Source organism: Microcoleus sp. MOSTC5 (genome assembly GCF_036701825.1).
GTDB classification, from domain to species: domain Bacteria; phylum Cyanobacteriota; class Cyanobacteriia; order Cyanobacteriales; family Microcoleaceae; genus Microcoleus; species Microcoleus asticus.
In genome coordinates this window covers 1-56,687 of the sequence record NZ_JAUBRK010000006.1, presented here as the reverse complement: position 1 = coordinate 56,687, position 56,687 = coordinate 1, and the positions used below count along the sequence as shown (strand labels likewise).

57 protein-coding genes (1 of these 57 running past the window's edge) are annotated in these 56,687 nt (G+C 46.7%); 31 read left to right on the top strand and 26 right to left on the bottom strand.

Going from position 1 to position 56,687, the window contains the following annotated elements:
* Together QUA54_RS04165 and QUA54_RS04160 are read left to right on the top strand one after the other, a co-directional pair.
* Nucleotides 1-1,527, top strand: partial view of a hypothetical protein gene (locus tag QUA54_RS04165; RefSeq protein WP_333413477.1) — the 3' portion only. The gene continues 339 nt to the left of window position 1, outside the view; 1,527 of the gene's 1,866 nt are visible here — the last part of the coding sequence; its start codon lies off the left edge, out of view; the stop codon is at nt 1,525-1,527.
* A gap of 391 nt (nt 1,528-1,918) precedes the next feature.
* Nucleotides 1,919-3,604, top strand: coding sequence for a DNA repair helicase XPB (locus QUA54_RS04160; protein ID WP_333413475.1), 1,686 nt, complete (start codon nt 1,919-1,921; stop codon nt 3,602-3,604).
* Here the strand turns inward: QUA54_RS04160 and QUA54_RS04155 are convergent, their stop codons facing one another.
* The 3 genes from QUA54_RS04155 to QUA54_RS04145 form a co-directional block, all read right to left on the bottom strand.
* On the bottom strand, nt 3,605-4,249 hold the full coding sequence (locus QUA54_RS04155) for a peptidase M15 (RefSeq protein WP_333413474.1): 645 nt from the start codon (nt 4,247-4,249) through the stop codon (nt 3,605-3,607).
* A gap of 190 nt (nt 4,250-4,439) precedes the next feature.
* Nucleotides 4,440-4,646: a hypothetical protein gene (locus tag QUA54_RS04150; protein ID WP_006631417.1), complete on the bottom strand. Its 207-nt coding sequence runs from the start codon at nt 4,644-4,646 to the stop codon at nt 4,440-4,442.
* A gap of 92 nt (nt 4,647-4,738) precedes the next feature.
* Nucleotides 4,739-5,071, bottom strand: a complete 333-nt coding sequence (locus QUA54_RS04145) for a GIY-YIG nuclease family protein (protein WP_333413472.1) — start codon at nt 5,069-5,071, stop codon at nt 4,739-4,741.
* Between the two features lie 913 nt (nt 5,072-5,984).
* Here QUA54_RS04145 and QUA54_RS04140 point away from each other — a divergent pair.
* The 5 genes from QUA54_RS04140 (at nt 5,985) to QUA54_RS04120 (ending at nt 9,630) form a co-directional block, all read left to right on the top strand.
* Complete coding sequence (locus QUA54_RS04140) at nt 5,985-6,179, top strand: element excision factor XisH family protein (protein WP_333413471.1); 195 nt, start codon at nt 5,985-5,987, stop codon at nt 6,177-6,179.
* A 77-nt stretch (nt 6,180-6,256) separates the two neighbouring features.
* Complete coding sequence (locus QUA54_RS04135; protein WP_333413469.1) at nt 6,257-6,700, top strand: hypothetical protein; 444 nt, start codon at nt 6,257-6,259, stop codon at nt 6,698-6,700.
* Nucleotides 6,687-7,016 (top strand): type II toxin-antitoxin system PemK/MazF family toxin, encoded by a 330-nt coding sequence (locus QUA54_RS04130; RefSeq protein ID WP_333413467.1) that lies wholly within the window; start codon nt 6,687-6,689, stop codon nt 7,014-7,016. Before QUA54_RS04135 ends, QUA54_RS04130 begins: the two co-directional genes overlap by 14 nt.
* A gap of 187 nt (nt 7,017-7,203) precedes the next feature.
* The gene (locus tag QUA54_RS04125; RefSeq protein ID WP_333413466.1) at nt 7,204-8,349 is read left to right on the top strand and encodes an iron-containing alcohol dehydrogenase family protein; all 1,146 of its coding nucleotides are present in this window, start codon (nt 7,204-7,206) and stop codon (nt 8,347-8,349) included.
* Nucleotides 8,350-8,448: 99 nt separating this feature from the next.
* Nucleotides 8,449-9,630, top strand: a complete 1,182-nt coding sequence (locus QUA54_RS04120) for an aspartate aminotransferase (protein WP_333413464.1) — start codon at nt 8,449-8,451, stop codon at nt 9,628-9,630.
* Between the two features lie 97 nt (nt 9,631-9,727).
* On the opposite strand, the gene QUA54_RS04115 is transcribed toward QUA54_RS04120, so the two are convergent.
* Nucleotides 9,728-10,870, bottom strand: coding sequence for a hypothetical protein (locus tag QUA54_RS04115; protein ID WP_333413462.1), 1,143 nt, complete (start codon nt 10,868-10,870; stop codon nt 9,728-9,730).
* A 243-nt stretch (nt 10,871-11,113) separates the two neighbouring features.
* Nucleotides 11,114-11,998, bottom strand: coding sequence for a diaminopimelate epimerase (dapF, locus tag QUA54_RS04110; RefSeq protein WP_333413461.1), 885 nt, complete (start codon nt 11,996-11,998; stop codon nt 11,114-11,116).
* A 312-nt stretch (nt 11,999-12,310) separates the two neighbouring features.
* On the opposite strand from dapF, the gene QUA54_RS04105 reads away from it, so the two are divergent.
* Complete coding sequence (locus QUA54_RS04105; RefSeq protein ID WP_333190636.1) at nt 12,311-12,523, top strand: Hfq-related RNA-binding protein; 213 nt, start codon at nt 12,311-12,313, stop codon at nt 12,521-12,523.
* Nucleotides 12,524-12,728: 205 nt separating this feature from the next.
* On the opposite strand, the gene QUA54_RS04100 is transcribed toward QUA54_RS04105, so the two are convergent.
* On the bottom strand, nt 12,729-15,044 hold the full coding sequence (locus tag QUA54_RS04100) for a cation:proton antiporter domain-containing protein (RefSeq protein WP_333203463.1): 2,316 nt from the start codon (nt 15,042-15,044) through the stop codon (nt 12,729-12,731).
* 816 nt (nt 15,045-15,860) lie between these two features.
* Between QUA54_RS04100 and QUA54_RS04095 the strand changes: the two genes are divergently transcribed.
* Nucleotides 15,861-16,922 carry an NADH:flavin oxidoreductase/NADH oxidase gene (locus QUA54_RS04095; protein WP_333413458.1) on the top strand — a complete coding sequence of 354 codons (1,062 nt, stop codon included), beginning with the start codon at nt 15,861-15,863 and terminating at the stop codon, nt 16,920-16,922.
* Here the strand turns inward: QUA54_RS04095 and QUA54_RS04090 are convergent, their stop codons facing one another.
* Nucleotides 16,923-17,078: a hypothetical protein gene (locus QUA54_RS04090; RefSeq protein ID WP_333413456.1), complete on the bottom strand. Its 156-nt coding sequence runs from the start codon at nt 17,076-17,078 to the stop codon at nt 16,923-16,925.
* Nucleotides 17,079-17,093: 15 nt separating this feature from the next.
* Between QUA54_RS04090 and QUA54_RS04085 the strand changes: the two genes are divergently transcribed.
* Complete coding sequence (locus QUA54_RS04085) at nt 17,094-17,831, top strand: SDR family oxidoreductase (RefSeq protein WP_333413454.1); 738 nt, start codon at nt 17,094-17,096, stop codon at nt 17,829-17,831.
* A gap of 170 nt (nt 17,832-18,001) precedes the next feature.
* Here the strand turns inward: QUA54_RS04085 and QUA54_RS04080 are convergent, their stop codons facing one another.
* Nucleotides 18,002-18,232: a hypothetical protein gene (locus QUA54_RS04080; RefSeq protein WP_333413452.1), complete on the bottom strand. Its 231-nt coding sequence runs from the start codon at nt 18,230-18,232 to the stop codon at nt 18,002-18,004.
* Between the two features lie 100 nt (nt 18,233-18,332).
* On the opposite strand from QUA54_RS04080, the gene QUA54_RS04075 reads away from it, so the two are divergent.
* The 5 genes from QUA54_RS04075 to QUA54_RS04055 all read left to right on the top strand — a co-directional run bounded on the left by QUA54_RS04075 (nt 18,333) and on the right by QUA54_RS04055 (nt 23,629).
* Nucleotides 18,333-19,238: a D-hexose-6-phosphate mutarotase gene (locus QUA54_RS04075; protein ID WP_333413450.1), complete on the top strand. Its 906-nt coding sequence runs from the start codon at nt 18,333-18,335 to the stop codon at nt 19,236-19,238.
* Nucleotides 19,239-19,570: 332 nt separating this feature from the next.
* Entirely contained in the window at nt 19,571-21,097 is a 1,527-nt protein-coding gene (locus QUA54_RS04070) for a phosphomannomutase/phosphoglucomutase (protein ID WP_333413448.1), read from the top strand.
* A gap of 52 nt (nt 21,098-21,149) precedes the next feature.
* Nucleotides 21,150-21,377, top strand: a complete 228-nt coding sequence (locus QUA54_RS04065; RefSeq protein WP_172186733.1) for a hypothetical protein — start codon at nt 21,150-21,152, stop codon at nt 21,375-21,377.
* 565 nt (nt 21,378-21,942) lie between these two features.
* On the top strand, nt 21,943-22,884 hold the full coding sequence (locus QUA54_RS04060; protein WP_333413581.1) for a M23 family metallopeptidase: 942 nt from the start codon (nt 21,943-21,945) through the stop codon (nt 22,882-22,884).
* Nucleotides 22,885-23,092: 208 nt separating this feature from the next.
* A complete protein-coding gene (locus QUA54_RS04055; protein ID WP_006631395.1) occupies nt 23,093-23,629 on the top strand; it encodes a late competence development ComFB family protein in 537 nt (178 codons plus the stop codon).
* Between the two features lie 252 nt (nt 23,630-23,881).
* Here the strand turns inward: QUA54_RS04055 and psb29 are convergent, their stop codons facing one another.
* Nucleotides 23,882-24,595, bottom strand: coding sequence for a photosystem II biogenesis protein Psp29 (psb29, locus tag QUA54_RS04050; RefSeq protein ID WP_333413580.1), 714 nt, complete (start codon nt 24,593-24,595; stop codon nt 23,882-23,884).
* Between the two features lie 340 nt (nt 24,596-24,935).
* Between psb29 and QUA54_RS04045 the strand changes: the two genes are divergently transcribed.
* Entirely contained in the window at nt 24,936-25,556 is a 621-nt protein-coding gene (locus QUA54_RS04045; RefSeq protein ID WP_333413446.1) for a chromophore lyase CpcT/CpeT, read from the top strand.
* Between the two features lie 245 nt (nt 25,557-25,801).
* On the opposite strand, the gene QUA54_RS04040 is transcribed toward QUA54_RS04045, so the two are convergent.
* Complete coding sequence (locus QUA54_RS04040) at nt 25,802-26,164, bottom strand: STAS domain-containing protein (RefSeq protein ID WP_006631392.1); 363 nt, start codon at nt 26,162-26,164, stop codon at nt 25,802-25,804.
* 57 nt (nt 26,165-26,221) lie between these two features.
* Nucleotides 26,222-27,265, bottom strand: a complete 1,044-nt coding sequence (gene hemF, locus QUA54_RS04035; protein WP_172186735.1) for an oxygen-dependent coproporphyrinogen oxidase — start codon at nt 27,263-27,265, stop codon at nt 26,222-26,224.
* 281 nt (nt 27,266-27,546) lie between these two features.
* On the opposite strand from hemF, the gene QUA54_RS04030 reads away from it, so the two are divergent.
* From QUA54_RS04030 to QUA54_RS04015, 4 genes are all read left to right on the top strand, one after another.
* Nucleotides 27,547-28,617 (top strand): Mrp/NBP35 family ATP-binding protein, encoded by a 1,071-nt coding sequence (locus tag QUA54_RS04030; RefSeq protein WP_333413443.1) that lies wholly within the window; start codon nt 27,547-27,549, stop codon nt 28,615-28,617.
* A 131-nt stretch (nt 28,618-28,748) separates the two neighbouring features.
* Complete coding sequence (locus QUA54_RS04025) at nt 28,749-28,940, top strand: NAD(P)H dehydrogenase subunit NdhS (RefSeq protein WP_172186737.1); 192 nt, start codon at nt 28,749-28,751, stop codon at nt 28,938-28,940.
* A gap of 176 nt (nt 28,941-29,116) precedes the next feature.
* Nucleotides 29,117-29,785: an HAS-barrel domain-containing protein gene (locus tag QUA54_RS04020; protein ID WP_333413441.1), complete on the top strand. Its 669-nt coding sequence runs from the start codon at nt 29,117-29,119 to the stop codon at nt 29,783-29,785.
* 16 nt (nt 29,786-29,801) lie between these two features.
* Nucleotides 29,802-29,939 carry a hypothetical protein gene (locus tag QUA54_RS04015; RefSeq protein WP_333413440.1) on the top strand — a complete coding sequence of 46 codons (138 nt, stop codon included), beginning with the start codon at nt 29,802-29,804 and terminating at the stop codon, nt 29,937-29,939.
* 24 nt (nt 29,940-29,963) lie between these two features.
* Here the strand turns inward: QUA54_RS04015 and QUA54_RS04010 are convergent, their stop codons facing one another.
* Nucleotides 29,964-30,227: a peptide ABC transporter substrate-binding protein gene (locus tag QUA54_RS04010; RefSeq protein ID WP_333413438.1), complete on the bottom strand. Its 264-nt coding sequence runs from the start codon at nt 30,225-30,227 to the stop codon at nt 29,964-29,966.
* A gap of 115 nt (nt 30,228-30,342) precedes the next feature.
* On the opposite strand from QUA54_RS04010, the gene QUA54_RS04005 reads away from it, so the two are divergent.
* Nucleotides 30,343-30,579: a helix-turn-helix domain-containing protein gene (locus tag QUA54_RS04005; protein ID WP_015175931.1), complete on the top strand. Its 237-nt coding sequence runs from the start codon at nt 30,343-30,345 to the stop codon at nt 30,577-30,579.
* Between the two features lie 99 nt (nt 30,580-30,678).
* Nucleotides 30,679-30,987, top strand: coding sequence for a Rieske (2Fe-2S) protein (locus QUA54_RS04000; RefSeq protein ID WP_333190649.1), 309 nt, complete (start codon nt 30,679-30,681; stop codon nt 30,985-30,987).
* Between the two features lie 143 nt (nt 30,988-31,130).
* On the opposite strand, the gene QUA54_RS03995 is transcribed toward QUA54_RS04000, so the two are convergent.
* Nucleotides 31,131-34,049, bottom strand: coding sequence for a TIGR02921 family PEP-CTERM protein (locus tag QUA54_RS03995; protein ID WP_333413436.1), 2,919 nt, complete (start codon nt 34,047-34,049; stop codon nt 31,131-31,133).
* A complete protein-coding gene (xrtO, locus tag QUA54_RS03990) occupies nt 34,027-35,613 on the bottom strand; it encodes an exosortase O (protein ID WP_333413434.1) in 1,587 nt (528 codons plus the stop codon). The genes QUA54_RS03995 and xrtO overlap by 23 nt, the downstream gene beginning before the upstream one ends.
* Nucleotides 35,614-35,740: 127 nt before the next feature.
* Between xrtO and smpB the strand changes: the two genes are divergently transcribed.
* From smpB to QUA54_RS03975, 3 genes are all read left to right on the top strand, one after another.
* Nucleotides 35,741-36,208 (top strand): SsrA-binding protein SmpB, encoded by a 468-nt coding sequence (gene smpB, locus QUA54_RS03985; protein ID WP_006631384.1) that lies wholly within the window; start codon nt 35,741-35,743, stop codon nt 36,206-36,208.
* Nucleotides 36,209-36,952: 744 nt separating this feature from the next.
* The gene (locus tag QUA54_RS03980; RefSeq protein WP_333190652.1) at nt 36,953-37,639 is read left to right on the top strand and encodes a tetratricopeptide repeat protein; all 687 of its coding nucleotides are present in this window, start codon (nt 36,953-36,955) and stop codon (nt 37,637-37,639) included.
* Nucleotides 37,636-37,866, top strand: a complete 231-nt coding sequence (locus QUA54_RS03975; protein ID WP_333413432.1) for an Osc7112_2153 family protein — start codon at nt 37,636-37,638, stop codon at nt 37,864-37,866. The genes QUA54_RS03980 and QUA54_RS03975 overlap by 4 nt, the downstream gene beginning before the upstream one ends.
* A gap of 280 nt (nt 37,867-38,146) precedes the next feature.
* On the opposite strand, the gene QUA54_RS03970 is transcribed toward QUA54_RS03975, so the two are convergent.
* From QUA54_RS03970 to QUA54_RS03930, 9 genes are all read right to left on the bottom strand, one after another.
* Nucleotides 38,147-39,607 carry an IctB family putative bicarbonate transporter gene (locus QUA54_RS03970; RefSeq protein WP_333413430.1) on the bottom strand — a complete coding sequence of 487 codons (1,461 nt, stop codon included), beginning with the start codon at nt 39,605-39,607 and terminating at the stop codon, nt 38,147-38,149.
* A gap of 2 nt (nt 39,608-39,609) precedes the next feature.
* Entirely contained in the window at nt 39,610-39,840 is a 231-nt protein-coding gene (locus QUA54_RS03965; protein ID WP_333413428.1) for a hypothetical protein, read from the bottom strand.
* Complete coding sequence (locus QUA54_RS03960) at nt 39,815-40,699, bottom strand: sensor histidine kinase (protein ID WP_172186747.1); 885 nt, start codon at nt 40,697-40,699, stop codon at nt 39,815-39,817. Before QUA54_RS03960 ends, QUA54_RS03965 begins: the two co-directional genes overlap by 26 nt.
* Before the next feature lie 178 nt (nt 40,700-40,877).
* Nucleotides 40,878-42,320: a 1-acyl-sn-glycerol-3-phosphate acyltransferase gene (locus QUA54_RS03955; protein ID WP_333413426.1), complete on the bottom strand. Its 1,443-nt coding sequence runs from the start codon at nt 42,318-42,320 to the stop codon at nt 40,878-40,880.
* Nucleotides 42,321-42,925: 605 nt separating this feature from the next.
* Complete coding sequence (locus QUA54_RS03950; protein WP_333413424.1) at nt 42,926-44,932, bottom strand: ribonuclease R family protein; 2,007 nt, start codon at nt 44,930-44,932, stop codon at nt 42,926-42,928.
* A 315-nt stretch (nt 44,933-45,247) separates the two neighbouring features.
* Nucleotides 45,248-45,463 (bottom strand): 30S ribosomal protein S18, encoded by a 216-nt coding sequence (gene rpsR / locus QUA54_RS03945; RefSeq protein ID WP_006631377.1) that lies wholly within the window; start codon nt 45,461-45,463, stop codon nt 45,248-45,250.
* A gap of 293 nt (nt 45,464-45,756) precedes the next feature.
* Nucleotides 45,757-45,945, bottom strand: a complete 189-nt coding sequence (gene rpmG, locus QUA54_RS03940) for a 50S ribosomal protein L33 (protein ID WP_172186750.1) — start codon at nt 45,943-45,945, stop codon at nt 45,757-45,759.
* A 38-nt stretch (nt 45,946-45,983) separates the two neighbouring features.
* Nucleotides 45,984-46,517 (bottom strand): RDD family protein, encoded by a 534-nt coding sequence (locus QUA54_RS03935; RefSeq protein ID WP_333413422.1) that lies wholly within the window; start codon nt 46,515-46,517, stop codon nt 45,984-45,986.
* A gap of 106 nt (nt 46,518-46,623) precedes the next feature.
* The gene (locus QUA54_RS03930) at nt 46,624-46,866 is read right to left on the bottom strand and encodes a DUF7219 family protein (RefSeq protein ID WP_172186752.1); all 243 of its coding nucleotides are present in this window, start codon (nt 46,864-46,866) and stop codon (nt 46,624-46,626) included.
* Between the two features lie 364 nt (nt 46,867-47,230).
* Between QUA54_RS03930 and QUA54_RS03925 the strand changes: the two genes are divergently transcribed.
* From QUA54_RS03925 to QUA54_RS03910, 4 genes are all read left to right on the top strand, one after another.
* On the top strand, nt 47,231-47,497 hold the full coding sequence (locus QUA54_RS03925; protein WP_333413420.1) for a hypothetical protein: 267 nt from the start codon (nt 47,231-47,233) through the stop codon (nt 47,495-47,497).
* A 320-nt stretch (nt 47,498-47,817) separates the two neighbouring features.
* Nucleotides 47,818-48,321 carry an anthrone oxygenase family protein gene (locus QUA54_RS03920; RefSeq protein ID WP_333413418.1) on the top strand — a complete coding sequence of 168 codons (504 nt, stop codon included), beginning with the start codon at nt 47,818-47,820 and terminating at the stop codon, nt 48,319-48,321.
* A gap of 114 nt (nt 48,322-48,435) precedes the next feature.
* The gene (locus QUA54_RS03915) at nt 48,436-49,080 is read left to right on the top strand and encodes a hypothetical protein (protein ID WP_333188563.1); all 645 of its coding nucleotides are present in this window, start codon (nt 48,436-48,438) and stop codon (nt 49,078-49,080) included.
* Nucleotides 49,081-49,302: 222 nt separating this feature from the next.
* Nucleotides 49,303-50,157, top strand: a complete 855-nt coding sequence (locus QUA54_RS03910) for an SGNH/GDSL hydrolase family protein (RefSeq protein WP_333413416.1) — start codon at nt 49,303-49,305, stop codon at nt 50,155-50,157.
* A gap of 115 nt (nt 50,158-50,272) precedes the next feature.
* On the opposite strand, the gene QUA54_RS03905 is transcribed toward QUA54_RS03910, so the two are convergent.
* From QUA54_RS03905 to QUA54_RS03895, 3 genes are all read right to left on the bottom strand, one after another.
* Complete coding sequence (locus tag QUA54_RS03905; RefSeq protein WP_333413414.1) at nt 50,273-51,172, bottom strand: DUF4436 family protein; 900 nt, start codon at nt 51,170-51,172, stop codon at nt 50,273-50,275.
* 355 nt (nt 51,173-51,527) lie between these two features.
* The gene (locus tag QUA54_RS03900) at nt 51,528-53,024 is read right to left on the bottom strand and encodes a carotenoid oxygenase family protein (protein ID WP_333413412.1); all 1,497 of its coding nucleotides are present in this window, start codon (nt 53,022-53,024) and stop codon (nt 51,528-51,530) included.
* Between the two features lie 129 nt (nt 53,025-53,153).
* Nucleotides 53,154-54,608 (bottom strand): folate/biopterin family MFS transporter, encoded by a 1,455-nt coding sequence (locus QUA54_RS03895; RefSeq protein ID WP_333413410.1) that lies wholly within the window; start codon nt 54,606-54,608, stop codon nt 53,154-53,156.
* A gap of 220 nt (nt 54,609-54,828) precedes the next feature.
* Between QUA54_RS03895 and QUA54_RS03890 the strand changes: the two genes are divergently transcribed.
* Both QUA54_RS03890 and QUA54_RS03885 read left to right on the top strand, forming a co-directional pair.
* On the top strand, nt 54,829-55,290 hold the full coding sequence (locus tag QUA54_RS03890) for a cupin domain-containing protein (protein WP_333413408.1): 462 nt from the start codon (nt 54,829-54,831) through the stop codon (nt 55,288-55,290).
* Nucleotides 55,291-55,296: 6 nt separating this feature from the next.
* Entirely contained in the window at nt 55,297-55,932 is a 636-nt protein-coding gene (locus tag QUA54_RS03885) for a class I SAM-dependent methyltransferase (protein ID WP_333413406.1), read from the top strand.
* The last annotated feature ends 755 nt before the right edge of the window (nt 55,933-56,687 follow it).

Below are 56,687 nucleotides of genomic sequence, written 5' to 3'. Positions count from 1 at the left end.
TGCTTGTTCTTCTACGGCACTGCGATCCCCTACGATCTTGAACAAAAATTGCTGAAGTTTGTACCAAAACCTCAAGCAACTTCCTTAAATCTGGTTGGCGATGTACTGCCAGATAATTTTATGATTCGTGTAGAAAAACATAACTTTCGTACATCAAAAAGAGAGGTATCCGAGTACGAACTTCCTTTGACAATTTGTGAAATGGAACGGGCAGCCCCAAAGGATTTGGAAGCAGTTTTGCGTCTGATTCAGTCGGGCAAAGTTGCCGTTAGTGAGAAAACCGCATTACCTGGTGCCACAACTCTGAAAGCGATCGCCGCCGTATTGCAAGGGGGTGATTTTTATAACGACGAACAGCGCCAAGCTACCTTGGAAAAGGGCGATATATTCTACGAGGTTGGTAACATCAAATCCTTTGCTTGGGCCGCGATCGCCCAAGCGAGCAAATTCGCCGAACAATCGGGCAAAAAGCTAGTTTTGACCAAAGCGGGACAGAAAGCCTTGCAAGAATCACCTGCCAAAGGATTACAGACAGCATGGAAGCGCTGGTTAAAAACAAACTCTTTTGATGAATTTCGCCGCATTGATGCGATTAAAGGACAAACTGGCAAGGGGGCGCGCGGCATGACAGCGGCGGCGGGGCGGAGAGAGGCGATCGCCTCAATTCTAGCAGAATGTCCTGTCGGTAAATGGATTCTGTTTAGCGAATTTAGCAGGTATATGTTGGCAACGGGCAATCGGTTTGAAGTAACGCGCGATCCCGACAATCTCTATATTTCTGAATTTGGGTATGGTAACTTAGGATATTCCGGCAGTCACGATTGGCATATTCTGCAAGAAAGATATATGCGCTGCCTGTTGTTTGAGTATGTTGCTACCCTGGGAATAATTGATGTTGCCTATGCCGATCCGTCCCTCGTACCCAGCGATTTTGACGATCTTTGGGGAACGGACGATTTGAGATTTCTCAGCCGCTACGACGGCTTAATATCTTTTCGCCTGACAGCTTTGGGGGCTTACTGTTTGGGATTGACTCACAATTACACCCCGCCAGCAATTGAGTTCCGTCAAACACTCCGCGTACTGCCCAATTTAGATATTGTTGTAGCAGGAGAAGGCATTGCGACATCAGATGCGATCGTCCTCGATCTCTATACTAAAAAAGTTTCAGATGTCGTCTGGCAACTCGATCGACAAAAGCTATTTACCGCCATTGAAGCCGGATACCCGCTAGCAGAATTTAAAGAAGTTTTAGAGACAAGAAGTATCGAACCGCTACCCGAAACCGTACAGCAATTTCTGACGGATGTTACAGAACGATCGAATAGTTTGCAAGATGTAGGAACTGTCAAGTTAATCGAATGTACAAACGCCCATTTAGCAGTGTTGATTGCCAATGATTCCCGTACCAAAAAATTCTGTCAGCTAGCGGGCGATCGCACTTTAGCAGTTCCATTATTCCAGGAAACTAAATTTCGCAACGCCCTGCGGCAGATCGGCTACGTCTTACCCCAGCGGGATAAATAGTAATACCATTTCTCTAAAATCGTGCAATACTCTTCGACCCCCCCTAGCCCCCCCGCTGCATTGCGGGGGGAACAAGAATACTGTTGCATTCTTTTTTAAAATTGGTATAATATCGTGTCCGGTGGTATCGATCTCACTCGCGCCAGGGTGCAGCAGTCGGATACAAATCCTGAAAATTATTACTCAGATTATCGCCCGACTCCTTCACCCCTACAAGTATCTATAGCAATCCTAAATCATTTGTGAGTTTCTTACTCCCTCCCCTTACCAAGGGGAGGGTTGGGGTGGGGTAAAAAATTTACGACTCTTGCAAGGATTGCTATACAACCAATTAAAATTATCTGCGTTTATCTGCCTTTTATCTGCCTTTTATCTGCGATCGAAACAACCTATGAATTATGTTCCCGAAAATGCTTTGATCGTGCAAAGCGATCGATCGATCTTACTAGAAGTTCACGCTCCCACAGCACAACAGGCGCGAGAAGCGATCGCCCCCTTTGCCGAATTAATCAAAAGTCCCGAACACATCCACACCTATCGCATCACGCCCCTCAGCGTGTGGAATGCGCGGGCGGCGGGAATGCCTGTTGAAGAGGCGATCTCAGCTTTGCGAAAGTATGCCAAGTATCCCATTCCTGAGTCCGTAGCGCAGGAAATTGAACTGTTGGGGGCGCGGTATGGATTAACTGTAATTGAAAGAATCGATGCGGCTACCCCCGATTTACAACTGCGAATTGCCGATTTGCCCCTAGCGGAATTGCTGGTACGGGACGATCGCGTTAAACCAATGTTGGGCAAGCGCATCTCGGATCTTTGCTTTCAAGTCGATGCCGGGAATCGCGGCGTACTCAAGCAAGCTTTACTAGCGGTGGGCTATCCGGCAGAAGATTTGGCTGGATATGTCGAGGGTGCCGAATTAGGGATTTCTTTGCGCGATCGTACTTTAGCGGACTTGCCCTTTAAGTTGCGTGCTTATCAACAAGAAGCAGCAGAGGCATTCTATCAGGACGGGGAGGTAAAAGGTGGAAGTGGGACGATCGTCCTACCGTGCGGGGCTGGTAAAACCATAGTCGGGATGTTAGCGATGAGTTTGGTAAAGCAAAAGACACTCATCCTCACCAGCAGTTTGACTTCTGTACACCAGTGGCGCAGGGAAATATTAGACAAAACGAGTTTAACTGAGGATGCGATCGCTGAGTACAGCAGTGTCACCAAACAGACGGCTGCTGTCACCCTATCGACTTACCAAATGCTAAGTTATCGATCGAATAAAGATGATGAATTCCCGCATTTCGAGTTGTTTAATGCGGAATCGTGGGGACTGATTATTTATGATGAAGTCCATCTATTACCTGCACCGATATTTCGGATCACCGCTGAATTACAAGCACGACGCAGGTTAGGTTTAACTGCGACATTGATTCGCGAAGACGGGAAAGAAGGCGATGTATTCACGTTGATTGGGCCCAAGCGCTATGACGTACCTTGGCGCGAATTGGAAGGACAGGGATTTATTGCCACTGCCAATTGTACGGAAATCCGCGTCGCCCAAAATGAGGCGCAAAAAATGGCCTATGCCCTAGCGCCCCGCCGCCAACAGTTTCGCATTGCTGCTGAAAATCCGGGTAAGTTGGATATGGTACAAAGTTTATTGCAAAAAGAGGCGGGACATCGCATTTTAATCATCGGTGAATTTCTGGAACAGTTGGATGCGATCGCCAAAATTACCGAATTGCCTCTGATTACGGGAAAGACAAAACAGGCAGAGCGCGATCGGTTATACGAAGCATTCCGTCACAAAGAGATTCCGGGATTAATTCTATCTCGCGTGGGCAATTTTGCAGTCGATTTACCTGATGCCGATGTGTTGATTCAAGTATCGGGAAAGTATGGTTCTCGCCAAGAAGAAGCGCAGCGCCTCGGACGAATTCTCCGCCCCAAACCCGACGGACACAATGCCAGCTTTTATACATTAGTCTCGCTACAAACTTGCGAGGAAGATTTTGCCCGACACCGCCAACTATTCCTCACCGAACAGGGCTACAACTATCGCATAGAAGTTCAAAAAGATGTTTAGTCAGCGATCGATAAATTCTTGGTAAAACTGCTCATGCAAACCTAAGAAATTATCCATCCCCTGCTTTGTCAGATACCCGCTATTCTTACCAGTGTGCGGATTTTTTACGTAGCTATAAATTTCTTTTGAAACCTTATGATTCTCGCTCCACCTAATGTTGAACGCTGCATACTTTGGGAAAAAGGTCATTTCTGCATAAGCATCAATGTGGTCATGTATCCACCATGCCAATGCTGTCCAATCTTGAGTGCGTTCATAGTAAGGGATGAATGATGTAACAACAATACATACTGTTGCTCCCATATACCCATCGGAATCTGTTACGTCCCAGATATGTTCTGCATAGTTGGACTCATTACTGGCACAGTTGTACTGATTTTTATTCTCTGCTCCTTTGGCGTTCACAGCACAAGAACGATAGGCTGAGCGGATACTAATCCGACCAAGCGCATCTTGAATTGGTTCAAGCACCCTCTCACACAAATTCTTTCCGGCTGCGATCGCCAAGTCAGGATCGCTAGGAATGTTAGGGATACCTTCAATTTGAGAGATTTCTGAATAAAGAAACTCACGCATGAAAAAACTCTTAGAGAGTTGAACCCGTCCTAGCTCTTCCAAAGCTTTAACAGTTTGTGGCTTTCTCATAGATTGAACTCCAGCAATTAGAGGTGAATAGCTTAATCTTAAACACTGACAGATAATTTAGAAGCATTGTTGCAGCCAAAAGCAACGTTCCGGTTGAGTGGCTAGAAATAACTTTTGCATCACCACCAATATCTTTCGGTAGTCCGCTCCAACCGGGTTGTTAGACCGCGGCGATCGCCACTTGACGCTGTTATTGTCCGCGTCCTGGTTTGCAATCTGCAAAACCTAATGCCTCTGTGTCAAGGAAACTAGCGATCGCCATCTCAATGACTGCTTCGATTGGGTATTCAATTTCAGCAGCACGAGCAATTAGGGCAGCACGAATTCGTTCAGGAAAACGTCCTAAAATAACTTCGGCATCAGCGAGGGAAAGTTGCTCTTGAAGTTTGGCTTGCATGGCTTTAGATCTCAGTTGGAATTGGGAAGTTGTAAGGGGGTTCAGCAGCTCTTAGAATGATGGCTTCTAGCTCCAATAGTAACGCAGGGTTCTCAAGCGTGAGAAATTGTCTGTACCGCAATCCGTATGTCTTCATCGCTATATTTATCGAGCCATGCCCACAAAAAAGCTTTGTGCCCACCACTGAAGCGACCTCGTAAGCTCTTGGTTTTACCGATGTAGAGCAATCCATCAGTTGTGTGCCTGATTGCATAAATGCCAGGACGCGCAGGAATGCTCTCAAACCCACGGGTCAAGGGTTGACATTGCTCAAAAGGAATGAAAGCAATCGCATCTAGAATTCTTCGTGCTTGGATTTGTAGGTCAGAATCATTCGTTGGCATGAAGGCAAGAAGGCTGATTGCACAGAAATCATAATCCCACAAATTCTGTTACAACCATCATCAACTGCAGCGAAAGGCTTCTGGCTACTGCTCTTCAACTCTCTAGCTGATTAATCAGTTTAGCTGCCAAGTCTTCTGCTAAAGATAGTATGCTTATGACCATTTTGACATCATCTGAGTCGAAAGACGTACTAAATGTGTTGGTTTTACTTGAAACCAAGAAGTGCAACCTTGTCTTTTTATAGCTCCAAAATAGGAAGTGTGATGTTTCACTAGAGACTGTCACGGATAAAGTCTCACTAACTTCACCGCTCAGGACAAAATCTTCTGAAAATCTTCCTGAATATTTCTGTTGTTGAAGAAATTACATTTTCTGGTGCGCTTTTTTAAGATCGCTTACCAATTTAGGAACCCTGGAACTGGATACAACAGACACTCCAGGTGTATATCTTCCATCAGGACCCGGAACAAAAAAGCGAATGTACCACTTACTATTCTGTGCAGCATTACGATAAGCAACTAATGATGCTGTAATGTTCGGCAATTCCAGATCTTGCTCAAGTTGTCTAGGATTCATGGTGACAATTCAACACAGTCATACACAGTGTTCCCCAGTTGAACCTTCAATGCTCAACTGATACCTTCAAGCTACTATCTCAACCCAGGTTTAGCGACTTAACTTATAATTCTCTTGCAGTTGCGGTACAATACCTGATATAATAGAAGAATACCGCAGATTACTCAGGTATGTCAACCCCTTTTTACCCCCGTCGGAATCTCCTTTTCTTAATCGAGTTCGGCGCACCATCCGACTCAAACATCTTACTCGTCGCACTTAAAAAAGTTATCTTTATTACAGACTAGACTATTTATTTGCATCATCAGCGACATCACAAGACATGGCAGTTCAAGAGATTCGTGTTTATCTTTCCTAACCTAAATTCTGGAATATCTAATGTCTAGACGTGATAATTTACATTTCTCCCTGCGTCGCACCCTCGAAAAAGACGGGTGGACAATTACGGACGATCCTTTAGTCTTAGTGTTAGAGCATACTCTTTTGAAAGCCGACTTAGGAGCAGAAAAGTTTTTCAATGCCGAAAAAGAATGGCATAAAATCGCTGTTGAAATCAAAGACATTGATTGGTAAGGGCGATCGCACGCAGACCGAGCAAGTCAGCTATAATCATATAAGTACATTAATTTTACTGTTAGTGTAAAACTCCCATGAACCAACCAGCAAAAACTTTCACATATCCAGTGATTTTTTTGAGACTCGGAAAGCTCGAAAAAAAATTGTTAGAAAATTTGCGACTGCTTCCGACAGAAAGGCGACAGGAAGTTCTTGACTTTGTGCAATTTCTCGTATACCAAGCACAAAAAGTAAAACAGCCACCGAATGAAAGTTCTGAATCTAATATTTCGCAAACAGAACTACCGCATTCCAAGCGCTCATTTATTGATTGTTTAAGGGTATTAGTAGAATCCCCTCCAATACTAGAACCGTTTGTAGAGATAACAACCCAACAAGATTTAACCGCGGCCCAATTAACAGAGTTTTTTGCAGTCAACAGCGAAGAATATTTAATTGACTCAGCTATTACTCGCAGTCACGATGCTTTTTTGAAAGGCTACGCACCCGAAGACGAAGGACTCTATGACGACTATTGAACCGGGTGATTTTTGGGTAGCAAATATTCCCTTTACAAGTGGCGCAGGCTCTAAAAAACGCCCCATACTTTTACTGTGGTTGGATGGAGAGGATGTTGTAGCAGCAGCCGTCACCTCTGCAAAACCCCGCAGCCAAACTGATGTATTTCTTAATGATTGGTCTGCCAGCGGTTTGCGCGTTGCTTCAACAGTACGCTTGTCTAGATTAGATTGTCTGGAAAAGTTTTTGTTGCTAGCGAAAATCGGGCAAATTTCTCAAGCAGATGCAGCAGCAGTGAAACAAGTCTGGGATTTGTACGTTAAGCCTCAATTCTAATAATAGTTCGATCGCCCTCAACTCCCCAACTCCCCTCAACTCCCCTCTCCCATCCCCCAACAGCCCAACAATACTTAATAAAAACTTTACAAAACTTACCCGATCGCCCAACATGGGTTAGAGTTATCTTATAAAATCCAGCAATCCTGCAAAGCGTCAACCTTCTCGTCACTTATCCAGTGGTTCGATGACTCAAACCCAAAGCACTAAAACCGCCACCGCACCAGCAATTTATTCCTTGACAATTGCTCCCGCCTGTGTATTGCGGGGTCGATCGGCGATCGCACAAGCCGGAGATGCGATCGCCCGTTTCGGAAAGCGGCCGCTAATCGTCGGCGGCAGCAACTCCCTCGCCGCCGCCCAACCCTACCTGCAACCAATCCTCGAAAAGCAGGAGTTACAATCCGCCGAAACAGCATACGGCAAGGATTGCAGCGAAAGAAGCCTCGAAACCCTCCGCGCAGCAGCCCAAACCCATCAAGCCGACTTCATCATCGGAGTTGGCGGCGGCAAAGCCTTAGACGCAGCCAAACTCGTCGCCCATCAGTGCAAAATCCCGATCGTCACAATACCGACATCAGCAGCCACTTGTGCAGCTTGGACAGCCCTTTCTAACATTTATTCAGAACAAGGTGCATTCCAATACGATGTCACATTAGCCAGATGTCCCGACTTATTAATACTCGACTACGGCTTAATTCAAACCGCACCGCAGCGGACATTAGTAGCAGGAATTGGAGATGCGATCGCCAAATGGTACGAAGCATCAGTCAGCAGCGGACACTCGGAACAAACCCTGATTATTTCGGCCGTTCAACAAGCTAGAATACTGCGCGATATTTTATTCCAAAAATCAGCCGCCGCCCTCAAAGAACCCGGTAGCGAAACCTGGCAAGAAGTCACAGATGCCGCCGTATTGCTAGCAGGAGTAATCGGCGGAATTGGCGGCGCCCAATGCCGCACCGTCGCCGCCCACGCCGTCCACAACGGCCTAACTCATCTATTAGCAAGTCACGGCACATTGCACGGCGAAAAAGTCGCCTACGGCATTTTAGTACAACTGCGGTTAGAAGAAATGCTGCAAAACAATCAACTCGCCGCTAGCGCCAGACAGCAACTGCTAAAATTCTACGCCGAGATTGGATTGCCCCAAACTTTAGACAACCTAGGACTCGGAGACATTACCATCACAGAATTGCAGCGCGCCGCTGACATAGCCTGCAATCCCAATTCCGACATCCACAGACTGCCTTTTAAAGTTGTTCCCCAACAATTAATGGCAGCGATGGTTTCTACCACCGCACCTGTGGGAGAATTAAAGATTAAGAATTAAAACAGTTTGTAGTAAGGACTTTAGTCCTGAAAAGGCTGTGCTAGCAAGGACGAAAGTCCTTACTACAAACCAGGAAAACTGACAACTGACAAAAAATAAATGACCTTGGATTGGATTACCCCTGCTGACAGGTTGCAAAAACTACCGCCCTACGTATTTGCCCGTCTCGACGAACTCAAAGCCCGCGCCCGCGAACAAGGACTCGATTTAATAGACTTAGGAATGGGAAACCCTGACGGTGCCACTCCTCAACCAGTAGTAGAAGCCGCCGTCGCAGCCATCCAAAATTCTGCCAATCACGGCTATCCACCCTTTGAAGGAACTGCCAGTTTCCGCCGTACTATTACTAAATGGTACAGCCGCCGCTACAACGTTGAACTCGATCCAGAAAGCGAAGCTTTGCCTTTGTTGGGTTCTAAAGAAGGTTTAGCACATTTTGCGATCGCCTATATCAATCCAGGGGACTTAATATTAGTACCAAGTCCTGCTTATCCCGTATTATTTCGCGGCCCAATAATCGCTGGTGCAAAAGTTCACAACATCATCCTCAAACCAGAAAATGACTGGGTAATTGACTTAGCCGACATTCCCGACAGCGTAGCCGAACAAGCCAAAATACTCTATTTCAATTATCCCAGTAATCCGACTGGAGCCACTGCACCCCGCGAATTTTACAAAGATATTGTGGCTTTCGCACACAAACATCAAATCTTGCTGGTTCACGACTTGTGTTATGCCGAATTAGCCTTTGACGGGTATCAACCGACAAGTTTATTAGAAATTCCCGGCGGTAAAGAAATCGGTGTTGAATTTCACACCATGTCAAAAACCTACAATATGGCCGGCTGGCGAGTCGGTTTTGTAGTAGGAAATAGCAAGATTATTCAAGGTTTGCGGACTTTAAAAACTAACCTAGATTACGGTATATTTTCCGCATTGCAAGCAGCAGCAGAAACAGCACTGCAATTGCCCGACAGTTACTTGCACGAAGTGCAGAATCGTTACAGGACTCGCCGGGATTTCATGGTTGAAGGATTGGCCGAATTAGGGTGGAATATTCCGAAACCTCTGGCTGCAATGTATCTTTGGGTTCCCTGCACTCCGGGCATGAGTTCGACTGATTTTGCCCTGAATGTTTTGCAGCAAACGGGTGTTGTGGTGACTCCTGGCAATGCTTTTGGGCCGGGCGGCGAAGGATATGTGAGAATTAGTTTAATTGCAGATTGCGATCGACTGGGAGAAGCATTGCGGCGCATGAAACAAGCTAATATTCGATATTAGTCATTAGTTAGTGGTTATTAGTTAGTTGTTGGCGATCGTAACCAATTATTAACTACCAAGGACTAATGACTAATGACTACTGACTACTAACTACTGACTATAACGTTTTAATTTGCTCAATCACCCAATCAAAAGTTTGCATAACTTGCTTGAGGGCAGATTCGTCTTGCAAAGTAAACAAAGCCAGACTCGGCGACCTTCTCTCGCCCGGTTCTATAGGTAACGACAGACCGATCGAACTTAGCTTGCTTCTCAATTCCAGCCAATTTTCTTCCGCATTAAACGGCGGCCCGGAACCGTAATTGTCAGCAGAAATCTCCATTCTGCCAGCAATATCTACAGTGAATAGCTGATAGGGTTTTCTTCCCCTTTGAGGCAATTGAGCTGCGAAACCGCCGTAAGCGTCCCCCGTTCCCCAGTGGATTTGAACTTCGGGTTCTTGACTTTTCGCCCAAAGGTAAATTGCTTTTGCCATTTGCGCCTCATCCGCGCCCCGTCTAGCTTTGATTTCCGCAAAAAATGAAGATTCATCCCAGCGCCTTCTTTCGCGTGTTGCGCTGGATTTTTTCTGCTGTGCTTCGGCTGTCTGACCGATCACTCTGGGAACCAAAGTTCTGAGGCCGTCTTCACTTACATACTGCTTAATTTCCAGGGCCAAAACTTCAACCGGGTCCATTTGTTCGTTGAGAAATTCCACAACTCGGCGCATTTCAGCGGAAATCTCGTCAGCTACAAACACTAAGCGAACTTTACCCGCTTGCAAATTAGTTTTAACCTTCTGCCAAAATCTGTCTTCATTAGCATCCGCACCGAGAAACTCTTCAAAAATCTGTTCGGGATCGCGACCCCGATCGCGACAATTAGCTTCAAACAGAGCAATAATTGAATCGACAGGCCAGTAAAACAACGCATTAGCAGCATAGTCGATCGACTGACCCAACACTTTTTGTCGCAGTTCGGCATTAAGAGTTCGCCGGACATCCACCAAAGTAGGAACTGCATTTTGGTCGAGAAACAAATGATCCAGCGACCACTGCACCGCTGTTTCCTCATCGCTGGGTGCAGCTTCCCGCGAAATTAACAGCCACCTCTGCGCCGTAGCCCGATCGATTTGGTCTCCCGGGATCAAATTAGGATAAGTTACTAGCAAGTCTTGTAATTGGTCTTCCGAGTCGTAGGGCTGTTCCATCATTTCTACCAGCCTGTCGTCGTCCTGAATCAGATAAATACCTCCAGCCATGCCAGCCCACCTACTTAATTTTAGATTTTAGATTTTAGATTTTAGATTTTAGATTTCAGGCTTAGTTATTAGTCTTCAGTCTTCAGTCCGCAGCCAATAACTTGTGAAGGCAGAAGGCATTGGTCAGAATTCAATACAGATTTTGAATTCAATAATTTTTATTGTTTGTTAATTAAACAAAAAAATCCTTCTGACGAGTGACTGATGCCTAATAACTGATAACTGATGACTGATGACTAATAACTAATCACTAATACAACCAGTAAATACTAGCTGTGCCGGCCCGGTCATGTAAATCCGCCCAGACACTTCTGCCCATTCGATTTCCAAAACGCCGCCGGGGAGTTCAACCGCAGTTGCCCGATCGCACTTCCCTACCAACACTCCAGCTACCACAGCAGCACAAGCACCAGTCCCACAAGCTAGAGTAACACCTGCGCCTCTTTCCCACACCCGCATTTTTACATAGTCCGAACGTACCACTTGAATAAATTCCGTATTGGTACGCTGCGGGAAGGCTTTGTTGTGCTCGAATTGAGGCCCGACAGTTTCTAAAGCAACAGCCGAAACATCCTCTACAAACGTAATGCAGTGGGGATTGCCCATGCTGACGCAGGTAACAGACCAAGATTTATCCGCAACTTCGATCGGCACATCAATAACTTTCGCATCCGGTGCGGCCAAAGTTGTCGGAATTTCCGCAGCCAGCAGCCGGGGAACTCCCATATCCACCTTAACCTGACCGTCCGATCGCAATTCAGTGATAATAACGCCCGCACCGGTGTGAATCCGGTACTCAGTCTTAGATTCACTCCCCGCCGAAGCTTGGGGGGGTTGGGAGGGATGAATTTCCGACGATTCCAAATCGGCGATAAACTTAGCCAAACAGCGAATCCCGTTGCCGCACATTTCCGGTTCCGAACCGTCGGAGTTAAAAATCCGCATCGTATAGTCAGTGCCGTTTTGACCCGGAAGAGCAAATATCGCGCCGTCTGCGCCAATCCCGAAATGTCGATCGCACAAATCCACAGCTTGTTCTGGTGTAATCGCCGGTTCTGACGAGTGGCGGTTGTCAATCAGAATAAAATCATTTCCCAGCCCCTGATACTTCGCAAACTCGATCGGCATAAAAACAAACCTCTTTTGGTTAAAACTGATTAGATAATTCGATCGCCAAATTACCAATTTCCCACTATTATAAAACTTTATGCAATTTATCGTCCTTTCTAGTGCAATATCAAGACATATAATATTTATAACTCCACAGCGATATCTAATTAATGCTGATGTCAATGGCTCAATGAAGATCTGTCGAAAAGTAGCGGCCAATGGGTTTATCCTTCATCGAGTAGAGGCGCTTGTAGTTGGGCCAGTACCGTTTAAACCGTATAAACAGAAGAATATGGTTTAAGGTAATATTTGACTATATTTTTCTGAACTATGTCTGAATTTGAAACCGGATTGCCCAGCGTTCGCTTAATACAAAGCTACATCAAAGACAAAGAACAGGTGGAGATCAAACTCCTTACTGGCGACTTACTAGCGGGCAGAATTTTTTGGCAGGATCATAGCTGCATTTGCCTCCTCGATGCCTCAGAACAACAAATTCTGATTTCGCGACCAGCAATTGCTTATATCAAACCCAACGGCTGAGGAGAGTGGGAGAGTGGGAGAGTGGGAGAGTGGGGGAGGGGGAGATTGGGAGAGGGGAAAAATCTTCCCTCTTCCCTCTTCCCTCTTCCCTCTTCCTTCTTCCTTCTTCCCTCTTCCTTCTTCCCTCTTCCTTCCCTCTTCCCTCTTCCTTCTTCCTTCTTCCTTCTTCCCTCTTCCTTCTTCCTTCTTCCTTCTTCCTTCTTCCCTAATCGCTAAACAGCTTTTCGCTGACTTGGGCGGTAATAAAAGGCAGCTTTAAAGCAGATTGCCGAACTGGCGGCGAGGCCGTCCGCTGCATCAAGCCTAGTTCGTAGAAGCCGCCGCACAGCAGCAAACGATCGCCTTCTTGCAAATTGGTAGTTCCGTCCGGCCAGCGAGTAAATTTCCCTTCCCGGCGGATCGCCCGCACCTGCACCCCGTACTGGGTCAGCAAATCTACCTCTGACAGTTTTTTGCCCGCCCAAGGGCTGTTTGCTGGCAGCCTCAGCCACTGGCAGGAACTGTCGCCCTGCGGCACTGCAACTTCGCCCTTCGCCAGCAACTCAAAACTGATGAGTTCTTCGGGTTCTCCCACTACAAAAAGTCGATCGCCCAACTGCAAAGCTGTCTTGCCGTTAGGATAATCAATTTCCTCGCCATTCTTGCGGACGATCGCCATCACGCTGACCCCTGTCAACTGCCGCAAGTTAGTTTCTTCCAGAGTCATGCTGGCGATGGGAGAACCTAACGGCAAGCTGTACCACTCGCTGTTCATATCTCGAACCGCCACTTTCAAATCCCGCGAAACCGCCAAAGGTTCGCGCGGCGGCCGCAATTCCAGATAGCGGCTGCTGCGAATTTGCTGCACTTCCCGCGCGATCGCGGTTGCCGAGATCCCGATGCCAGCCAGCAAGTGGGCAGACAGTTCTAAACTCGCCTCAAACTCCGGCTGCACGACTTCCCAGGCCCCCAGTTGGTAAAGCAGTTCGATGTCTTTATCTTGGTTGGCCCGCACCACAATATCCAAATCCGGGACTAATTCTAAAGCCCGCTTTAGACACAAGCGAGTGCTCATGGGATCGGGAAGGGCGATCGCCATTGCTTTTGCCCGTTCCACCCGCGCGGCTTCCAATACGTGCAAGCTGGCAGCATTCCCGTAAATGTAAGGAATTCCTTGGACTCTGCAATCTTGAATTCTACTTTCTGACTCGTCGATCACCACAACTGAACAGTTGCGGCTTTGCAGCATTTTGACTAAAATTCTGCCGACTCGCCCGTAGCCGCAAACCACAACATAATTTTGTTCCGGCAAAGTTTCAGCTATTGCCACAGGTTGAGATGTTTCGTCAAAATAGCGCTGCAAAGGCCCGAATTTTTCCGCCCATTTCAATAACTGCGGCACGCTTCTCAACACAAACGGAGTCAGCACGAGAGTGACGGCTGTCGTTCCTAAAATTAACAGGTAAACGTTCCGCGAAACCAGCCCCATAGCTTGGCCGGAACTAGCGAGTACAAAGGAGAATTCTCCTATTTGAGCTAAGCCCAAACCTGCGATCAATGCTGTTTTTAGCGGATAGCCAAATAATCGGACGATCGGCGTTATAATCAAGAATTTGCCGACAAATACTATAAATACCAGTCCCAGAATTACTTCTAGATGGTTCCACAGAAACACCGGGTCAATTAACATTCCGATGGTGACAAAAAATAAGGATGCAAAAATATCTCGCAAAGGCTCGACATAAGTTAGAGTTTGGTCGGCATATTCCACCTCCGAAATCATTAAACCCGCCACAAATGCGCCCATCTCGATCGAAAAACCCAAATATTCTGTAAGCAGCGCAATCCCTAAAGCCAAAACCACAACTCCCAGCAAAAACAGTTCCCGACTTTCTGTTTTCGCGAGGTAGCGCAGCAACTGCGGTACCATCCAAATGCCCGCGACTACAGCACCGGCAGCAAATAACCCGATCCGCAGCAGGGCCCACGCTACCGTCATGCCGATCGCTTCTGCTGGCTGGTTGAGTGCCGGCAAAACTGCTAGCATTAGCCCCAAAGCCAAATCTTGAACTACTAATATTCCCAGCATGACTTGACCGTGGGAAGTACCGGATTCATTGCGTTCCATCAAGCATTTCAGGACGACTGCGGTCGAGGAAAGCGACAGAATCGCTCCTAAAAACACGCCTTGAGCGGGCGATTCTACCCAGCCTACAGCCAAGGAAATTGCAGTAGTAATGGCGATCGTCAGCACAATTTGCAAGCCCCCCCCGCCCAAACTAATGGCTTTTACTTTCTGGAGTTCGGCGAAAGAAAATTCCACTCCCAAGGCAAATAACAGAAAAGCAACCCCGAATTCAGCCAGGGTGTCTACCTGAATTAATTCTTTAATCAGCCCCAAACCGGCCGGCCCAATTACGATCCCTCCCAGGAGATACCCGAGAATTACCGGCTGTCGCAACAGCGATGCAAAGAGTCCTCCTGCTGCGGCAGCAGCGAGAACTAGAACTAAGTCAACGATCAGTCGGAAGTCTTCTTGCACAACTTTATGAAAAAAGTATAAAGTTATATTATAGTGTCTAATGTGTTGACTATGTTTAGTGGGTTGAGTGTAGTTGGGGATCGAGGGCAACTGCAACTATAGAACCAGGTATTTTCTGATACCAAAGAATTTATCTCCTCACAAAAAGCTTAACCTCTTGCAAGTCGATCGAGGCATTGGGGCTGGATTGGGGGTAATGTTTTACCTCAACCCGATGAGGGCGGAAAGATTAAATTAAGTTACTTTTTTTAATCAATTTCAGGCTGGGTGGAGTGATGTTGATTGCTTTTTTGTAGGGAGCGGTTTGATCGTGGTGTACGTTCACAGATCGGCGATCGGTAAAAAAAATTAGTTGAAATCGTGTTTAGTCAAGCCATGCTTGCGGATTTACCCAATCTACTGCATAATTACTCTGACAGTTTTGTGTTTTTTTCTAGTAATCCCCGGTTTTGCTAACAATAAAGATTGAGGTTTTAGACAAGTAATTTTGTCGTTGCTCTTGATACCTCAAAATGACAAGTCCATTCGAGATCTAGGTTGACAAAGCTGCCGTCGCACCTGTAAAGACTTCACTAGAGGCGATCGAGTCCCTAACTTTAGGACACCCGTATTTGCTCGGTCACGAACTGAGCATTGCCGATTTCTAGCTAATTCCCGTCTTCACCTACCTATCGCAGACCCCAGAGTACGAAGCCACGATCGCTCAAACTCCGAAACTGCGGACTTGGTGGAATGAAGTCAGTCAACTTCCCAGCGTCAAGAAAGTCTGTACTTGATTGACATCTGTAGCATTTTATAAATCACGGGTTTACAACCATGTCCCATTTATTTGAGCCCTTCGATCAACGTGGCGTTAGCTTCCGAAATCGCATTGCAGTTTCTCCCATGTGTCAATATTCCAGTGTTGATGGGTTCGCGAATGATTGGCATCTGGTTCATCTCGTCAGTCGAGCCGTAGGAGGGGCAGGGCTGGTGATGACTGAAGCAGCAGCAGTCGAGCCTGAAGGACGAATTACGCCGCAAGATTTGGGAATCTGGCAAGATGCTCACATTGAAATGCTGGCGCGAATCGTCGAGTTAATTCACCGCAACGGTGCGGTTGCTGGAATTCAACTTGCTCATGCAGGTCGAAAAGCCAGTACAGCACTTCCGTGGGATGGCGGCGAGGTGCTTTCGGAATCTCAAGGGGGATGGACTTCGATCGCGCCTAGCGCCATTCCTTTTGAACCCAATACCCCCGCCCCGACCGCTCTGAGTATCGAAGACATTCAGAAGCAGACGACACTCTTTGTCAGCGCAGCCCAACGCGCCCTAGAAGCCGGATTTGACCTAATAGAGATTCATGCGGCTCACGGCTACCTACTGCATGAATTTATGTCTCCCTTGAGCAATCAGCGGACAGATGACTATGGTGGCAGTTTTGAGAATCGCATCCGGTTTTTATGTGAAGTCGTAGAAGCCGTGCGAAATGTTTTGCCGGATCGAACACCGCTTTGGGTTCGCATTTCTGCAACCGATTGGGTTCCAAATGGTTGGGACATTGAACAAAGTATTGTACTCAGCTATAAATTAAAGTCACTGGGCGTTGATTTAATCGATTGTTCCTCAGGCGCCATTGTACCGGGTGTAAAGATTCCCACGGGTGCAGGTTATCAAACTACCTTTGCCGAGAGCATTCGACGCTCCGGGAACATCGCCACCGGAGCAGTTGGTATGATTACTGCACCCGCGCAGGCTGACCACATCATCCGTACAGGTCAAGCAGATATGGTATTACTTGCCAGAGAAATGCTGCGCGATCCTTATTGGCCGATGCGGGCTGCCAAGCAACTACGTCAGTCGGTGCCTGCTCCAATTCAATACGCTCGCGCTTGGTAATTAAGCGGATTTGCGATCGGTTTTACACAGATCCACTAGGAGTCCCTTTTTTAGTGTTTCTGTAAACCAGTCGCTCAATAAAGGCTTGTTTGATTCTGCGATCGCCTCAAGTACAAGGCACGTTCCCATCGCCGTGACGTGAGCCGATTTAATCAATTAACAGGAGTGAATATGTCTGAGATTCAAAACAAGGTTGTCATCATTACTGGAGCAAGTAGCGGTTTAGGTGAAGCCACCGCCCATCGTTTAGCCGCCAGCGGAGCCAAACTGATGCTTGCTGCCCGCCGCGAAGATAGACTCAAGGACTTGGTGGCTGCAATCGAAAAAACAGGTGGCACCGTTGCCTATCGAGTCACCGATGTTGCCGATCGCGCCCAGATGCAAGCATTGGCGGACGCAACGCTGGAAACATACGGACGCATTGATGTGCTGGTCAATAATGCGGGTTTAATGCCACTGGCTCCCCTTGACCAGATTAAGGTCGATGAGTGGGATCAAATGATTGATGTCAACATTAAAGGCGTACTTTACGGTATCGCAGCAGTGCTGCCGACTATGCGCCAACAGAAGTCTGGACACGTAATCAACTTGTCGTCGGTTGCAGGACACAAAGTATTTCCGGCGGCGGCAGTTTACTGTGCTACAAAGTATGCCGTGCGAGCAATCTCCGAAGGGCTGCGGCTGGAGTCAAACGGTGAAATTCGTTCTACGAACATTTCACCCGGTGCGGTTGCGACTGAATTAACCAGTACCATCACTCATGGTGAGACGGCATCAGGGATAAATCAGTTGTATTCAATCGCCATTGATGCGGATGCGATCGCCCGGGCGATTGCCTATGCCATCGACCAACCCGGTGATGTGGATGTCAACGAAATGATCATCCGTCCGACTCGTCAGGAGTTGTGAAGTGGGGCGCATGAGAGTCGATGACTCTCAATTGAATACGGCTCAACGGCTCAACTGTTCCTGAGTCATCCATAGCTTGATTCAGTAACGCCGAACCGGAAGCGATCGCATTTGACTTACCGGGTTTTGGCGAAACTCCGTTGCTGACAAGTGAAGTTTCGATGCGAACGCTAGCCGATGCAGTCAGTCGGACAGCGCTCTTTGCCCTGTTTTCGGCGCATCCCTGGCAATTGTCGCGTCAAATAACTCTCGAATAGATGCGGAGTTTTGTGGCTGCGCCGTGTTTTGATGAATTGCTGTATTAGCTTGCTTGCGGAGAACTCAGCAAGGTTTGGCGGTGGGTTCGATCGCACATCCCCTCGCGATCGGTTGGCACTCCCAATTCGTTTATCTGAGGGCATCGTTGTGTCGATCGCACCCTCCTAGGTCAAACTCAACAATCTAATCAATCTAGAAACCATAATATCGGATAATTGTAAAGAAATTCACCAAGCCAACAGCATGAGTATTGACCAATTAAACACAGACTACGGCATTGCCGGGAACCTCACCTTCGCCACCGGAAACGGTGGTTTCCCGATGATTCACATCGACAACGGTCAAGCCAAAGCCTTAATTTCTGTGTATTCCGGTCAAGTGCTCTCCTTTCAACCAGCCACCGAAACCACAGACTTGATGTTCGTCAGCGAAAAAGCCTACTACGCCGAAGGGAAAGCCATCAAAGGCGGTATACCCATCTGTTGGCCCTGGTTTGGCCCCGATCCCGAAGCCTTGGGGCGTCCGAGTCATGGCTTTGTGCGGAATCGCCTCTGGAATGTGCTAGAAACCGCCACAACCGCAGACGGCGCAACCAAAGTCACTCTCGGACTCAAGGATACCGATGAAACTAGAGCAATTTGGCCGCAAGCCTTTGAACTGGCGATCGCAATTACGATCGGCACCAGCCTCACTGTAGAATTAATCACCCGCAATCTAGGCGACAAAGCATTTCCCCTCACCCAAGCTTTGCACACCTATTTCCAAGTCGGCGATATCAACCGCGTGCAGGTTTTAGGTTTAGAAAATAGCCAGTATCTTGATAAAGCTGATGGTGGTGTCGAAAAAACTCAAGTGGGTGCAGTGGTAGTAGCAGGTGAAGTCGATCGCATTTATCTTGATGTCACCAATGAATTAGTCATTGACGATAGCGCCCTCAATCGTCGGATTCGCATTAAATCATCGGGTAGTAAATCCGTCGTAGTGTGGAATCCTTGGGTGACAATTTCTGCAAATATGGCCGACCTTGATGATGCAGATTATCAGCGTTTACTGTGCGTAGAAACGAGCAATGCGGCTACAGATATTGTGGAAGTTGCCCCTCATGGTGAGTTCCGCTTGCAGGCAATTTACAGCGTTGAACGCGACTAAGGAATTAGAACTTAATCTTAGCGGTGATGGGGCAAAAATTCTCAGTAAGCTGTTAAACATTTCAATTGGATATTTTGGGCGTTGCTCAAATCCCACCCACAAGACTGGGATTGTTTCTTTAAATACAACTTAAATGCCGATTAGCTGATTGAATTGAAAAACTCGGTCACCCTAATGACTAATAATACCCAATCCGAGATTTCTCCCCTGTTTATTTCTTAGTCCGCGCAAGACGTTCGGCTAGCGCTCAGTCGAATTGGCCGCAGAGGAAAGTTTGTATGATAGGTTTCAACAGCCGACTCCTATTTTTCTAATTACCATCAATTATTATTATGCAAATCTTCAACTGGACAAAACTTCAAAATGGATCAGACATTCGCGGTATCGCCCTCGAAGGCGTTCCCAATGAAAAAGTCAACCTAACGCCCGAAGTTGCGACAATCTTAGGTAAATCATTTGTCAGTTGGCTGGTGCAAAAAGTCAATAAACCAGTGGCAGAATTAACGATCGCGATCGGGCGTGACAGTCGCTTATCAGGGCCAACTTTAATGCAATCAGTCATGGAGGGAATCGCCTCAGTTGGTGCAACCGTGTACGACTTTGAAATGGCCTCAACTCCCGCCATGTTTATGAGTACCATTACCCCTAATTTTGATTGCGACGGCGCGATTATGCTCACTGCTAGCCATTTGCCATTTAATCGAAATGGCTTAAAGTTTTTCACTGCCAAAGGTGGGTTACAAAAGCAGGATATTACAGATATCTTAACACTAGCCCAAAGCAATTACTTTCAGCCAGCCTCATCGCCCGGTAAAATTACAAAGCATGATTTTATCTCAGTTTATGCTAACCAATTTGTCACAAAGATTAGGGAAGCAGTCAATCACCCCGATAATTTTGAGGAACCACTAACAGGATTAAAAATTGTTGTGGATGCGGGCAACGGTGCTGGCGGCTTTTATGTTGATAAAGTCTTAAAACCTTTAGGTGCAGACACTAAGGGCAGTCAGTTTTTAGAACCAGATGGTACTTTCCCCAATCATGTGCCCAATCCAGAAGATAAACAGGCAATGCAGTCAATTTGTCAAGCGGTAATTGAACATCAAGCTGATTTTGGGATTATTTTTGATACCGATGTCGATCGCAGTGCGGCCGTCGATGGAGTTGGCAAGGAACTTAATCGCAATCGCTTAATTGCCTTGATTTCTGCGATCGTATTACAAGAACACCCAGGCTCTACCATTGTTACCGATTCTATCACCTCTGATGGCTTGACACAATTCATCGAACAAAATTTAAAAGGGATTCACCATCGCTTTAAACGCGGCTACAAAAATGTGATTGACGAGTCGATACGCCTCAATCAAGCCGGACAGGAATCATGGCTGGCAATTGAAACCTCTGGACATGGAGCTTTGAAAGAAAATTACTTTCTGGATGATGGCGCTTATTTGGTCAGCAAGTTATTGATTGAATTGGCTAAATCAAAGCTAGCAAATCAATCTTTACCAGATTTAATAGCAAATTTAAAAGAGCCAGAAGAAAGTACAGAATTTCGGATTAAACTTAGTGGGGATGATTTCCAAGCCCAAGGATATCGCGTTATTGAGCAACTTCAAGAATTTGTCTCAACCCAAGCAGACTGGAAAATCGTTCCCAATAACTACGAAGGTCTGCGAATTTCCTGCACGTCAGCTAGCGAATCCGGCTGGTTTCTGTTACGCTTATCACTCCACGATCCGGTGATGCCTTTGAATGTTGAGTCTAATTTTAAGGGTGGTGTCGCTCGCATAGTGGCTCGGCTTTTAGCTTTTTTCCAAACAACAGAATCCCTTGATTTGTCGGCACTATCGAGCTAAGTTTTACTGGTGCCAGACTGTTAGTAAACCAAACCCAAGGAGGAATTTAATCATGTGGCTTTTAATCATAAAATGTTCTGCTGCAAGCTGGGATATCCATTCCAAAGCTTTTAAAGCGATCGCTGCCAAATATCCGGCCACGCCTCTTTCTTCCAAAAAGATGAAAGGCGATGCTCAACGCATCATGGAGTATCAGATTGAGAATGTCAACGATGTAGAGGAATTTATGGAAGAATGCTTGAGCTTAGATGGTTTCACCGCTACCTTTGAATCCCTATAATTCTAGGTGATAAGATTATAGCAATTCTCAATTTTTATCTCATATAATTTTAGAGGAGATTTAAGAATTGGGAATCAATAGTATTTGCCAAAAACAGGTTACAATAACTAGAGAGTTTGAGGAAGGTTCTCGGAAAATAAAGTGCAAAAAAAGCATTGAGTTAACAGCAGATGAGTTAACAATAATTCTGTCGCATTGCCGTGATATAACTAATACCAATTGTTAAAAGTTATGCAACAGTAGCTAGGGTCGATCAAATATAATCCCATCCGGTTATAGATGAAGAGTGTTTCTGTTCAAACTTCGGCTGTTCTGGATTTGTGGTGGTGGAAACGGTAGTGTGACCGTCTGGCTTAAGCAGGTTTTCCTCCTCGCATTACGGGAATTTTTATTATTCTTATCACCTCAAGTTAAGTATTGATTTAAGTTAGTCTCTCATCTCCAAATCTTTGAGTTTCCCAAGCTTTTTAGCTGCGGCTGTTTCTCTCGACTGATTGAGGGTTGCTATAGTGAGTCTAGATTGTTAAAAATATCTCAGCGAGAGAAAGGTTAAGGACACCTAGTGATGATAATGAGTGTGAGTCGAGGCAACGGCGGGCTAAGTGCGGAAATAGTTACGGGTAGGATTTTGCGGTGGCGGCAGTTGAAAGCAAACAAGCTAACTGCCAGTTCGATAGGGGGAATTGTTGCTGGCTTACTGAGTTTTGCCCTGCCGGTGCAAGCTTTGCAGGTAGTTGTAACACCGACAAATCCCGAACTGGGAGATACGCTGTCAGTCATGATTCAGGTTGACGGTAACGGCGGGGAAACTCCCAAAGTGTCTCTACAGCAAAAAAACTACCCCGCGTTTCCCGTTGGCAACGGACGCTTTCGGGCCCTGCTGCCGACGACGCCTGCTGAGAAACCCGGTGCCCGCCTTCTTCAAGTCGCAGGTGACGGACAAGTGCAGAAGTTAAGCGTGCAAGTGCGCGATCGAGATTTTCCCACTCAATCCATCTGGCTACCGCCTGGGAAAGATGAGGAAGGTACAGATGCGGAGTTCGATCGCGTAGACGCATTTAAAGCACTGGTGACACCCGAAAAATTTTGGGACGGCAAATTGTTGCGCCCCAACTCCGGCGAAATTACTACTATTTACGGAGTTCGCCGATACTATAATGGGGTATTTGCTCAGGACTACTACCACCGCGGCGTCGATTACGCGGGTGCTTACGGTTCGCCTGTAGTCGCACCAGCAGCAGGTCGGGTGTCTCTAGTGGGACGCGAATCTCAAGGGTTCAAAATCCACGGGAATGTCGTTGGTCTCGACCACGGTCAGGGGGTAGCAAGTATTTTGATGCACCTCAGCCGGATTGATGTCAAGGAAGGCGATGTCGTGAAAGCCGGTCAAGTAATTGGTGCTCTGGGGTCAACGGGGGCTGCCACAGGCCCTCACCTGCATTGGGGACTTTACGTGCACGGGCAGTCAGTCGATCCCGTACCTTGGAGGCTTCAGGGAATTGAGTAGGAATTTTTACGGGTTTTGACGAATAAAGCCGTCAATTATGGGGTAAGTTTGTGGCTAGGGTGTGCAGATAACTGTTATGGGTTATCAGTATTGAGTTAGGATTTGTATAAAAATTCTCAACTCAACTCTCAAAACTCGAATCTCAAGACGCTAACAATCGCGTCTTCACAAAACTTTATTGATGATGCCGTTGAGCGGGGACGCATATATGAGTATTGAAAAAATTGTTGAACAGGCTTTGCAGGATGGCTATTTAACGCCCTCTATGGAAGCTGAGGTCGGACGGATCTGCAATACGGCCTCGGAATTATCGATCGAAGAGTACATGGCTCTCGATCGTCTGATGGGCTCTTTGTTGACTGGCGAAGTTGTGGTTCTGCCACGCAAACAGTTCATCAACGTGATGGAAGAGTTGGTGCTCAGCGATGCGATCGCTAGGGTGGCCGAAATTGAGGCAACGAGCGACCTGAGTCTGGATGTGGGAGATATTGCAGCTTATGCTTTAAATAGGCTGCCACCTCTGTACGCTACGACGGAAGAGGGAGCTCACTTTCAAAGGGCTAGGGCTAAAGAGCAACTTCACGATTTGATTTCCAAAGAAGTCAACGCAGCGATCGCCCGCAACTTGGACAGGCCCGACACCCCAAACCCCACAGCTTTGGGCAAGTCTTCGGGAAACGAAGTTCTTTCACAGCTAAGCACTTGGCTGCAAGCTAACGCCACTAATTTTGAGCCGCAGCCTTAGTACCACCCCAAAAGCTCTATTTTAGTTAAGTCGATCCCGCTCAATTCAGAAAGCGGGATTTTTAGTTGGTTTCTGAGCAACCAACATCTAAACGCACAAGACAGAAGCCAGAATTCAAGAAAAAAAATTAAAATTTAAGAGTTTTTATTTGATGTAAAAAATAAAAAACTCCCTCTTCCTTATTCCTTATTCCTGACATCCGTTACATCAGTTATAGAATCCGTTGCCGAACTTCTTTCTTCTTTCAAACAATTAATTGTTGCTGTCAGAAGAGTCACCCAAGGGGGCGACGGTAACTTTTGTCTCTCGTTTTTCGCGTTTTTTTCGTTCCGCTTGGATGACATCTTGAAGCACTATTCGCGCTTGGGCCATTTTTTCCAAATTGCTGCGGTACAAATCTAAATCTTTGCTAACTTTGTCTTCTGGGAGGTGCAATGCCGCACAGACTTTGGCGATCGCGCCGTTTCGCGTTTCTTGGTTTTTTACCAAGTCGGGGTCAGCTTTTTCTAACAGCGAGAACAAACCGATCGCGAACAAGCGGCTGTACTTAAATTGAGGGTTGCTGGCGATCGCCCCTAAAGATGCTTGCAAATCCGCTGTATCTTCAAAGCTGGTCGAGCGATCGAGCCACGAGAGCAACTCTTGCCCGGAAAGTCGCCCCGCCAAGCTTTCCAATCTCTGAGCATCTTGTTTGTAGCGATCGGGATCGTCTTCTAGGGACTTGCACAAAGCGTTAAAAATCGAAACTCTGTCTGCTTCTGGGGCGTACCCGAGCATGAATCGATCGAAAGCTGTCACCACACCCAAAGCATAAATTGGGTCGTATTGAAAATCGGCATTTGCCGAAAGCAAGTGCATTTCTACCATCAACTCTTCCACCACTCGACGGTAAATTGAGTTGATCGGTCGAGTGTGAATCGTATAGAAACTTCGCTTAGTATCTGAAACAGTACGGTTATTGTTCACCTGAGTCTTATAGATAAATAATTTTGCCGTAGCGGGCGTGCCAGCGCGGCGTGAGTAAAGTCGGGGGAGTCTTTCTGCGATCTGGCTGACAAAAATTGCCAGTTTTTTAAGCGTTGCCGCCTCCTTGCGAGACAAAATTTTATCAAAAAGATTTTACGCCCGATCGGCAGCAACAATTAATCTGTCGCACTACGAGAGCCAAACCCCAGTATCTTTACAATCATAGCTCTTCTGGGATCGCTCATAAATCTAATCTTCTGACTTGCCCAGCCCAGGTTTCGCAACCCCTATCACAATAAGTTTTTTCTGTCAAGCCATGAACCTGAAAAATCAAACAAACATGACAATTTCTCCTGAATTAAGAGCTTTAGCCCAGTACATGGCGGGCGAATTTGACAACCGGGAACAAGCGCTAGCAGACCCGGCTTGGTACGTCCACCTTCGTTTGTGGCAAAGACCCGTACCCGTTCCTCTTTTCTCCGAACCCAGCATTGCTCTGTTTGCCGAACAAGCCAACATTCTGGAATTAGACAAGCCATACCGCCCCCGCATCGTGCAACTGAGGCACTCACAGGTAGCGCCGGGACTTATAGAAGCTCAGTATTATATGTTCCACGACATTGAAGCCGTCAAAGGAGCCGGTTGCAACCCCGACTTGCTTGGAAAGCTAACGAAGGAGCAAATCCAACTCCTCCCCGGCTGCACCCTCTCGGTTGCGGTGCAAAATTTAGCCTCAAACGGCTATCGGTTTCGGGCATCTTTGCCGGAGGGCACTCGCTGCGGCTTTGCCTACGGGGGGCAAAATTACCAAGTAGACTTGGGGTTTGAAGCAGCAGGCGAGGAATTTCTCAGCTACGACAAAGGAATCAGCCCCACGACAGGCAAGGCTATCTGGGGAGCCTTAATGGGCCCTTTTAGATTTGTCAAGCGTCAGGATTTTGCTGCTGAGATATTGGGTTGAACCACAAAGCAACAAGAAAGAAGGAAGAAAGATTTAGTTATCTAGGAGAGAAGGCAAGACTTTACCTTGACATATTCTTCTACTTTAGTGTTTTGGTGAATGTTTCAACCTTTCAAGAAAGGAATAAGGCAGAAGGAAGCAGGCAAAAATTTACCTGCTTCCTGTTCTTCTGCTGGGTTTCTGCGCGCTTCTGAGTCTCAAGCTTAAATTACCCGCGACACTGCAACCGATGCCAGCAGGAGTGCTCAACTTGCGCGCGGCACCCCCTCTAGAGCTTCTTCTTCCGTTTCAAAGATTTCAAACACAGAATCCATCATGGTGACTTCAAACACCAGTTTGGCTTCTGGATGAACATTGCAAATGCGGAAACTTCCCTTAACTTTATCCGCATCCCGCATACCTGCTACAAGTGAGGTCAGGCCAGAACTATCGATAAAGTTAACCTGACCAAGATTCACTACGACATGGCGGCTGAGTTTGGAAATACACTCTTGCAACTTGAGGCGGAATTGCCAAGCTGTAGTGATGTCCAACCGTCCTGTCGGTGCTAAGACGATAACTGTTGTACCGTCTTGAAGCGTGTGGGTTTTTTGATCAATATGAATCACTGACCCTTCCCTCAAATTTATTATCTATCGCGGTGGTTACTGTCCCAGTAGTTTAACTCAGGTCGGTGACTGCTGAGGCATCCAATTCGCCCAATCTTGCGGTTTTAAGAACTTGGAGTAGAGTTCGGCTTCTGGAGAGTTGGGTTCTGGCTCATAGCAGTATTCCCAGCGTACCAAAGGCGGCAGGGACATCAGAATCGATTCGGTGCGTCCGTTGGTTTGCAAGCCAAAGGTCGTGCCTCGATCGTACACTAAGTTAAATTCAACGTAACGGCCGCGGCGGTAAAGTTGGAAATTGCGCTCGCGATCGCCGTATTCTTTCGATCGGTGCTTTTCAATTATGGGGGTGTAAGCCGGCAAAAATGCCCTACCGCAGTCCTGTACGAAAGCGAACAGCGACTCCCAACTCCTAGGTTCCGGCACCCCGATGTTGTTGCTGCACTCAGCAGCCTTCCCTTTGACATTATGGTCGCGGTAAAGCGCGCCTTGAGCGCTTTGGTAGTCAAAAAACAGGCCGCCCACGCCGCGGGTTTCTTGGCGGTGGGGGAGGTAGAAATATTCGTCGCACCAGAGTTTAAAGGTCGGATAATATCCGGGATGGTGGCGATCGCAAGCTGCTTTCAATGTTTTGTGAAAATGAGCTGCATCCTCAGCCAACGGGTAATAAGGAGTCAAATCGACACCGCCGCCAAACCACCAAATCGGCCCAGCCTCAAAATAGCGGTAATTCAGGTGAACCGTAGGCAAATAGGGATTGCGGGGGTGCAGCACCATCGAAGTGCCAGTTGCATAGAAATCGTGACCGGCAGCTTCTGGGTGCTTGGCCAAAATCAAAGCCGGCAAACTTTCGCCCCAGACTTGGGAAAAATTGACTCCCCCCTGTTCAAAAACATTGCCTTCCCGCATGACGCGAGAACGTCCGCCGCCGCCTTCAGAGCGTTCCCAAGAGTCCTCCTTAAATTTGCCAACGCCATCGACCTGTTCGAGGGATTGACAAATTTCGTCTTGTAGGCTTTTCATAAATTGGCTGACTCTAGCTCTAGAGTCAGCGGGCGGCAAAAACGGGGAAGTGGCGGTTTTAAGTGTGGTAGAAACTGTCATCCGATTTTAGATTTTAGATTTTAGATTTTAGATTGAAGAATTGCGACCACGGCTCAATTCGCCTATTGTGACCAAATTGCTTTCGGTCGTAGAAATTCTTGCCGATCGCATTTGAGTTTGAGATTGACCGTGAGTCCCAAATCCTGTCGTCATGTAATTATGCCACCGCAGGTCTGCAAATGATCGCTATGAAGTTACATTAAAAAATAGCAATAAAAATATACTTAAACCTGCGATCGAAAATTCGCTAACCCAATTGCAGAGCTATGGTGGAAAACACAATGCCCAAGACACTCGATGTTAGTTCAGTCTTAGAAATCCTGCGACCCGTGCAAGACCCCGAACTTCAAAAAAGTTTGGTGGAATTGAACATGATTCGTAACATCAAAATTGACGGCGGTGTCGTCAGCTTTACTTTAGTGCTGACAACGCCTGCTTGCCCGCTGCGAGAATTTATTGTCGAAGATTGCCAAAAAGCAGTCAAACAGTTGCCAGGAGTCGAAAAAGTGGCGGTGGAGGTGACAGCCGAGACGCCACAGCAGAAGGGAGTGGTCGATCGCCAAGGCATTGAAGGAGTGAAAAATATTATCGCAATTTCCAGCGGCAAAGGCGGCGTCGGCAAAAGCACGGTGGCGGTAAACGTGGCAGTAGCGCTGGCGCAAACCGGGGCTAGGGTGGGTTTGCTGGATGCGGATATCTATGGGCCCAACGACCCGACCATGTTGGGTCTGGGGGACGCGAAAGTGATGGTTAGGGACGGAAAAAGCGGGGAAAGCCTCGAACCCGCCTTTAATTACGGCGTCAAATTGGTGTCGATGGCGTTTTTAATTGACAAAGACCAGCCCGTGATTTGGCGCGGCCCGATGTTGAACGGGATCATTCGGCAGTTCCTCTATCAGGTGAATTGGGGCGATTTAGACTATTTGATTGTCGATATGCCTCCGGGTACTGGAGACGCGCAGTTGACAATGGCGCAAGCGGTGCCGATGGCTGGTGTTGTGATCGTGACGACGCCGCAGACAGTGGCTTTGTTGGACTCTCGCAAGGGTTTAAAGATGTTCCAGCAGTTGGGTGTGTCGGTGCTGGGAATTGTGGAAAACATGAGCTATTTTGTGCCGCCGGATATGCCAGACAAGCAATACGATATTTTCGGTTCTGGTGGCGGGGAAAAGACTGCTGCTGAGTTGGGAGTGCCGCTGTTAGGCCGCATTCCGCTGGAAATTCCGTTGCGGGAAGGTGGCGATTCTGGGGTGCCGATCGTCGTGGGGCAACCGGGTTCTGCTTCAGCTAGGGAGTTGCGGGCGATCGCGGGCCGCATTGCCGGTAAAGTTTCCGTAGCAGCCTTAGCCTAAAAAACTCTCGTTTCTGCGCTTTGCCTCGCGTCTTCCTGTTGACGAAGATTTGCCTAGTTCTCAGGCTCTGCTTGGGAACTAGAAACGAGAAACGGTAAGCTATAAAGAGCCAACTTAACATTCCAAGAATTATGATTTTTCCAGGTTCGGCAGTTCGAGTTAAAGATAAGGGTGAGATTTACTACACCTTTCAAGGACAAGTCCAGCGAGTTAGCGACGGGAAAGTTGCGGTACTGTTTGAAGGCGGGAATTGGGACAAGCTGATTACGTTCCGCCTGTCGCAGTTGGAACTTGTCGATGCTACGGCTGGTCGCGCGAAATAGTCAGTTGGTTGTTGACAGTTGACAGTTGACAGTTGTCAGTTGTAATTAGTTATTAGTTATTGTTTATTAGTACCCACTTACAAATAATAATAAATAACAACCAACTGCCAACAACTAACTGCCAACAACCAACTGCCAACAACCAACTGCCAACAACCAACTGCCAACTGACTAATATGCGTTTACCTTTACCCCAATTTGCTACAAAACAGCGCCATCCCGATCGCATTGCTGAGGTGATCGAGACGGCAACTTCGGAGTTTTTGGCTCAATGTTTGGAACCGGAAGACTTGAGTTTTCCCGTGATGCCGCCTTTTGGCAGTTGGGTGAAGGCCGAGGATGAAGAGTCAAAAAATCAAATCTACGGCGTGGTTTATTACGCCACGACTAGCCCGATCGACTCGGTGCACAGAGCTCGCGCTTTGGGTTTGTCGCTGGAAGAGTTGCGGGAGGAACAACCGCAGATTTTTGCGATGCTCAAAACCGAGTTTCGAGTGGCGATTGTCGGGTTTGAGGCTGCGCCGGAAAGGTTGAACGGTCACGGCCCATCGAGGGGTAAAATTTATCAGTATTTGCCGCCGCGCCCGCCGCAAATTCACCAGGCGGTTTATCGCTGCGAACCGGATGAGGTGGTTGATTTTACCGTGCAGTTGGATTTTTTGAGGACGCTGCTGGGGGTGACTAATGCGCCGGTGGATGCGCTGACGGCGGCGGCGATTCGTGAGATTTATCAGTTGCGGATGCGCGATCGATCTTGGTTGGTGGAAGCGGGGAGGAGTTTGAGTGTTTTGCTGAAGGATGATTACGATCGGTTGCGGGTGATTTTGAGTCAGATTCATCCCTAGGGGGAAGCTGAATAGTATGTCAAATATTCAGGCGATCGCATCAGCCAGACTCTGGTATTTGATGAGCCTGACAATTAAATTGAGAAGGAAGAAACGATCGCACTTAATTCAAAATGCGATCGCCCCATTCACTTTTGCAGAAAACTGCGTCTGATGTAAAAGAGCATTTTTGCCCAATTTAATCTAAAGAAACATAGCGAATCAAACTCCGCATGAGCTTGCCGATAGTCGGGGCAGGTAAAATCTGCGACCATTCTTGAACTGCTGCAAAACGACGCAAGTAGAGTGCGCTAACAATTTTATCGATTCCCTTCTGCGAGCCAATCACTAGGATCAGCACAGGTTCCCGGTCTGGTTCAGCAGGCACAGGATTTGGCTGCGATGTGGGCGATGTCGGGATTTCGTTGATATCTGTGGAAACAAAAAGCTGTGTTTGAATCATTGCGGTCAATCTCCTCGATCTGATAGATGCTAATTGTCAACTAACCGCAGTGTAGCGCATTAGATGACAATTAGCAACGTTTACAGAATCGTGACTCTCTGACACAATCGGGAGCATGGGAAGAGCAGGTAAAGCCCTCAAAAAAATATTAGAGGCATACGATATCAGTCAATATCAATTGGCGGCAAAGATGGAAATCGATCGCTCAAACGTTAGCCGTTGGGTGAGTGAAGAACGAGACCCGTCTGCCGAGGCGGTATTTGCGATTAAGCAAGCGTTGCAGACATTCAATCGGGAGGCGGCTGATGAATTCGTCAGGTTGTACCTGGGAAATGGCGAAGAAAACGGTTAGGTTATCAGGTGTGGAGAGCGCCCCACCGATCGCCCTTGCTGCATTCAAGGGCGATCGCCCATTAGTTTGCAATCATTTATTTAAACCGAGAAAGATTATATGTGGGTAGAGATAACAGGGCTGAATCAAGTTCCCGAATGGGATATTTTGAAGGTAAAAGTTGAGGGTAATTCGCTGATTTTGAATCGTCAAGGCATGAATGTTACTTGTTACCGTAATGCTTGCACTCATTTAGAATATCCGATCGACATGGGTAAGGTAAGCGGCGGTATCATTACCTGTCCGTTCCATAAGTATCAGTACAAGTTAGATAGCGGTAAATGTTTGAATGCACCAGCCGATTCCCTGGAATCTTATCCGGTAAAGATTGAGGGCGATCGCGTTTTTGTGGAGATAGATGAGTCATGATTCATCAGTCATTTACTCGTTACCAGGCTGGAAGCTGGAAGTTAAAATTCTGAAAGATAGGGGTAAATATAGATTGTACGCGATCGTCTGTAGGGACACGGCAATGCCGTGTCCGGCCCGGGGATCTGCGACTTTTAATACTTTCAACCTACCGCTTTCGCGCGCCGCTGGCGGAGGAAAACCGCCAAAAGCCCGATCGCACCTACCACCAACAGCAGCCATTCTTCCGGTTCAGGAACCCCCGAAACATTCAGAGGATTATTCGGCTTAGTTAACTCCTCCTTACCCGATTCTACCTCTCTGTCAAATCGATCGCTCTTAGCTTCCGCTGCTTTTAGCTGCTCCCTTTGCGCGTCATTAACTAACACAATCATCGAAGAATACGGCGTCACCACTTTGAAATTTTTAGCTACTGCGTGCATCGCATCCAGTTGCGTCAATTGATTGGAACTTTTCTGCTTGCTAAGTGCAGTTATCAACTGTCGCGCAGCTATCGGTTTAAAGCCTTCATTTCCTGTATTTTTTGACTCTGCAACTGCCGCAGATTTAGCGGTTTTTTTCGACGGCGGGGTTTTGGCATAACTCCAAACATAGCCGTCAACAACGCTAACTGTAGATTTGCCCGACGCGGCTGTCGTCGCCACTCGCTGCATCGCCTCTTTCATATCCGTAGCAACTCCGCCGCCACTATCTTGAATAGCCTTTAAAGTTGCGTCGTCGTAGCCGGGGGGCAAACCTCCCAAATGCACTGTCCACAGCGGTGCAGAGATGGAAAGTTTAGGTTTGCGATCGTCCGATAATTCGTAACTGTGGCGATCGCTCACCACAAATACAGTATCGTAACTTTTATCGCCCCGCAACTGTGCAAATTGTTGCAGCATATCTTTGAGCTGGATTGTACCGTAAAACGTCACCTTTGCCGCATCGAAATTGCGTACATCTTCCACCAACTTAGGCGGCATTCCCGCAGCGCTGGCGACATACAAATCAACAGCATTTTTTGCCACTGCATTAGCTTTCAACCATTCAAAAGTATCTTTTACTTGCTTATTTTCCGCCGCCATGCTGCGGGAAGTATCGAGAATTACTGCCAACTTTTTGCCTTGCGGTAGCGAGTAATTTGCATCAGCCAGCGGCTTAGCAGAAATGATATTTTCTCCCGGTAGAATCGCCTGCTGCGCTGTTAGCGGTTGCTGTGCGACTGCAGGCAAAAACGGTGGCAGCCAAGTTTCTATTGCTTCTTTCCCGCTGTATTTCACCTCTTTTCCGGCGATCGTGCGGCGCGTATTTTGGTTCCAAAAAATGTTGCGTTTTTCAGCCAAAACAGGCATAGCCCAACCCTGCGGCTGCCGCATGACTTTATAAGTAAGCCACAGGTTCATCTCCGTTGGCGCGTCAGTTTGCGTTCCCGAAAAATCTCGTTTAACCGGAATTGGAAAAGCCCGCAAGCGGTATTGTTTTGGGCCAATTTGTTCTAGCAAAGCCGGATCGACCCTTTCTACCACCTGCTGGTTGTAAACTTGCTGGGCGGCACCGCGAGGCGATAGAGTAAAGACAAAACGCTTGTTCAAATCGCCCGTATCGCCCAGCCAAATTCCTGTAACTGCCGCGCTTTCCGGCAGGGAAAAGTAGTAGAATACTTCTTGCAAGTTTGTTGTTTGATTATTGTAAACTTCGTAGAGTTGAACGTCTGCCCAATCGCCGTTTTCTTTGACAGTAACTTCTTGCGACTGCAACCATACTTTTTCCTCATTGACATTCAGCAAACCAGCTTTAGCTTCTTCCCGGTTTGATGTTGACTGCACCGCGTGTTTTACTGCTTCTGTGTCACCTTTCTGAATTTCCGTATCGAAGAATTCGCCGTAGAGTTTTTCAGCTTTTTTAACATCTGCACTAGAGCCTTGATACAAAAACGGCGACATTAAAAAATTATAGCTGTTCTGCACAGTTTGAGCCGCTCCGTCAGGCAAATTCAAACTATTTTTGTATATCTCATAAATGTGGTTGTTTTCTCCTACAGCGCTGAGGTAGCGGTAAGGGGACAAATAAGCGTTAACTAAGCCGGATCGAATCATATCAGATTTGGCTAATAAAGTTTGGCGAACCGTGTCATTTGCGGGGGGACTCGCCAGCATTTTCAGTGCTGCAACTTGTGGCTGCTGCTGCAAAGCGGAGAAAATAGCCAGCCAAGCTGCTATGACTCCCAAACTTCCGATTAGCGCTTTATTTTTCCCGTATTGTGCAGCAAAACTCTGCCATATTTTCCGCCCGGAATGAATGTAGAGAAAGCCGTACAGCGAAGGCATGACAACAAACAAGCTACAGGTTAAACCAAAGAATATCAAGGATAGCGCTATCCAAGTTAAACCCAAGCTTAAAACCGATATCCACGCCCCGTCTCTAAACATATCCCAAAAAGGTGATACCCATGTAAATTTGAAAAATTCAATGACTAAAGCGAAGAATCCATAAAGTGTAAAAAATGCCACAGGTACAGCGTAATACATCAGCAATGTTGCCGCCCAAATGCCAACTACTAGCATTAAACTGTGGCATCCTAATTGCAGCCACGCACTTCCCTTGTCTGCGCTTAAGCTTAAAAAACGAGGCTGTTTATTATCGAAATTCTGGGAATATGAAATATTTTGAACATTTTCTCTTTTACCCAGATATCCGTACAGCATTTCCACTGAAAAGGCTGCAATGCACAAAACAATAGTAGCGATGATTAGAGAACTAGCTGGGGTGAGTTCTCGCAGCAGGAACAAGCGGAGCAAACACAGCAAAAATAGCGGTGCTTCTACGCCGTAAAACCAACGCATTAGCTCTAGGGGTTGCTGCCTAAAACGCCTAGAGCCTACTACAGTACATACAGTGGGTACTGCGATCGTAGCGGCCATCGTCAAAGTAAATTCTAGGGGGATGATGCCATCGATTGTCGCCATAATTAATGGCACTCCTATAATCGGCAAAATTCCCAAGTAAACAATCGATAAAAAAGTCAAATTCCAAAACCAAAAAATTCTTAAAAAAATTCCATCAAATACTTGTTTTATTTTCATTTATTTCTCCTTGTAAGCTTTGTTTAACGCTATCGTGTACATTGCTAGCTAACTTTTTTACTTCGTGATTTTCTGGTTGTAGCGAACTGTCAAATAAAATGGAAACTAGCACCCAATCGTGATTGTTTTTAGTGAGATCGCTGCCGATACGGGACAAGAAGTTATCTGTAGTTAACTGTGCAGATTGCAGCCAGTATACTGCTGATAATTGATTGTTGTTGAGAGACAGCCACCGGGCTGTTACTGAAGGAGTTAATTGTTTTTTTTCTATGCGGTTGACGGGAATTCCGCTCACTACAAAACACAACTCGGGGGCGTGATAAGTTTGCCAGGATGTGCTCGCTACTGTGAGCATGGAACCGCGCAAGTTGCCGGCGACAAATCTAATTTTTTGTGTTTGCGTGTCCGGATAGTTGCCAAAGAATTTTTGTTCGCTAGCATTCAGGGGAATCGACTCTGATTTAATATATTCAGGCAATCTTAAAGGTGCGATCGCCATTTTTGACGTTTCTACATGAGACAGTTGAGACATGACTGCCAAAACTGTGACTGCTGCAATTATTCCTAGTTTGGCTAAAGGGTGGTTTTCGAGTATTTCTGAGTTGGGTTTGGCAGAAATCCCGCTGGTTTTTTGGGGCTGAAATTTCGGTACTCGTTGCAGCATTAACCAGGTCACAAAACAAGCACATACTAAACCGACAATTCCCAGGGGAACGTGAATAATTTCTGCTAATTTTGGCTGCTTAAACACTTCGGAAACCAGGACTAACACGGCAACCCGCGCGGCGTTAGCCGACACTAACATTAAGAGATTAGCAACGCCGACGGCTAGCCATCTTAAACTCAATTTACGTCCTTCCAGCCAGGTAGCAGCTAGCAAAAATAGCGTTCCGACTAATAGGGTTTTAATCCCGCTACAAGGCACGTCAACGTGAGCGATGCCGTTTTCCAAAAGGATAATATCGTAAGAAGAAATAGCCACAACGTGCAGCATTGAGAGCAACTGTTCTACTACCTGAGCAGTCAGCACTCGCGCCGGCAAACCTAATGCGCTATTAAACTGACTGTTGAATGGTAAAATACAAGCCAGCAAGCCCGCAACTGGCAAGTTTTTTTGCCAAAAGTTCTGCTCCACCAATAAGCCGCACAGCCCATAAGTTCCGAGGATAAATAGCAGGACAGTAATTTGTTTGATATCAATTATGCACTGAAGGGCGATCGAGCAAATACCCGCACCCAACATCAACAGCAGTGGATATCGCCTCAAAACGAAATTTGGCGAAAATCCAGGCGGGCGATCCTCTTCGAGGGCTGCGCTAACGGAGTTCCCAGTCGATCGCACTACTAATGCTACAATCAAAAAAGCAATTACTATCTTGTACAGTGTGGGTATCTCAACAAGCGAGGATAACAGCCACTTAACTGCCGAGATATTAGCCCAAAACCAAGCAAGCGCTAACAAAAAAGGAGCCAGCCAAACCAAATTAACCCCTGAATTGGGACTGACAGCATCTGGAAGGTCAGAATTGGGAATATTGGTGCGCTGCATGATACCGCTTGACATTCACGTTGGTGACATCTTAGCTCAGCAAAATTGGTAATGCCTAGACCGATTATTTAAGTTTTGTCAAGTTTCGATTTTATCTACAGAGGAGCTAGCGTTATAATAATTAATTTTAGCGGAGGTAAAAATGAGCGAAAAAAGCCCAGGATACAAAATTGTTAGCGATAACCGACAAGCGCGCCATCTCTATGAAATTATAGAGACATATCAGGTAGGCATCGAGTTGAAGGGAACCGAAGTCAAATCAATTCGGGAAGGAAAAGCCAATTTGCGGGACGGATATGGCTTAGTTCGGAACGGCGAACTGTGGCTGATCAACGTTCACATTTCGCCCTGGAGAAGTGCTAGCAACTATTTTAATCACGAACCCCGCCGCACTCGTAAATTGCTGATGCACAAGCAGGAAATTCGCAAATTAATCGGCAAAGTCGAAGAAAAAGGTTTGACTTTAGTGCCGTTAAAAATGTATTTGAAAGGCGGCTGGGTAAAACTTGATATCGGTTTGGGAAAAGGGAAAAAACTGTACGACAAGCGCGAAGATTTGAAGAAACGCGAAGACAAGCGGGATATGGAAAGAGCCATGAAGCAATTTTAGTCATTAGTCATTACTCATTAGTCATTACTCATTAGACATCTCCGGAAAAGAAATTTAAACCTTTGCTACTCTAAGGTTTAAATTTCTTGTTTGGAGATGTTTATTAGTCAGGAGTCATTAGTGATTAATGATTTGTGATTGCTGATTAGTGATTGATTATTTTAAATCGAGTTCGGTTAATTACTCATCATAAAATTGTTCGATATCCCCGTTGAAAATTTTGAGGACTTCCGTGGTCACTATCAACTTAATTAGAGTTATTCCACCGAAATCCATCTTAAAGCAGATTGCAAGTTGATGAAATACACCCCCCATCGAGCAATCCCTCTAGGAGCAAAGTATTGCCGTGTCACTACTGTAATTCATAAACCTGCGTGCTGTATCTCCTAATACAGTCGCATACTGTCGATCGACTGACCCCTGACTAAGTATTATTACTTAGACAAAGGGGACTGTTCTACCTTCTTTCTGCTTTCCGCTTCCTTTTTTTTGAAAATATCCGGATGGCTTGTGGAGTCTCATGAATGATTAACCTATGCTCGAATACATCTAGGTAGTGGGAGCATTACCCAAGCATTCGGCTGTGGACTTGCAAGCTCTTATGAGAAATGGGCTCAAGCCTGAGTCCTTTCCTAAGATTATGATGCCATTAGGGTGGCAATTAAATCTGGCAAACAAAATATAGCCCAACTCTCAGGTTAAAATATGCTAAAAATGAGACCATTAGCTAACATTTTCAATGTTATGAAAGAGCCAGCAAAAAAGCATCACACCTCGAAGTGGGGAGCCTTCTTGGTGATGCTAGCAGTAGGCTTTGGTGGCTGGCAAATTGGGTTGCCGGAACTGGCATCATTTTTTAATAATATTGCCTTTGAAAACTACAAAGCCAATAGATTGGCTGATACTCAACAAGCCTATGAGTTAGCACTTTCTGTCGATCCCAAAAGCCGCACAGCTCTTTACAATTTGGGATGGCTTTGCGAAGAGGTGCAAGATTTACAGTGCGCTCGAGGAAAATATTTGCAAGCTGCAAAACTCGGTCTGCCAGCAGCTTACAGCAATCTAGCTCGCTTGTATATAATCGATCAAAAAAACTCTGCTGCTGCCGTTCACTTACTGTGGCAAGGTTTGAAATTAGCTGAGGACGATCAAGTTAAATATTCTTTACTCAAAAACTTGGGATGGGCGCGCCTTGAACAGGGTCGATATTCAGAGGCATTGCAACATCTGGATGCAGCGATTAAACTTGATAGTGAAAGACCAGCAACTTACTGCTTAAAAGCGCAAGTCCTAGAAAAGATGAAAAACACGAAGGAAGCGCTACCGCAGTGGAAAATTTGTCTAAAGTATGCGGATTCTCAAGAATTCGATGAGGATATATGGATAGGAATGGCACGTCAACGATTAAACGAGGAAAAAACAAATAAATGAAACGCACAGTTTTGTTTTCATCAACCATACTGGCAATTATAACGGTACTGGAGCTAAGTCAAGCCTCAACAGCACTGCCAACTCCTTCGACTGTTAAAATTACAGTTAATGAATCAGTCGAAACGCCGTTCGACTTCAATCAATCGACGTGGCGGCGGTGCAGAGATAGAGATGGTGGAAAATATCCGTGTCCGAGATTCATCCTGCCTCGCGAGAGCGAAAAATAAGAGTTATTTTCAAAAAATTTTGTAGAGTGTAACATCACCACTTTACAGCAACAGGTATGTAGTATGTAGTAGTATGGATGGTGCGCAGTGCGCACCTGATAGCATTTGAGATTTGAGATTAAATAATTGAAAAATTGGAAACAACTTAATGACTATAATGGTTTGCAGCTTGCATAAAGCTGCATTCTTTTTTTGAACTGGTATAACTATTAATAATTGCTGTGTCCGCTGTTGCTGGAATCCGCACCGGGCGGGGAGAAAACCCCGCCAGCAATTCTATCTACTCGCCCTCCGTCAAAACTGAATCAGGCTGCTGCTGCGAGTTGCTGTAAAAACTAGCAATAATCGCCACCATCAACCACCAAAGCATATTAACTTCGGGTCTGTACCAAACTGTATCTACAAAACCGTGGGCCATCATGCCGGCTAAAGTTGCGATCGCCCCAATCAACCAAAACCCGTGACTCGATTTTAGATTTTGGATTTTAGATTTTGGATTTCGGGATTCTTCCTCTAAATTAGAAATCTTAAATTGTGAATCCCGCAGATTTTTTATCTGCAAAAAACCTTGATTGACGGTGACTGTCATCAGCCAAAGGAAAGATATTAAACCGATAAAACCGGTTTCTACTGCAATTTCCAGCAGCACGGAATAAGCGCTCAAAGCAGTAAATCTCGGCTTCATATAAAGCGGATAAACTTTATTAAAAGCAGTGTTTCCCGGGCCAATTCCGAGAATCGGTCGATCGCGAATCATGTCAACCACCGCTGTCCAAACATTAATCCGAAAATTGTTGCTGCTGTCACCTCGTCCAATAAACATACTCGAAACTCGATCGCGCAGCGGCTCCACTAAAGCCACTCCCAAAATTAACGCCCCAGCCAAACCTCCTAACCCTAACGGCAGGGCCCAAGTTCGCCAGAACCGAGGCATCAAAGGACTGTACCAATACCAAAGCAGCACTAAAAATACCACAAGCAGAGCCACAAAACCGATCCAAGCACCCCGGCTGTCCGTGTAGCGCAAACACGCGCAATTCACCACCAGCATCGTCAGCGCTAAAACTTTTGTTGCCCATCCTTGCCACACAAAAAGTGCGGCGGCGCTCAATGCAATGGCCGGCAGTAAATAGGAACCAAGCAAGTTAGGATTTCCCAGAAAGCTGTAAACTCGCGTGACATTGGCTTGAATAGAAGTCGGATCGTTCCAAGTAGCTAATGGTGGCACTTTGTCAATCCACTGCCGCACGCCATAGAAGCTGACAACTAGAGCGACGTTCAAAAATACGGCAATTAACCACGATCGCCAACGGGGCGATCGCAATATCCGAGCCATCAGCGCAAAAAACAGCAAATACAGCGTTAGCTTGCTCCAACCCGTAAAAGCGGCAGCTTTCACTGGCGACATCGCGGTTGCGACGGTGGCAATGCCCCAGTACAGCAGAACCAGCAAGTGAATGGGCGTCAAGGCGATCGCGCGATCGTCGGAAACAGTCAGCAGCACCCAAAATGCAGCGCCAGCCGCCATCAACACTCCCACCAAGGCATTGTTCACAAATGGCCCCAAACCGAAAGTCAAGGCCAGCAAAACAAAACCCAGCGGTTCTGCCCACTGCATCAGCCAGCTACTCTGGCGCCAACTGCGCAAAGAGCCGATCGCTAAATTTAATAAATAACTTCCACTTTGCCACTGAGAGAGCGGCAAATTTGCCAGAGTTAACTGTTGCCAAACTGAATTCATTGCTATTGTAGATTTGTACTTGGTAATCGGTAATTGGTAATTGGGAATCGGTAATTGGGAATTGGTAATCGGGAATTGGTAATCGGGAATTGGTAATTGAAAAAAGTTGAGTTATTTTTCTTCCTTCTTTCAGCAGTTACGTCCTGTACACTGCCTCTTCCTTCTTCCTTCTTCCCTCTTCCTTCTTCCTTCTTCCTTCTTCCTTCTTTAACCTTCCAACAATTCCGTAGCATTGGTGCAGGGGAGCCAGAGCACGTAGCGATATCCAGATTCCGGGGCCCCTTGAATCGAGAGTTGACCGCCTTGAATTTCCACCAATTGGCAGCAAAGCAGCAGCCCCAAGCGTTCCCTGGCCCCGTAACCAGCTAACACCGGTGCGGTATCCTCGGCATTCTGCGCCACCAAACCCGCCAACTCAGAAAACGCCAGCGTTAATCGCTGCGAACCCTGTGTCGGGAGTTGCGGTTCTCCGGGGGAGTCGGTTTCGGAGTTCGATGGCGAACCGCTACCCGATCCGACCTTCAACAAGTAGTCGGTGTAGAGTTTAGCATGGGGCAAACTTTCTCCCAACCAAGGATGAAAAACCCAAACTCCGATGTTGATACCGTCTTCTTTCCGAGAAACGTGGACTCGAATCACGCTGCCTGCCCCAGCAGATTGAATAATGCTAAAAATTAAGTGGTGCAGCATTTGCTGAACCTTATCTTTATCGACCAACCAGATGCGCGGCCCGGGCCCCATCGACAAATTAATTTCTTGCTCTCGCCTACTTGCCGCCGGCAACAAGATTGTCACAACCTGCTGGCACAAAGTTTCTATATCGACTGCGGTTCGCTTCAACGTGAAAGCGGAATCATCTAGTTCTGCCAGTTCCAAAATTTCTTCAACTAGCGATCGCAAAGATCGGCTGCTGTCTTGGATCACATCAATATATTCTTTTTGTTTGCTCGTTAAGGGGCCATAAATTTCTTGTTTCAACACGCTTGCCATGCCGAGAACAGAAGTGAGCGGTGTGAGCAATTCCTGCGCTAAATAATTCAGCAGTTTTACCTTAATTGAGTTAGTAGACAAATCGATAGGTTGGTTAGTCATTGGTAATTTTTATTGGTTCATTGTCGAGCGAGCGTTGGCGGTTCATTAGACCTATTCCAAAAGTCTATAACAATGTGTTTACACTTCACAAAAGAAAAAGGTAGGAAAGAAAAATATATATTCCTTCTTCCCTCGAACCTCTTCCTTCTTCCCTTGAACATCTTCCCCATCAGACTAATTAAGATTTAATCATTCTTTCTAAAGCTGATTGCAAGTCTTGAGTGAGTTCGGCCACTGCTAACCTGCGGCTGGTTTGATATCCCTCCCAGCGATCGCCCACTGATATCGGTTCGCCCACGGTCATTTGTACTTGCTGTTTGCCCAACTTCGGTCGGCCGAAAGGATTTCCCCCTTTGATGCGAGCCAGTACGTCCCACAGCAGTAAAGTTGTTTCTGCCAAACGTTCTGCTGTTAGCTTTTCTTCGACGTACCTGCCCGTGACGGACACGAAACTTTCTACAAGTCTCATGTGCCACATCCGAAGACTTGCTTCTTCAGCGAGGCGATCGGCTAATCCTCTTTCTAAGGGAGAAAGTGCTGCAATATTTTTGATATCTTCTCGATAAATATAGTCCCAGCCTGCTTGTTCCAGACGGCGGCAGCGGTCTATTAAACTGCCTTTTGGCTTTAAATTAAAATATTCTTCTGCTACTTGCAAAGCCACGTCTAACAGTGCTTTCAGTCGAGCGATCATTACTTCATTGCCCGAATCGTTTGCAGTTTTTTCAGGGAGCGATAACGATGTTAAAATAGATGTTTGTGGCTGTAATGTTTTATGATAAAAACGGCTGTAAAACTCTTCCATCACTGCTAGCAAATGACCGCCCAGTCGGATAAGGCGGAGATATTGGAATTTGTGATTAGGGTTTTCGGAATCGGGATTGGCTGTCTCTAAGTTGGCGATCGCGGTGCGATCTAAGGGTGGCAGTCCGCAATCAATTTCTAATTGAGTTAAAAGTTTTTCTAGGGGTTGCCAAGGTGGGTTGACATAGCGGTATTGAATGCCGATCGGCACAATTAAAACTTTTTCAGTGCGTCCGGCTTTTAGCAAATCTTCAACGCACCAGAAGCCCATTTGAGCAATTCCCGGTTCGAGGGGGCTAACTATTTCATTGTGACCGTTGGTGGCGCCTTCTGGGGCGGCGGCGATCGGGAATTGGCTGTTGGCAAATAAATTGCGGCCAGATCGCAATCCAAGGCGATCGATTTTTCCGCGAACAATCGGAGTGCCGCCGAGGTGGGAATACAACCAGCCGACGCCCGCACCGGCCCAGAGGGGAATGCCGCGATCGTAGATAAAGTGGGAATGTACCGGGAATTTTAGGGGAATGCCTTTTGCCCGCGCCGCCTGGGGAACGAGTTTCCAAATTAGTTGTCCCAAACAGTACGGATCGTCTGAGTTGGGGTGGCGGAAGGCTAGCAAGAAGCGAACTTTCTGATTTTGAAATTGGTGGAATAGTTCGGCGAGGGTTTCGACGTTTTCGGCTTGGATGTGGCTGATATTCGTCCGAAATCGCAGCCACCAGGGGAGTATTTGCTTACAACCTTGCATCACTAGCGGGTTGTAGGCTGGTGGTATGAATTCCAGCGGCGGCTGAACTTGGCTAATTGAATTGGGCATTTTGCGATTTTAAATTTTAAATTTTAGATTTTAGATTACTAGGCTGCGGTAAAAACTTCCAATTTTTACAATGCTGAAGTTTTTTTTATTAACCGCAGAGCACGCAAAGGACACACAGGAAGAGAGGAGATAGCACAGCGTGTCAACTTAACGTCAAAAGTATTACCCGTCTTCGATTGGACACCATGTCCAATCGATCGACCACAATATTTTGGTCGGGGCCGGTTTACGGGATTTCTAGCTGATATTACAGATCGGGGGTGAACCCGCCCCGACAAGAATTACGATTATTTTACAGGACTAGATATGAACCCATCATCTTTTTTACCCCCCTGCCCTTGACAAGGGGGATGCGAGGGGGTCAATCGATTTTAGATTTTAGATTTTAGATTTTAGATTTTAGATTTTAGAATTGAAGCATTGACCCCACGGATAAATTCGGGGGGCAAGTTTCATCGGATACAGGTTTTTTATTTCTGGACGGATGAATCCGGGGGCTTGTATCCTGGATGCTTTCGGTCAGAAACTCGACTAAAAACGAGATTTATCCTCAGTTTCAGCCTTCAACGCAGATTTTTGCAGTCTAAAATCTCAAATCTCAAATCCTATTGTGCGGCTTCAAAGATCATTTCTTGGAAGTTAATGACATCCGATCGCGGATCGCAGTGAGTGACTTTGACTTCTAGCCGATCGCCTATGGCGACCGATCGACCAAATCGCATTGCCAATTCTAAACCCAACTCTTCCAATAAAATCAATCCGAGATTGCTGTCTTCCCTCAGCCAGCGCAGCATTAAAGCTTCCCAAACTTCGTCTGGGTTGCGCCGCAAATATTCCAATCCCCAATAGCGGTTTGTTTGGCGTTCGACGGTGGATGCTTCTTTAACTGCGGTGCCGAGACACATCACAATGTCCTGTATTTCTTCAGCGGAAAAAGGTAGGGGTTCGCCTCGCAGGTGGGCTTTGATTTGGAAGTGAGTCAGCAAGTCGGTATAGCGGCGGATCGGGGAAGTAACTTGAGTGTATAATTCCAAACCCAAGCCGGCGTGGCGTCCGGGGGTGAGGCCCATTTCGCTGCGGGGCATACAGCGGCGCACGGCGCAAGCGCGGGCGGGGCCTGCCGGCACTGCCAGCAGTTCTTCATCAGGAGGGAGTTCGGGCTGTGGCTGATAGCGGTATGGTATGGGCAGGCTGTGAGCTTGACCGTAGCGGGCGGCTAGTTCGCCGGCTAAAATCATCATTTCGGCTACTAGCATCCGGGCTGTGGAGTCGTCGATGACGTGGATTTTGATGTCGTCGCCGTTGACTTTGATGACGGATTCGGGCATGAAAATGCTGATTGCGCCTTGGGCTTCCCGCCATTTTTGCCGCAGTTTTGCCGCAGAGGCGATCGCTGCTATTTCCGGTTCTGCTTCGATTCCCAACTCCAGCATTTCGTCTACGTCATCGTAGGTCAAGCGGTAGGTGGGTTTTATGGTGCTGATGTGGATGCTGTAATCTTGAGCCGCGCCGATTTCGTCTAAGGTGACGCTGAAGCTGAGCGCGCTGCACTCTTTACCTTGAATTAAACTCATCGGCCCGGTTGCCAAAGCTGGGGGAAACATGGGAATCATTCCCGTGGGCAGATAAACTGTAGTGGTGCGCTTTCTGGCTTCGAGGTCGAGTTCGTCTCCGGGGGAAAGCAAGCGGGTGGGATCGGCGATGTGTATCCAGAGTCGCTGCTGGCCGTTTTCGAGGAATTCTAAGCTGAGGCCGTCGTCGATTTCGGTGGTGCTTTCGTCGTCGATCGTGTAAACCTTGAGGTGAGTTAAATCGAGACGATTTGTGTCCGAGTCGGTTGGGGGATTTTCTAGGCAGCGTTGGGCCACTTCTAATACCTTTGCGGAGAATTGTAGGGGAATTTGGCTGCGCCGCAAAAACAGGTTTTCGTGGGTACTCCAGAGGCCGAGATCGACTAGGAGCCCAAAGGCTGCTTCGGAGTTTTCGGAGCGTTCTAAGCTGGCTAAAGTTTCTAAAGCCGGGGTGCGGTGCGTTGCTTCTTCTCCGAGGAGGGCAAAGCGTTCCAGGGCGTCGAGGCGAGTTCGATCGCTGTGTTCCCAATCTACATTTTTTCCTGCCAGCCGCTGTTTGACTCGATCCCAAAATCCTTGGGATTCTTGGTGTCGCTGCTGTTCTACTTCTTGCTGGTGTTTGATTTCGGCTACTTGGGCGGCCGATCGCGGTTCGTAGCGATCGCCCTTTTGTTTGAAATACAATTTATCTGTTGATAGCAAACAGTAAGCCGCGTAACACTGGGCCGCACTGCGTTCGGAAAATAACAGCATTGCCAGGGATTCGGGATCTGTCGTTTCTCCGTCGCCGACTAGGAGTTCCCAAGCTACTTCCAAACTCGACGGATCTGAGTAGGCTTCTACTTCTTTGAGAAATTTGGGAATGTCGGAGGGTTTGTAAGTTTCTCCGACTGCTTCGTAGCTGATTTGTTTGGGCGGTATGCTGTGCGGTTGACCGTTTTCGTCTACCACGATCCAGTTTTTCTTGCCGTCGGGGCGATCGGCAACTGCCAGACGGCGGTCGCCGTGCACTCTAAATTCTACTAAGGTTCCCTTCTCCACTTGCCAGCTTTATATTTGAGATTTTGGATTTTTACAGTAGCCACTTATCGAGTTTCGAGCTTGCGATTTTAGATTTTGGATCTTGGCAATTTTTATGGTCAATTGTGACAGTTAAAATCTAATAAAAAGTTTTTCTTTTTCTTTCTTATTTTTTAACTTTTGACTTTGGATTAAGACTTGCGCTGCGGCGACTCTCAACCCTATTTCGCGATTACTTCGCTGCATTCTTGCTGCACTCTTAATAGCAGAAAGACGTTGTTTTCGCGCAAGTCTTATTCCCAGTCCAAAATCTAAAACCCAAAATCCCAAATCCTGTTAACCTTCTTGGTTTACGAAGGGCATCAAAGCTACAATTCTTGCTCTTTTGATGCTTCTGGTCAGGTCTCGCTGCTGTTTTGCCGTCAAACCGGTAATCCGGCGGGGCAAAATTTTACCGCGTTCTGTGACGTATTTTTTGAGCAAATCGACATCTTTGTAGTCGATCGGGTCTCCTGGTTTGATGGGCGAAACGCGCCGGCGAAAGTAAGTCATGGTTTGTTGTTTGTTGACTGTTGACTGTTGACTGTTGACTTAGTTTTTAGTTATTAGCCGTTAGTTGCTAGCCGTCAGTAAAGCATTTGTTAGTTATCTGCTTTTCGCGGGTTAGTCGATTTTAGATTTTAGATTTTAGATTTACTCCACAAATGAATCTGGGAGCTTGAACCTTCGTCTAAAATTTTGCGCTCTCCACTCAGGATTGTCGGGGGCTTTTACCCGTTTTTGGGCGGGTTCAATATCAATTTCCAACGACTGATGACTGATGACTAAGGACTAATGACTAATCACTACTTGATCTCTTTGTGGGCAGTGTGCCTGTTGCAATGGGGGCAGAACTTTTTGAGTTCCAGCCGCGCCGTCGTGTTGCGGCGGTTCTTGGTGGTGGTGTACCGAGACACGCCTTTTGAGCGTTTGCTTACGTTTGTACGGCACTCAGTACACTCTAGAGTAATTATGATGCGGACGCCTTTAGCCATAATTCTAAATAAATTTCGACTAATTTAAACACAATTTATTATCTTCTCACATTGCTCTGCACTTGGTCAAGCAATCTTCTAACTTTGATATCTAGGGAGTAGCCGCGGCGGGTTCCGACGACGATCGTCCCGCCGATGCGATCGTGGAAAGCTTGGGGAAACCTTTCGGCGGAGGTGAGGGCAACGCTACAGTCGATCGCCAGAGGCAGCATCAGCAGCAAGACGGCGGCGTTGGTAGATGTGAGTCCAGCTATACCTGCGAAGGCTAAGCCAGCGCAAATGCCCAGCAATGCCTCGCGCTTGCACAGTTCTTGCACTCCGGGAGTCCGTTGGAATCGGGTATCGGCAATTTTCATGTCTAAAGCCCAGCGCCCGAGACTTTGACCTTTGTTTTTCCTGACGATGGCTACGCGCAGGATCAGCCACAGCAAAACAAAAAATATGGTTTGGACGATCGCATTAGTGCCCAGAAGCAAACTGGGCAGCCAAACTGCGATTCCGTCGATGCAGAGGGCCGCGGCGCGGCGGCCGACGGATACTTTGGGAAGGAGAGGAACTAGGTCGGAACTCATAGGCAAAAAGGTCGATCGCCACTAGCAACTTTTTCATCTTAAGCTGTGGAATAATCGATCGGCATCTATGGCGCGTAACTCAACTTCCAAGCCAACCGCTAATTATTCAAGCTGAAAATGGATTTTCGCCAATTCCCAACTGCGTTTTCGACTTTTCCACCTGTTCCCACAGTGTTTGGATCTGAGTAAATGCCTGTTCCACAGAGATTTTACCGTTAGATGTCAAGGAACTGATGTAACCCACTCTCTGAGAAAACTCTTGTAAATTCGCATTAAATACCACATTCTCTGGCTTTACTTCACCGTAATAGCGATTTTGAGGATATAAAAAATTTGAATTTGCTACCATTGCTTTAACCTCGGATGAAAACTTGTTTCCTGAACTTATCAAGATTATTATAAATCGCGCTTCCCTTCTCAAGTTGTGCTGTAAGTAGCAAAAATCATGTGATATTTTGGGAGTTTTTTTGTGATGGCAATTACACCGAGAGATGTGGGCGACAAAAACCTAAGTAACTTCACGTCGTATAAAACTTACCCATACGGGGTCAAGAATCAGGTTTCTGGGTTAAAGCTTATAACTTCCGATTAGGCGTCAAAACGTTGCTTTTTTTCGTCCAGGACTGACTTATTAAAATAAGTGACAAAAACTCCGAAAGTGGATATGATTATTGCCGACATAAATAGTTCTACTTTTAGACGGAAACTGCGTAATGTCTCCCAATGCGCGATCGCCTCATCCCAAACCCCGGCTAAGGCAAGTGTTAATCAGACTTGCCATCGCCGTAATTGCTGCTGCTGTTATCGCCTTCAAAATTCCTCACTCCTTAATTCCCGTGTTTAAAGAATCCGTATCCGAAGCAACGCCGCCGCCAGAAATCCAGAAGGTGCTCCCCGACCGGCGCAAAATTGTGACAGTGGGCGACAGCATCACCGAGGCAAGAAAATACCCCGGAGGTTACGTTGTCTGTGAGTGCTAAGTTTGAATAGTAAAACCTGCTTTTGGTCAAGCAGGGAGTGCTGGAATCCCTAAGCTTTTAGCTACTACGAAGTAGTATAGCATTGACAATCAAAATCAGCCACATTTTTTAAGTTGTAAGTGATTTAGTCCTTAACTCTCTGCTAGATTGCTTTTAGCTCTTAATAAGAGCATGGTAGTGGTTAAGAAGTTAACTTTTATTTGCGGTTTGCTTTCCACCCTGTCCACTTTACGTCAAGTTTCTCGGCTCAATATCAAGGTTAAAAATACAATGACACAATGCACTAACAAGGCATTGGACAGTAATTCGCAGGAGGTTTTATGGCAATGGTTGACTACTCGCTTTTCACATTGAAGCTTTGCTCGGCACTAGGCTGCGGGCTGATGGCTGGAGTCTTCTTCGCCTTCTCGACGTTTGTGATGAAAGCCCTTGCCCGACTCCAACCAGCACAGGGTATTGCCGCCATGCAAGCCATCAATATAACGGCGATTAATCCGTTATTTATGACGGCGCTATTCGCAACGGCTGTTGCTTGCATCTTTCTGGCTATCTCCTCGCTGTTAAAGTGGCACCAACCCGGTGCCGCTTACTTGCTCCTTGGCAGCCTGCTCTATATTGTCGGTACTGTAGGAGTGACGATGGCGTTCAATGTGCCGCTAAATGATGCGCTGGCGACTGTCGAGCCAAGCAGCACTGACGGTGCGGGCCTATGGGCTAGATACCTTACCGAATGGACGTTCTGGAATCATGTTCGGACGGCTGCGGCGCTGGCGGCATCGGCTTTGCTTACCATTGCGCTCAGTTATCGAGCAGTACAATTTTAATTTGACATTTTTAATTTTGAGCGATCGCGCGATAGATGCGATCGCAAAAACGAAATTTATTTAGGAGGGTAATTATAATATGGTTGTGCTGGTGGAGGGTCATATTATCGAACTGTGCTAAGAAAAACATACGCGATCGCCAAAAAAGCAGAGCGCCACAATTTGGCAAAACTAATAACCTGTGCGGTTATATTACTGCCTGCAAACCTCGCTTTTTCTGCTCCTACTTACTTGGGTAGCGAAACAATTGCTGAGGCTGACAGCGCTAAATTTACTCAAAAGGTTAACATCATCCTGGCTCAAGAAAGCACCCAGGTGCCGCTCAGCATTCGGTATGGTGGGACAGAAGCTAGGGGAGGCTTTGTCCTCATGCAACTTACTGCACCCAATCGAGATACAACTCAACCGGCTTACGGTGGCAAGCTTCGTTTCTACGATGTTCATCTTGCCAAAATGTTTGAAACTTCCCATTTTTTGTGCCAGCAGTTTAGAGGCGTTTCCGGTTATGAATGGGTTTATTCAGCAGGTAATGGAAGTATTCGCATGGGAAACTTTAGAATTCCCTGTAGTTTAGCTAGCGAAATGGCTTCAACCTACGGCTTAGGTAAGCCAGAACGCACAAGCATTGCCAAAGATACTGAGGGGGGTCCTCCTGAATCAGATGTCTATTCTATTCCGATTTTAGACATCACCGGTTCTAAGGTTCAGCGGTGGATGAATTTTGTGCAAAAGCTTAAACCGACTAGCAGGGATATGTAGCGACCTGCAATACTAAACACTAAAACCTGCAATAAACGTCATTCCTCAGCGTTCGACCGATCGCAAATCGACCGATCTCGCCGAACGTCTCACGCCGAAGTCCAGGATTGTTTGCAACTATAGCGAAATTGATGGCTCACTCTCAGAAGACTCAGGCTAAAATCTACGATTAAAGTGAGGACACGCATCAAATAGGCTCTTTTTTATTCTTCCTTCTTCCTTATGTCTGCAAATGCGCGATCGCCCCGTCCCAAATCCCGGCTGAGGCAAGTTTTTATCAGACTTGCGATCGCCGTAATTGCTGCTATTATTGCTTTCAACATTCCTCACTCTTTAATTCCAGTGTTTAAAGAATCCGCATCCGAAGCAACGCCGCCGCCAGAAATCCAAAACGTGCTGGCGGGCCGGCGCAAAATTGTGACAGTGGGCGACAGCATCACCGAGGCCGGAAAATACCCCGGAGGTTACGTTTGGCTGCTGCAACGCTATCTGAATGCCCTTTATCCCGATCGCAAAATTGAAATCGTCAACGCCGGAATCTCCGGTAACAAGGCGACGGATATGCAAGCGCGCTTCCAGAAAGATGCGATCGACCAAAAGCCAGATTTAGTGATGATTAATGTCGGAGTCAACGACGTTTGGCACTCTTTTTTTGACTTCCAAAACCTGCGCTTTTATCCGCAAGGCAAGTTGCCCACCGGAGTACCACTGGCACAATATCGGGAGAAAATAACTCAAATGGTGCTGGCGGCAAAAGCCGCAGGAATTCGAGTTGTACTGCTTTCTCCTACTCCTATCGGCGAAATTCTCGACTGCCCAGAAAATCGCAGGTTGCAAGAGTATATTGCCGCGATGCGAGAAATTGCGTTGCAGAATCAGTGCTTATTTATCGATTTGAATGCACCTTTTCGGGAAGTTATCGGCACGTATCAAAAGCACGCGGGTAAAACTTTGAATTTGTTAGCGGCAGATGGAGTTCATCCCAATCCGTCGGGATATCGAATTATTGCTTTTACTATCTTGCGCGGTTTGGGCGTACCCGCAAAGGATATTGAGAATTTGGAAGTCAAACATTAAATCTTTGAATTTAGTTAAGTGTTGACTATTGGCTGTTGGCTGTTGACGGTTAATTGAAAGTATCGAGGTACAAGCCCCCTGATTTATTTCTGGGGTAAATTCTTCAAATATAAAATCATTCACTTGGCGGATGATACCGCTTCAACCAACAGCTACCAATAATAACTAAAGCCACCACAACTATAATTTCTGTCCAAAAAAACGAAAGGAAATCGCTGGCAGTGCCCACGGGCGGCACCCCCGGTTGAGCATTGCGAATAGCGGGAAAAGCAAACAGCATCACAGCAGTCCAACTCAGCATTCCCACTTCCGGCAACTTCCCAGATTGCATCACTTTTAATGCTAGCAAAAGTGCCATAGTTGACAGCACCCACATGATCACAATAATCACTAAGGCAAAGAATTTCACTGGCAGCGAGCGAGTTGCAGAAACATCGATATAAATAAAGATAGATGAATTCTCTTCCATCGGCTTATAACTGATGTCGAAACCGGGAACATCGGCATTAAACTTAAATTCCAGAGGTACGGGATTCAGTTCAAAGGGAGCAAACTTTTTACCAATCGAAGGCAGCGGGTCGATGGAAATAGCTACTTTAGCAATGTGCTTGTCAAACGGATAATTATTAATTTTTCCCTTGACTAAGTTAAATTTTAATGCAGGGACAATCATCGGTTTGCCTTCTTTAAAGGTAATTTCCGAATCCTGTACATTTGCGCCGTTAACTGTCATTAACAAGTCTTGAGCCGGGTAAGTTGGTCCTTTTTTATAAATACCTTTGAGTTCAAACTGCAAGCGAGTTTCTAATTCGTTTTTAATGGGATCAACTGCAATTACCGCCATTTTGACTTCTACCAAGCCTTTGAGGGGCGCAGCGGTATCTTGAGACGGTCTGTAAGGCTCTTGGGCGTTAGCATTGTGAGAGTAAATAAATAAGATAATTGCCAAACTTACTGCGAGGCTGCAAATTAAAATAAGTATTTTTTTGAGTTTAAATTTGTTGACAGTTTGCATTTATTATGGATATTTTACATTTTGATTTGTTGTTAGTATTTCCTGCAGTCTGCCAGTCCGCCAGTCCGCCAGTCCGTCAGGGGTTAAAACTTGTGTCTCATAGCTAAAATCGGTGAAAACTGACATCTTGCCCCATTTTCAGGAACAGGCTTTTCGGCCTGTCCCACAAAGAGTGAATTTCTTGTGGGGTGGGCCCCAGATCCCGCTCGTAAAAGGCTTATTGAGAATGGTGCAAAATCTCAGTTAAAACTGACATTTTGCACCATTTTCAGGAACAGGCTTTCCGGCCTGTTCCACAAGAGTTCAATTTTCCTTCTTGTGGAGTGGGCAGGAGAGCCCGCCCATAGTAGCGCAACTAGGAACCGATAGGAAGCAGTACATTGGGTGTAAAACTGCCGTGCAAACCGTAGGGAATGTGCTGTTTTAAATGCAAGCGCGCTAGGGGCCCTTTGGTGATGTCGCGAGCATCTAAAATCACTAAGGTCGATCGATGATGAGCTGCATCATACATTAAAACCAGCAGCCAGCCGTCATCCTCAGCAACAGCACCGGGACGGGTAACAAACACAGGTTCCCCCGCAAAACCGCGCGGTGCCGCACTCCAAATTTGCCTTTCACCAGTCACGAAATCAATTTTGAGGATAGCTTGCAAAGGAGCATTTCCCGTGGGAGAATCCGCAGCACCGATATAAAGATATCGGTAAGGTTGTCCGACATTATTAGGATGCAAAGTTGGAAACTCGCAGCACCGAGTTTCAACAACTTGATGCTGCACGGTTTTGTCTTGCAAATTTAACTTAAAGCGCCACAATTCGCCCGCTGGAACGCTATCAAAATCAATCTCGCGAAAATCGCCGTCTGCTTCTACAGTTGGAAATGATTCGTAACAAACTGAATCTACAAAAACTTCGCCTCCTTCTTCCCATGCGTTGCAGTGGTGGAAGACAAAACAAGGTTCCGTTTCTAATATCTTCACCTCGTCAGTGCCGTTGCGGGGAATTAAAATTGCTTGCGTTGGCTTGTTTGGCGAAAATTGAATGCACTGGGAGGCACTCCGAAATCCTAACAAGAAAAGCAGCGGATTGAAGCTGACGGGATTTTGGAAGAATATGCAGTAATTCGGGGTAATTACCATGTCGTGCAGGAAGGCAAAACCCGGTATTGCATGGGCGTGACGCTGCAAAAGTTTGCCGCTTTCGTCGAGTTCGTAAATCGTGATGGTACTCGACAAACCGGGCTTGACGGAAAAGTTGACTAATCTGTCTCCTTTGCCATTTTTCCCTTTTTCAATTCTCGGGTGGGCGGCGAAGGCTTCACCGGGTTCCAAGATGCCGTCTAGGGTATCTAAGCCGAGTGTTTCTAGGCTGCGGGGGTCGAGCCTGTAGGGCTGTGCTGCTTCCCAAAGTGCTAGCAGTTTGTCGCCCCAATAAATGATGTTGGTGTTGGCAATATTTTTGATTTTGACATCAAAGATGTTGGCTAGCCAGCCGCCCGGTTTCTGTGTGCCGAAAACGCCTCGGTGGAGGATTTTTCCGGCTTTTTGTTCGGCGAGATAGCCTTCTGTGTGTATGAATCGGTTGCGGAAATGGGCGCGACCTTCGGAAATTGCGATCGCACAAACCATCCCGTCGCCGTCAAACGGGTGGTGGATGCGCTGGCCGTTGACATCCAATAATCCGGGCCCGTTGCGAAAGAATGTGCCTTGCAAGCCGGCGGGGATTTCGCCTTCTATGTTGTCAATCCAGTAGTCGGACTCGTTGGGTTGGGATTCGTAGCCGCGCTGCCAGTCTGTGCGATCGTAGGATGATTTTGGGGCGGCTGTTTGAGATGCGGAAAGTTGTAAGTTTTGCATTGGTGTTACGGGAGCGAATTTTTTAACCGCAGAGAACACAGAGAGCGCAGAGAGGGTGAAAGTCGAAGAATGGGGAAACACAGTTAAATTCAGCCGTGTATCCGTGTCAAAAGCCGTGTATGCCTGCCTTTATTTGCTATCTGCGGTGCGGCTTTGTGACCTTACTGTCGGTACTAAGTCGGGAAAGTATTCGGGAATGAAATGCTGTCCGCCTGGTTTGGAAGTGCCCAGTTCGGGTTCTAATACGGGAAGAGACTTTTGAGAGTTTGGATCGTTGCTTTCTGTACTCTCGGCGGGCAGCCAATTTAAGAACAGTAGGGGCAGAAGTGTGGACAGGTTTGTGATGATGACTAGCAGCCAGAGGTTATCGAAATTGCGATCGGTAATTCCTAGCAAGTGGGTCAAAAGTGCACCGCCTTCGTGGGACAAAAGTCCTGCTAAATTTACGATTGACATCAGCAGCGCAAATAAAGTTGCTTCGACGCCTGGGGGACACAAGCGGGCGGAGAGTATCAGCACCGGCATATAAGCAATTTGTCCGATTACTGTCAGGATCAGGCTGTCTCCGATGCTGAACCATCGATCGTCAATTCCTAAAGCTCGGTTCGCATGAGTTACTAATAATAAAGTAGTCATGCCCAAAACAGTCGCCATGACCGTTGACCAGCCAAAAATTACTCGAAATGGAACTGTTTTGAGGAAGCGCTGAAACAGCCAGACGCCGGCGAGGGCGGCAATGCTGGTAACGAGACGCACTCGGCCGAGAAATTCTGGTTGAAAGCCTAATTCGTTGGTTGTGAAAAAGAAGAAGGCCGAGTCTGAACTTGGGGTGGCTTGCAAGACGAAGAGAAAGGCGGTTGGCAGCCAAATTGATTTTTGGGTAACAGCTTGCCGCAGTTTTTTTAATTGGTCTTTGACACTTTCAAAGTCGGTTATTTTGTTGGTTTTTTCTTCGGTAATTAACCAAGCTGTTGCTGATACAATGAGCGGGAAAGATGCGGTGATTAAAAATATGGTGTGGGTGCTGAAGTGTTGCAGCAGGAAACCGCTGAGGTAGGCGGTAATTAGTCCGCCGAGGGCTGAAGCGCCCCAAGACAAGGATTGCAGGGAACCGGCGTCGGTAACGGATTCTTTTCTGGCCCTTTCGACTACCAGGGAGTCGGCGATGACGTCGCTGACGGCGAGGGAGAGGGAACTCAGGGCGATCGCCCCTGTAGCGGCAAGCGGTGTGTGTACAATTGTAGCGAGGCTCACCCATGCTGACGTTCCCAGCAGCCCGGAGAGGACGATGTAAGGGCGTCTGCGGTAGCCGAATATCGGCAAGCCGTCGGACATGAAGCCGAACACGGGTTTGATAATCCAAGGCAGGGCTACGACGCCCAGCATTGCCGAGACTTCTGCCGGACTCATGCCGAGTTCGTCTTTGAGAAAGAAGCTGACGGCTAAGCGGGCGAGTCCGAGAATGCCTTGGACGAAGTAAATCAGTAAGATGGCTATGAGTTCGGGGGTTGGCTCATTCCCAAAGAATACTTTTTCTTTTAAAGATTCTTTGAGTTTGCTGACGCCGGAGGGGGAAACGAACATTTGAGCAATATTTCTTAATGAATCTCAATATTTATAACACATTCTTAATGAGTTGGGGGAACTGTCGGAGGTGGGAGGCGAAAGTGGCGGGGAGCTGGTAAGTGCTATAAAATTGTATTTATCTTGAATTTAAGCGTGTTTTGTAATAATAAAAACAGAAAAACGAACCGCGAAGGAAGAGAAAAAAGAGAAAATTTACAACTGCTGTCAGACCTGTTATATGATTATCCATCCTGAAAATGTGCCGAAAATTACGGGTTCCAAGTACCCTCAGCAATTCAAATCTGCTGTGGCGGGCAGAGTAAAAAAACGCTTGGGCGATGCTGCCGGATTGCAGAATTTTGGGGTAAATTTGGTGAGACTTGCACCGGGAAGTTGTTCTGCTCTCAGGCACTGGCATTCCCGTCAAGATGAGTTTATCTATGTTCTGGAAGGGGAAGTTACTCTGATTGTAAATTCGGGAGAGCAAGTGCTGAAACCGGGTATGGCGGCGGGTTTTCCGGCTGGGGATGCTGACGGACACCATTTAGTCAACCGCACGAATTCAGATGTTGTTTATCTGGAAATTGGCGATCGCACTCCGGGAGATAGTGCCGAATATCCCGATGACGATCTAATTGCGAAAGCTAACGGGAATAGTTGGATTTTTACTCGCAAAAATGGCGAGGTTTATGAGAGCTGAAAATTTATGAGTCAAGTGAATCTTTGGACTTCGGCGGAACACGCTTTGTGGTATCTTGCTAAAGCTGATGGAATTCCTCACCGCACTGAAGGTGAAGCGGTTTTGTTGGAGGAAGTGCCGAAAAATGTTAAGCGAATTCTGGATGTGGGCACGGGAGACGGGCGCTTGTTGGGTCTGCTTAAGTGCGATCGACCAAATGTTGAATGTGTGGCGATCGACTTTTCGCCGACAATGCTGGAAAAAGCCAGAATTCGCTTTGCTGATGACCAGAATGTCACGGTAATCGAGCACAATTTTGATGAATCGCTACCGGATTTGGGCAAGTTTGATGCAGTTGTTTCTAGTTTTGCGATTCATCACGTAATAGACGATCGCAAACGTTCGCTTTACGCTGAGATTTTCGAGCTTTTGGAGCCCGGAGGCATTTTTTGCAATTTGGAACACGTAGCGTCAGCAACTCCGGCTTTGCATCAAAAATTTCGAGAGGCGCTGGGTATTAGCGATTCGCCAGACGATCCGTCTAATAAATTGCTCGATATGGAAACGCAATTGCGGTGGTTTAGAGAAATTGGTTTTACCGATGCAGACTGTTATTGGAAGTGGCGGGAGCTCACTTTGTTAGTTGGTGTCAAACCTGTTTAGCTGCGGGTAAGGACTGCATTTTCGTGTTCTTTTAAAATTGGAAATAGTCACAATTAGTAAGGTGCGTCCGATTTTTAAACCCTCAATAATCGTTCTAGAAATTTACCTGAAGCACCCTAAAGCTTGATTTTAGTATGCCAGTTGCTTAAGTCCTGAATATAAGAGGTTGCTGTCGTAGTAGAAGTCGATCGCGAACAGTTCTGGTTATTTGAAAATAACCAACAGAGTATTGAGGAGAGAACAGGCGAACTCTTAACCCAAACGATACAGAAAGCAACCGTTTTTTGGAGTAGCAAGCAAATTGAACCTCCAATTTACACTTTTAGTTAGTTGGGATGGCAGATATTGTCCGGTCGATCGCACATTGGGATATTACCCAGTTAGAGGGCTGTTTTAAGAGTTATTAACCAAACGATCGAATTAACAACAAACAAAAAGGTATAAAAAATATAGATTGATGGAGCGCACATAGCTCTCCATAAAGAAGGCATTTTAAGTTTTTTTAACGAACCGAGCGGGTGAACTAGACCTTCCGGTATTGAACGGGTATTAAAACTTTCATCTAAGGCGCTTTCATTATTCAAGAATTGGGTAACTGCATCGGCTCTTTGTATGTAATAAAATTGCACCCTCCAGTAGGTCGCTTCTAAAAACCAGAAACCAAAAATTATAACGTATCCTAGGGCGTCGGTTCAGTATTAGGAGTTGACAAAAAAAGGAATTTATGAAATTAGCCAGTGCATGAGTTCGAGTCT

Excerpts from the sequence above, each read along its gene's own strand:
- QUA54_RS04160 (WP_333413475.1), top strand. The coding sequence starts at position 1,919 with ATGAATTATGTTCCCGAAAATGCTTTGATCGTGCAAAGCGATCGATCG.
- QUA54_RS04155 (WP_333413474.1), bottom strand. The coding sequence starts at position 4,249 with ATGAGAAAGCCACAAACTGTTAAAGCTTTGGAAGAGCTAGGACGGGTT.
- QUA54_RS04150 (WP_006631417.1), bottom strand. The coding sequence starts at position 4,646 with ATGCAAGCCAAACTTCAAGAGCAACTTTCCCTCGCTGATGCCGAAGTT.
- QUA54_RS04140 (WP_333413471.1), top strand. The coding sequence starts at position 5,985 with ATGTCTAGACGTGATAATTTACATTTCTCCCTGCGTCGCACCCTCGAA.
- QUA54_RS04135 (WP_333413469.1), top strand. The coding sequence starts at position 6,257 with ATGAACCAACCAGCAAAAACTTTCACATATCCAGTGATTTTTTTGAGA.
- QUA54_RS04130 (WP_333413467.1), top strand. The coding sequence starts at position 6,687 with ATGACGACTATTGAACCGGGTGATTTTTGGGTAGCAAATATTCCCTTT.
- QUA54_RS04125 (WP_333413466.1), top strand. The coding sequence starts at position 7,204 with ATGACTCAAACCCAAAGCACTAAAACCGCCACCGCACCAGCAATTTAT.
- QUA54_RS04120 (WP_333413464.1), top strand. The coding sequence starts at position 8,449 with ATGACCTTGGATTGGATTACCCCTGCTGACAGGTTGCAAAAACTACCG.
- QUA54_RS04115 (WP_333413462.1), bottom strand. The coding sequence starts at position 10,870 with ATGGCTGGAGGTATTTATCTGATTCAGGACGACGACAGGCTGGTAGAA.
- dapF (WP_333413461.1), bottom strand. The coding sequence starts at position 11,998 with ATGCCGATCGAGTTTGCGAAGTATCAGGGGCTGGGAAATGATTTTATT.
- QUA54_RS04105 (WP_333190636.1), top strand. The coding sequence starts at position 12,311 with ATGTCTGAATTTGAAACCGGATTGCCCAGCGTTCGCTTAATACAAAGC.
- QUA54_RS04095 (WP_333413458.1), top strand. The coding sequence starts at position 15,861 with ATGTCCCATTTATTTGAGCCCTTCGATCAACGTGGCGTTAGCTTCCGA.
- QUA54_RS04085 (WP_333413454.1), top strand. The coding sequence starts at position 17,094 with ATGTCTGAGATTCAAAACAAGGTTGTCATCATTACTGGAGCAAGTAGC.
- QUA54_RS04080 (WP_333413452.1), bottom strand. The coding sequence starts at position 18,232 with ATGCCCTCAGATAAACGAATTGGGAGTGCCAACCGATCGCGAGGGGAT.
- QUA54_RS04075 (WP_333413450.1), top strand. The coding sequence starts at position 18,333 with ATGAGTATTGACCAATTAAACACAGACTACGGCATTGCCGGGAACCTC.
- QUA54_RS04070 (WP_333413448.1), top strand. The coding sequence starts at position 19,571 with ATGCAAATCTTCAACTGGACAAAACTTCAAAATGGATCAGACATTCGC.
- QUA54_RS04065 (WP_172186733.1), top strand. The coding sequence starts at position 21,150 with ATGTGGCTTTTAATCATAAAATGTTCTGCTGCAAGCTGGGATATCCAT.
- QUA54_RS04060 (WP_333413581.1), top strand. The coding sequence starts at position 21,943 with ATGATAATGAGTGTGAGTCGAGGCAACGGCGGGCTAAGTGCGGAAATA.
- QUA54_RS04055 (WP_006631395.1), top strand. The coding sequence starts at position 23,093 with ATGAGTATTGAAAAAATTGTTGAACAGGCTTTGCAGGATGGCTATTTA.
- QUA54_RS04045 (WP_333413446.1), top strand. The coding sequence starts at position 24,936 with ATGACAATTTCTCCTGAATTAAGAGCTTTAGCCCAGTACATGGCGGGC.
- hemF (WP_172186735.1), bottom strand. The coding sequence starts at position 27,265 with ATGACAGTTTCTACCACACTTAAAACCGCCACTTCCCCGTTTTTGCCG.
- QUA54_RS04030 (WP_333413443.1), top strand. The coding sequence starts at position 27,547 with ATGCCCAAGACACTCGATGTTAGTTCAGTCTTAGAAATCCTGCGACCC.
- QUA54_RS04025 (WP_172186737.1), top strand. The coding sequence starts at position 28,749 with ATGATTTTTCCAGGTTCGGCAGTTCGAGTTAAAGATAAGGGTGAGATT.
- QUA54_RS04020 (WP_333413441.1), top strand. The coding sequence starts at position 29,117 with ATGCGTTTACCTTTACCCCAATTTGCTACAAAACAGCGCCATCCCGAT.
- QUA54_RS04015 (WP_333413440.1), top strand. The coding sequence starts at position 29,802 with ATGTCAAATATTCAGGCGATCGCATCAGCCAGACTCTGGTATTTGATG.
- QUA54_RS04010 (WP_333413438.1), bottom strand. The coding sequence starts at position 30,227 with ATGATTCAAACACAGCTTTTTGTTTCCACAGATATCAACGAAATCCCG.
- QUA54_RS04005 (WP_015175931.1), top strand. The coding sequence starts at position 30,343 with ATGGGAAGAGCAGGTAAAGCCCTCAAAAAAATATTAGAGGCATACGAT.
- QUA54_RS04000 (WP_333190649.1), top strand. The coding sequence starts at position 30,679 with ATGTGGGTAGAGATAACAGGGCTGAATCAAGTTCCCGAATGGGATATT.
- QUA54_RS03995 (WP_333413436.1), bottom strand. The coding sequence starts at position 34,049 with ATGAAAATAAAACAAGTATTTGATGGAATTTTTTTAAGAATTTTTTGG.
- xrtO (WP_333413434.1), bottom strand. The coding sequence starts at position 35,613 with ATGTCAAGCGGTATCATGCAGCGCACCAATATTCCCAATTCTGACCTT.
- smpB (WP_006631384.1), top strand. The coding sequence starts at position 35,741 with ATGAGCGAAAAAAGCCCAGGATACAAAATTGTTAGCGATAACCGACAA.
- QUA54_RS03980 (WP_333190652.1), top strand. The coding sequence starts at position 36,953 with ATGAAAGAGCCAGCAAAAAAGCATCACACCTCGAAGTGGGGAGCCTTC.
- QUA54_RS03975 (WP_333413432.1), top strand. The coding sequence starts at position 37,636 with ATGAAACGCACAGTTTTGTTTTCATCAACCATACTGGCAATTATAACG.
- QUA54_RS03970 (WP_333413430.1), bottom strand. The coding sequence starts at position 39,607 with ATGAATTCAGTTTGGCAACAGTTAACTCTGGCAAATTTGCCGCTCTCT.
- QUA54_RS03965 (WP_333413428.1), bottom strand. The coding sequence starts at position 39,840 with ATGCTACGGAATTGTTGGAAGGTTAAAGAAGGAAGAAGGAAGAAGGAA.
- QUA54_RS03960 (WP_172186747.1), bottom strand. The coding sequence starts at position 40,699 with ATGACTAACCAACCTATCGATTTGTCTACTAACTCAATTAAGGTAAAA.
- QUA54_RS03955 (WP_333413426.1), bottom strand. The coding sequence starts at position 42,320 with ATGCCCAATTCAATTAGCCAAGTTCAGCCGCCGCTGGAATTCATACCA.
- rpsR (WP_006631377.1), bottom strand. The coding sequence starts at position 45,463 with ATGACTTACTTTCGCCGGCGCGTTTCGCCCATCAAACCAGGAGACCCG.
- rpmG (WP_172186750.1), bottom strand. The coding sequence starts at position 45,945 with ATGGCTAAAGGCGTCCGCATCATAATTACTCTAGAGTGTACTGAGTGC.
- QUA54_RS03935 (WP_333413422.1), bottom strand. The coding sequence starts at position 46,517 with ATGAGTTCCGACCTAGTTCCTCTCCTTCCCAAAGTATCCGTCGGCCGC.
- QUA54_RS03930 (WP_172186752.1), bottom strand. The coding sequence starts at position 46,866 with ATGGTAGCAAATTCAAATTTTTTATATCCTCAAAATCGCTATTACGGT.
- QUA54_RS03925 (WP_333413420.1), top strand. The coding sequence starts at position 47,231 with ATGTCTCCCAATGCGCGATCGCCTCATCCCAAACCCCGGCTAAGGCAA.
- QUA54_RS03920 (WP_333413418.1), top strand. The coding sequence starts at position 47,818 with ATGGCAATGGTTGACTACTCGCTTTTCACATTGAAGCTTTGCTCGGCA.
- QUA54_RS03910 (WP_333413416.1), top strand. The coding sequence starts at position 49,303 with ATGTCTGCAAATGCGCGATCGCCCCGTCCCAAATCCCGGCTGAGGCAA.
- QUA54_RS03905 (WP_333413414.1), bottom strand. The coding sequence starts at position 51,172 with ATGCAAACTGTCAACAAATTTAAACTCAAAAAAATACTTATTTTAATT.
- QUA54_RS03900 (WP_333413412.1), bottom strand. The coding sequence starts at position 53,024 with ATGCAAAACTTACAACTTTCCGCATCTCAAACAGCCGCCCCAAAATCA.
- QUA54_RS03895 (WP_333413410.1), bottom strand. The coding sequence starts at position 54,608 with ATGTTCGTTTCCCCCTCCGGCGTCAGCAAACTCAAAGAATCTTTAAAA.
- QUA54_RS03890 (WP_333413408.1), top strand. The coding sequence starts at position 54,829 with ATGATTATCCATCCTGAAAATGTGCCGAAAATTACGGGTTCCAAGTAC.
- QUA54_RS03885 (WP_333413406.1), top strand. The coding sequence starts at position 55,297 with ATGAGTCAAGTGAATCTTTGGACTTCGGCGGAACACGCTTTGTGGTAT.